Source organism: Aeromicrobium sp., from assembly GCF_014378035.1.
Taxonomy (GTDB): Bacteria; Actinomycetota; Actinomycetes; order Propionibacteriales; family Nocardioidaceae; genus Aeromicrobium.
This window is the reverse complement of the sequence record NZ_JACMOM010000010.1, coordinates 1-44,594: the sequence shown is the minus strand read 5'-3', so window position 1 is coordinate 44,594 and position 44,594 is coordinate 1. Positions and strand designations below refer to the sequence as shown.

Here is a 44,594-nt window from a genome sequence, read left to right as displayed (position 1 = left end):
TGGACGACGGCGCTCGAGCTGCCCGGCGTCGCGCCGAGAGGTGGCGTGTACTTCGCAGGCGCCCACGCGCATCCCGGCGGCACCCTGGAGGCGATCGGCATGGCGACGGCCGCTATCGCCGAGGCCGTCGGCCCGTCAGCCCGCTGACGCCGTTCTCGCAGACGTCAGAGGACGCCGGCTGCCCGGAGGGCCTCGAAGATCTCTCGTGTCGCCTTCGACCGGTTGAGGGTGATGAAGTGGAGTCCCGGAGCGCCGCCGGCGAGCAGGTCGCGGCACAGGTTCGTGGCAAGCTCGATGCCCTTGGCTCGCACGGCGTCCTTGTCGTCCTGGATGGGCTCGACCTCGTCGAGCACCTCGCGGGGCAGTTCGGCACCCGACAGCTCGGCCATGCGCGCGACCTGCGCGAAGTTGAGGATCGGCATGATGCCCGGCACGATCGGCATGTCGCTGCCCAGGGCGCGCACGCGTTCGACGAGCGAGAAGTAGTCGGAGGCCCGGAAGAACAGCTGGGTGATCGCGTAGTCGGCCCCGGCGCGTGCCTTCGCGACGAGCACCTCGGCGTCGGCGTCGAGGCTGGCGGCATCTGGATGGCCTTCGGGAAACGCGGCGACGCCGATCTCGAACCCGCCGAGGTCGGTCGCGAGTGCCACGAGGTCGATGGCGTGGTCCATGCCGTCCGGGTGAGACTCCCATGGGGCCCGTGGCCCACCCTTGGGGTCGCCACGGAGTGCCAGCACGTTGTCGACGCCCGCCGCCGCGTACTGCTTGAGCACCGACTCGATCTCGCCCCGGGTCTGCGCCACCAGGGTCAGGTGACCCACGGGACGCATCGCAGTCTGCTCGGCAATGCGCGCGGTGATGCGGACCGTCCGCTCCTGGCTCGTGCCCCCGGCGCCGTAGGTCACCGACACGAAGGTCGGGTCCAGCGGCTCAAGCTCGGCAATGGTGCGCCAGAGCACTGCCTCGCCGTCGTCGTCCTTCGGCGGGAAGAACTCGAAGGAATAGCTCGGCGTGGGCCCACGCAGGGCCTCGACGAGGGACAGCTGACCGGATTGCATGCGCCAACGGTATCGTCCGGGCTGTGACCTCACGCGCCGACGACACAGATTTCCGGTCACTGATCGGTCACACTCTCGAGACGTTCGTCCAGGGCCAGCGCGCAGTGCTGGCCGGTCTCGGCCCCGAGCTCGACGAGCTCGCCGACGCCGCCCTCGCGTTCGTGGGTGGGGGCAAGTGCCTGCGTCCGATGTTCTGTCAGGCCGGATGGCTCGTTGCGGGCGGCGATCCCGACGAGCCGGCCATCGTGGCCGCCGCCGCCGCCCTCGAATGGCTGCAGGCGAGCGCCCTGGTGCATGACGACCTCATGGATGGGTCCGACACGCGCAGGGGCCGCCCGAGCATCCATCGACAGTTCGAGACCCTGCACCAGGATCAGGACCGTCTCGGTGACGCCGCCGGATTCGGCAGATCCACCGCGGTCCTTCTTGGTGACCTGATGCTCTCGTGGTGCGATGAGCTGTTCACCAACTCTGTGCTCGGTTCGCCGTCTCTGGTCCGTCACGTCGTCGCCGGACGCCATCACCTCGATCTCTGCAAGACAGAGGTGGTCGCCGGTCAGTTCCTCGACGTCGTCGGCCAGACCCGAGCGTCGCTCTCCGTCGCGGAGGCCATGACGGTGGTGCGCTACAAGTCAGCGAAATACACCGTCGAGCGTCCGTTGCACATCGGCGCTGCGCTCGCCGGTGCCGGAACCGAGCTCATGTCGGCACTCTCGGCAGTCGCACTACCTCTTGGTGAAGCCTTCCAGCTGCGCGACGACATGCTCGGTGTCTTCGGCGATCCGGCCGTCACCGGCAAACCCGCGGGTGATGACCTGCGCGAGGGCAAGCGCACCGTCCTGGTGGCGCGGGCCTCGGAGATGACCGACGACAAGGGCCGCGCTGTGCTCGCCGAGGGGCTCGGCACGCCAGACGGCGTCGACGCAGTCCGAAGACTGATCGAAGAGTCCGGCGCCCGTGCGGCGGTCGAGGCCGACATCAGCCGTCTCGAGCGGCAGGCAGATCAGGCGATCGATGAGATCGGTTCCACAGCGCGCGCCGTGCTCGGCCCGCTCGCACTCACAGCAACCCGTCGAAACCGCTGACGCCAAGGTCATCGCGAACGATGACCGCGAATGCCGGGGCCTGCCCAACGGCATCACGCAAGATGTCGAGGACGGCGCCTGCCAGCTCCGGGTCGATGTCGGCGAGCTGCCCGAGCCCGGACCACACCAGCACCGTCGGCGTCATGGTCAGGTCACCGAGGGCATCGAAAAGCGCATCAAGATTGCGACCGAACCAGGTGGGCAGGCCCCACGAACAGACGATCACGTCGTAGAAGTCCTGCACCGACACGTTGTCCGTCGAGTCGAGACGCAAAGCGCTCCAGCCCACCGCTAGCGATGACTGCCACTGTCTCTCGGGCTTTGCGTGTTAGCCCGCTGGCCACCGCGGATCCCTTTCCGGAGGAGGTCCGGGAGTCGTCGACCGGCTGCGGACCGACCAGCAGTGCGAGCACGCACGCTGCCGCGCACAGCAGCCAGGGGTGACGACGCATGGATCCATCGTGGCCCATCTGAGCGTGGCGAACATCACCACAGGACCGTGACACGCACCGCTAGCGCCTCACTCGTGTGGAAGAGTCTCTAGAATCAGGGCACGGTCGGGGCGACACGTGAAGGTCGGAGGAGGGTTGGCGTGGCATCGATGGGCGATGAAGCCTTGGTCGGACACGTCCTCAACGACCGCTACCTGATCGGCCAGCGCATCGCGCGCGGCGGCATGGCAAGCGTCTTCCGCGCCACCGACCAACGGCTCGACCGTGAAGTGGCCATCAAGGTCATGCACCGCGGTCTGGGCGACGACGAGCAGTTCACCAACCGTTTCGTCCGCGAGGCGAAGTCGGCGGCCAAGCTCAACCATCGCAACGTCGTCTCCGTCTTCGATCAGGGCAAGGACGGGGAGATCACCTACCTCGTGATGGAGTACGTGCCCGGGCACACCCTGCGCGACCTCATGCGCGAAGAGGCCCCGATGCCTCCCTACCGCGCGCTCGAGCTCCTCGAGCAGATCCTGATCGCGCTGTCGGCCGCCCATGCCGCCAAGATCATCCACCGGGACGTCAAGCCCGAGAATGTCCTCATCACCCCCGACGGCGACGTCAAGGTCGCCGACTTCGGCCTGGCCCGAGCCGTGAGCGCGGCAACGACCGCCACCGGCGGAACACTCATCGGTACGGTGTCCTACCTCGCGCCCGAGATCGTCGTCAACGAGGGGGCGGACGCCCGCTCCGACATCTACGCCTGCGGCGCGGTGCTCTACGAGATGCTCACGGGCCTCAAGCCGCACTCGGGTGAGTCACCGATCCAGGTTGCCTACAAGCACGTCCACGAGGACATCGGCGCTCCGTCAGACATCCAGGCTGGCATCCCGCCCTACGTCGACGCACTCGTCGCCCGTGCCACCGTCCGTGACCGCGACCAGCGCTCGACCGACGCGCGCGTCATGCTCCAGCAGGTGCGGTCGGTCCAGCGGGCGCTCCACGCGGGCCTCACCGACGACCCCGATCTCGTCGCCGACCTGATGCCCCGCCCCCGCCCCAAGAACGACGACACCACCCCCACAGTGTCGGTCCCGCGCGCCGCGGTCCGTGGCACCGCCGCCGACTCCGCGCCCACGCAATCGGTGTTCATGCCTGAAGAGACCATGCAGTGGTCCTCGCTCCCTGTCACCTCGGGGTCAGCCGCGTCCGTCCTCAGTGACACCGCAGACCGGCCCGCCGGGCTGCACCCCGTCATGTCTACTGAGGACTACCGCAGGGACAAGGCCAACAACCCTCGTTCCCACCGCGGCCGCAACCTTCTGATCGGTGCTCTCCTGCTGGCACTGATCGCCTTCGGCATCGGCTACTACGTCAACGTGGGCCGCTACACGGACACGCCGCGGCTCGTCGGCCAGACCGAGACGCAGGCCAAGGTCGCCGTCGCCGGTGATGGCTTCGGTTGGAAGGTCGACGAGCGCAGGTTCTCTGAGAACGAACCACTGGGCACTGTCATGTCGACCAGCCCCGATCCGGGCGAGAAGATCCTTCCGGGTGGCGTCATCACCGCCGTCATCTCCCGGGGCAAGGACCGCGTCAGGCTCCCCAAGGATCTTGAGGGCATGACCCTCAAGGAGGCCACGGCCTCGCTCACGGACGTGCGACTCAAGGTTGGCGCCACGAGGAAGCGGTACGACGAGAAGGTCGACAAGGACCTCGTGCTGGGTGCCATCGACTTCACGACCGACAACGCCCTCAAACCAGGCACCGCCATCGACCTCTACCTGAGCCGAGGTCGTCAACCGATCAAGGTCACCGACTACACCGGCCAGGACGCGTCGGGGGCACGCGCCGCCCTCGAGGGCGTGGGCTTCGACGTCACGACCTCCGAAGCCTTCAGCGACGACGTCGACAAGGGCGCCATCGTCTCCCAGTCGCCCGCCAGTGGCGAGGCATTCAGGAACGACGACATCGCGCTCGTGGTGTCCAAGGGGCCCAAGCGCATCGCCGTGCCAGACGTCATGGGGTTGACCCGCATCAACGCATCGCGCGCGCTGAGGGTCAAGGGCTTCAAGGTGAGCGTGCGCAACGTCGTCCCGATCACGGACACCGTCCGGTTCCAGGCCCCCAACAGCGACGAGAAGGCCCCACGAGGGTCCACCGTCGTCATCTACATCTGACCCGTGCACACCCGACTTGCCGCAGCGGCGCTCCTATCAGTGACCGCGGTATGGGGTTCGACGTTCTTCCTCATCAAGGACCTCCTCGACCGCCTTCCCGCCGCCGACTTCCTCGCAGTGCGCTTCGCGCTGGCGGCCGTCGTGATGCTCGCGGTGGCGCCGCGGGCCGTCGTCCGCCTCGACCCGATCGTGCGGCGCCGCAGCGTCTACGCCGGTCTCGTCTACGCAGTCGCGCAGATACTGCAGACCATCGGCCTGGGCCACACCGACGCCAGCGTGTCCGGCTTCATCACGGGTCTCTACGTCGTGGCCACGCCCGTCCTCGCGTCGCTCGCCTTCCGTCAGCGAATCTCCCGCACCGTCTGGACCGCGGTCGCACTGGCCACGGTCGGGCTCGGCATCCTGTCGCTTCGCGGCCTCACGGTCGGCTTCGGCGAAGCCCTCACGTTCGTCTGCGCGATCCTCTACGCGGTGCACATCGTGTTGCTGTCCCGCTGGTCGTCGGCCCGCGATGCGTACGGGATGGCCACGATCCAGATGGGTGTCATCGCGCTGCTCTGCCTGCTGGTCGCCACGCCCGGGGGCCTGTCGCTCCCCCAGCGAACCGACGACTGGCTCGCCGTCGTCTACATGGCACTCGTCGCCGGAGCGTTCGCGATGGTCGCCCAGACCTGGGCACAGGGCCAGATTGACGCCTCGCGCGCCGCCCTGCTGATGACGATGGAGCCGGTCTTCGCCGCGTCGTTCGCGATCGTCCTCGGCGGCGAGCTGCTGGGTTGGCGGGTGCTCGTGGGTGGCGCGCTGGTCCTCGCCGCCATGATGCTGGCCGAAGTCTCAGGACGTCACGAGACGCGCGTGGGTCAGGGCTGCAGTGCGACGAGGTAACGCTGGGTCATGCGGCGCTGCAGCAGACGTCCGGCCGGGCCGATCAGCCTGGTCCGCCAGGTGCCTGGCCTCGAGAACGCGATGATGGTCGCCGTCACCTCGGCCGTCGTCGGATCACGCTCGACGACGAAGCGCTCCTCGCCGCTCTCCGGATGTCCTTGCAGGGTGCCGTAGGCGAATCCCCGACGATGCGGCTCGTCGATGACCTCGACGACGCGGCACGGGATGGTCTGACCGAGGAAGCGGAAGGTCACCTCGGCGTCGAGCGTTGCGCGGGGGGCACCACCGACCTGCCGGACCCCCGCCCGGGAGTGCATCTGCCACGTCAGCAGGATCTCCGCGGCGTCGTCGAGGTCGACGACTCCGAGCGAGCGGGATTCACGGACGTGGTGGTACCCCGCCGGAAGTGGCGAGAGCGCCGTGCCACCGACCTCGTCGTACGTCAGCTGTTGCCGAGGCACGTCGGTCAAGGCCGGCCGGACAGCATCTCGGCCACGAGGAAGGCGAGCTCGAGCGACTGCGCACGATTGAGGCGCGGATCGCACAAGGTCTCGTAGCGATGGGAGAGGTCCTGCGCCGAGAGCTTGCCGCTGCCACCGACGCATTCCGTGACGTCGTCGCCAGTCAGCTCGACGTGGACTCCGCCGGGCCAGGTACCCAGAGCACGGTGCACCTCGAAGAATCCACGCACCTCGTCGATGACGTCGTCGAACTCGCGCGTCTTGTAACCGTTGGAGGTCTCGAACGTGTTGCCGTGCATCGGGTCGCACACCCACGCGACCTCGATGCCCGCAGCGGTGACCTTCTCGACGAGGTTGGGCAGTCCGTCGCGGATCTTGCCGGCACCGAACCGGGTGATGAAGGTGATGCGGCCGGGCACTCGTTCGGGGTTGAGCTTTTCGTAGAGCGCGATCGCGTCGTCGGCGGTGCTCGTGGGGCCGAGCTTGACGCCAATGGGGTTGGCGATTCGACTCAGCAGCTCGACGTGGGCGCCGTCGAGCTGGCGGGTGCGCTCACCGATCCAGACGAAGTGGCTCGAGACGTCGTAGGGCAGCGAGGTGCGCGAATCGATGCGCGTCATGGCGTGCTCGTACTCGAGGACCAGCGCCTCGTGCGAGGAGTAGAAGTCGACGGTGTGGAACTCGTCGGGGTCGACACCGATCGCGTCCATGAAGGCCAGCGCACGGTCGATCTCGGCACCGATGCGCTCGTAGCGCTCGCCCACAGGACTGTTCTTCACGAAATCGGTGTTCCACGCGTGCATCTGCCGCAGGTCGGCGTAACCGCCGGTCGTGAAGGCGCGCGCAAGGTTCAGGGTCGAGGCTGACGCGTGGTAGACGTCGACGAGCCGCTGGGGGTCGTGCGCGCGGGTGACCGGGTCGAAGTCGAAGCCGTTGACGGCATCGCCCCGGTAGGCCGGGAGCGTGACGCCGTCGCGGGTCTCGGTGTCGCTCGAGCGTGGCTTGGCGTACTGGCCAGCGAGCCGCCCGACCTTGACGACAGGCACGCTGGCGGCATACGTGAGCACGACCGCCATCGACAGCAGCACCCGCAGCTTGTTGCGCACGTTCTCGGCAGTGACACCCTCGAACGTCTCAGCGCAGTCGCCACCCTGGAGCAGGAACGCTTCCCCGCGGGCGACCTCGGCAAGCTTGTCGCGCAGGGAGTCGCACTCACCGGCAAACACGAGAGGGGGCATCTTGCGCAGCTTCTGCACCGCGGCGTCGCGGGCAGACGGATCGACATACGTGGGCTGCTGTGCAGCACCCATCGCGTGGAGTTCGTCAAGACTGGGGATGCTCACCTACCAAGGATACGCGGGTGCTCCGTCCACACCGGACCACAGGCCGAGCGAGGCGGGACAGACACGCCCAAGCCGGGCCCGTCGATAGGCAGGCGCCCTACCAGGACAACGTCCCAGGAGCTCCCTTGAACGGGCCAATGACCCGCGAGGTGATCCAACCGCCGTAGAAGTCACCTTCCTGGGCCTGCACGACCTCGCCATCGATCGTGCACTCGTCAACCTTGCCGGGGTAGATCGCCACGTGCTCGACGAGTGGGGCGAATCGTGAAGTGGGGTGCGGATAGGTCCAGGCGCCCGCAGGGATGAAGCGGTCGGGGCCGACGAGGTCGAAGTAGGACGCCGCACCCTTCCACTCGCAGAACGTCGAGCCCTCAACCGGTCTCAGCACGCCCTCGGCGAAAGCGGTGACCGGCAGGTAGTAGCTCGGTGGGTGGCTCGTCTCACACACCCGGTAGGACTGCGTGCAGTCGGCGACGACCCGGCCGCCGAAGGTGACAACGATGTGCTCGTCGCTGGCCTCGATGGACGGTGGACGCGGGTAGTCCCAGACGTTCTCCACGGGACGTTCGGATGTCATGCCTCGAGCCTACGGACATGCGCGGGGGTCGCACCTCAGCCGAACAGCACCTCAGCCTCTTCGTAGAGGTCGGGCCGGACGAGCTTGAGCACCGCGGTGCCCTCAGACAGCGGCACACGGGCGATCTCGGTGCCCCGCAGCGACATCATCTTGCCGAAGTCACCCTCGTGGACGGCCGTGATGGCGTGCAACCCGAAACGGGTGGCGAGCCAGCGATCGAATGCCGTCGGTGAGCCACCTCGCTGGACGTGCCCCAGCACCACGGCGCGCGCCTCCTTGCCGGTGCGGTGCTCGATCTCCGAGGCGAGCCGGTCGCCGATGCCGCCGAGCCTCACATGCCCGAAGGAGTCCTTCTCGCCGCTGACGAGCGACATCGAGCCACCCTCGGCGGGCACTGCCCCCTCCGACACGACGATGATCGGCGAATAATGGGTGGCGAAGCGGCTCTCGACCTGCGCGCACACCTTCTCGATGTCGAACGGGCGCTCGGGGATCAGGATGATGTTGGCGCCGCCCGCGAGCCCAGCGTGCAGAGCGATCCAACCTGCGTGCCGTCCCATGACCTCCACGACGAGCACACGGTGGTGCGACTCAGCCGTCGTGTGGAGCCTGTCGATGGCCTCGGTGGCGATGTTGACAGCAGTGTCGAAGCCGAAGGTGAAGTCGGTGCCGGACAGGTCGTTGTCGATCGTCTTGGGCACGCCGACGACGTTGACGCCGAGGTCGGCCAGCTTGGTCGCGACGCCGAGCGTGTCCTCACCGCCGATGGCGATCAACGCGTCGCACCCCTGAGCGGCGAGGTTGTCCTTGATGCGCTCGACACCGTTGTCGATCGCGAACGGGTTGGTCCGCGACGAGCCGAGGATTGTTCCTCCACGCGGCAGGATGCCGCGCACCTCGGGGATGCCGAGCGGGACGGTGTCGTTCTCCAGCGGGCCTCGCCAGCCGTCACGGAAGCCGACGAACTCGTGGCCGTAGGCGGAGACACCCTTGCGGACTGCTCCACGGATGACCGCATTGAGTCCGGGGCAGTCGCCTCCCCCGGTGAGCATGCCGACGCGCATCCGTGCCTCCTCCTGTGGTGGTCGTGCGGTGGTGGTCGTGCTGGTCAGTCGGGCTTGATGTCGTCCCAGACCTCGTCGGCCTCGGCGCGTGCCGCGACCTTGTCGGCCTCGCGTTCCGCGTCACGGTCGCGCTTCTTCGCGTCGGGGGCGTAGAGGTCGACGTACTCCTGCTCGGACAGGCGCATGATCTCGTACATGATCTCGTCGGTGATGGCGCGCAGGATGTAGCGATCGTCCTGCATGCCCTCGTAGCGGCTGAAGTCGAGCGGCTTGCCGAACCGGACGCCGGGGCGCGAGAACGAGCCGAAGATCTTGCCGGGAGGTGCCACCACGTCGGTGCCGATGACGGCCAGCGGGATGACCGGGACGCCCGCCTCGAGTGCGAGCCGAGCCACGCCGGTGCGGCCGCGGTAAAGCTTGCCGTCGTGCGAACGGGTGCCCTCGGGATAGATGCCGCAGACCTCGCCGTCGGCGAGCAGGCGCAGCTGGGTCTTGATGGCACCCGCCGCGGCCGAACCGCTCGAGCGGTCGATGGGCACCTGGCCGGCACCGGAGAAGAAGGTCTTCTGCAGCCACCCCTTGACGCCCGAGCCCTCGAAGTACTCGGCTTTCGCCACGAACGTCACGCGCCGCGGGATGACCAGCGGCATGAACAGCCAGTCGCTGTAGGAGAGGTGATTGCTGGCCAGGATGACGGCGCCCTCTTTGGGGACGTTCTCGGTGCCCTCGGCCCACGGCCTGAAGATCAGCTTGAGCACGGGACCCAGTGCGAGGAACTTCAGGAACCAATAGAACACGGACAGGACACTACTCTGAACCTCGCCCGTTTCGCATGATGCTTCGCGATGAGAACGTCCATGATGGAAGATGGTTGTATGACCCTCTCGCCGGACGCTGCGGCAGTCGCCGGAACCGAGCCCTACTCCGCGGACGGCGGTCCGATCGGGGTGCTGCTGTGCCACGGGTTCACCGGCTCGCCCGCCTCCATGACGCCGTGGGGCCGCCAGCTGGCCGGCCTCGGCCACACCGTCCGGGTTCCGCGCCTCCCGGGTCACGGCACGACGTGGAATGACATGAATCGCACGCGCTGGCCAGATTGGTACGCCGAGGTCGACGCTGCCCTCACCGATCTGCGAGCTCATTGCGACCGCGTCGTCGTGGCCGGCCTGTCGATGGGCGGCTGTCTCGCGCTGCGCCTGGCCGAGCAGCGGCCGCACGACGTCGACGCGATCGTGCTGGTCAACCCGGCTGTCAACGTCGCGCGGTTCGACATCAAGCTCGTGCCGGCGCTGCAGTGGGTGCTCCCGGCGATGCCCGGCATCGGCAACGACATCAAGAAGCCCGGTCAGGACGAGATCGGCTACGACAAGACGCCGCTCAAGGCGCTCGCGTCGCAGCTCAAGATGTGGAAGGACGTCCGCGCGGCGCTGCCGTCTGTCACCCAGCCGCTGCTGTTCTTCCGGTCAGACGAAGACCACGTCGTCGATGCGACGTCGAAGGCGATCATCCTCGACGGCGTGTCCTCGACGGTCAAGGAGTTCGTGGCACTGCCCAACAGCTTCCACGTGGCGACGCTCGACAACGATGCACCGCTCATCTTCGAACGCACCGCCGCCTTCATCGCCGAGCAGCTCGGTGGCACCGGTGACTGACCGCGACGACTTCGACAAGATCGTCGAGGGGCTCGACCTCGACTTCACCTTTCCCGACGAGCCGGCCGATCCCGAGGAGCCGGCCGCCCCGCCGTCCGCTGCGGCATGGTCGCCGGAGCAGGCCCGGTCTGGGGGCGACATCGAGGAGCCGTTCTACCGCAAGGTCGATTCCACCCCGATCATCCCGCGCCGCCGCGGCATCCTGCTGGCCTGGCTCGGACTGCTGGGCGCCCCGCTCTCGCTCGTCGTCGCGACGATCTCGGGCGTCTACCTCGACCCGTCGGTCATTGGGGGCGCGGCACTCATTTTCGTCGCCGCGGCGATCTTCCTGATCTTGCAGTTGCCCGAACACGGGCCCTCGCGCCGGGATTGGCCGGACGACGGCGCCGTGCTGTGAGCCGCGCCATGTCGGCCGCCCCGATGAGTCCGGCCTCGGGCCCCAAGTGCGCGCGCACGATGCGCGCCTCCGCACGGTAGCCGCGGCCGGTCAGATGGCGGCTGAACGCCGCACGTGCAGGGCCCACGAGCAGCTCGCCGGCATCGCTCACACCCCCACCGATGACGAACATTCCCGGGTCGAGCGCGGCAGCGAGGTTGGCAATGCCGATGCCCAACCAGTCGCCCACCTCGGCGACCCACTCGACGGCCTCGTCGTTGCCGGCCTGGGCGTGCTTGGTGACGAGCTGGCCCTCGATGCGTTCGACGTCGCCGTCGGTCTCGGACAGCAGGACCTTGCCGAAGGCAGTGCCCTCGGTGGCCGCGGCTCTCGCGCGACGAGTCAGGACACGGCCGCTGGCGTACTGCTCCCAGCAGCCGCGATTGCCGCACTCGCAGAGCTGGCCGCCCGGCACGACCTGCATGTGGCCGAACTCCCCCGCGATGCCGAACTGGCCACGGTAAGGCTGGCCGTCGATGACGATCGCTCCGCCGATACCCGTGCCGAGGGTGATGAGGACGAGGTCTGCCTCGTTCTGCGCGGCTCCGTAGCGCCACTCGGCCCAGCCCGCGGCGTTCGCGTCGTTGTCGACCAGCACGGGCAGACCCGTTCGTCGCGCCACTGAGTCACGCAGCGGCTCGTGCCGCCACGAGAGGTGCGGCGCAAACAGGACGGTCGACTGGGTGGCGTCGACGAATCCGGCGGCACCGATGCCGATGGCTCGGATGTGGTGCTCCCGGCGGAACTCCTCGGTGATGTCGGCGATGGCGTCGATGACCTCGAGTGGCTCGGTGGTCGGAGTCTCACGACGCAGACGGGCCAGGATGTGACCGTCCTCGTCAACGACGCCTGCGGCGATCTTGGTGCCGCCGATGTCGATGCCGACGGAGAGCTTGTCGGCCATCAGAGGGGCTCGGTCCGAGCGAGGTCGGCGGCTCCGATGATGCCGGCCCGGTTGCCGAGGGCGGCCAACCTGATGGCCGCCTCCGGCCGGTGCGCACGCGCTGGCAGGTTCTCTCTGAACGCCTCCACGACGGGGCCGAGAAGCAGCTCGCCCGCGGCCCCGACACCGCCACCGATGGCGATGACGCTCGGGTCGAGGATCGTCGCAAGGATCGCCAGGCCTTCGCCGATCCATCGGCCCACGTCGGTGATCAGCTCGATCGCGAGCGGATCGCCCCCTTGGGCAAGGGTGGTGATCGCGGGGCCGGTGATGCGACCGAGATCGCCGTTGGCGAGGGCCGCGATGGCGACCGCACCCGGATCGTCGTTGGAGACCCGCTCGCGTGCGTCGCGCACGAGCGCACTGCCACTGGCGTACTGCTCGTAGCAGCCGTGCTGGCCGCAACCGCACAAGATGCCATTGGGGACGATGCGCATGTGGCCGATCTCGGCGGCGACGCCGAACCCGCCGCGGAAGAGCTTCCCCTTGTGAACGATGCCGCCCCCGACACCGGTGCCGATCGTGACCAGAAGAAGGTCGTCCATGTCCTTGCCTGCACCGAACCGGAACTCTCCCCACGCTGCGGCGTTGGCGTCATTCTCGACGACGACCGGGAGATCGATCAGCGAACGGACGTGGGCCGCGAGCGGCTCCTCGACCCAGTCGATGTTGGGCGCGAACCGCACCGTGGCACGATCTTCACCGGTGAAGCCAGCCGCACCGATGCCGATGCCGACGGCTTTCTCCTCACCGGTGAGTCGGTCGACGAGATCGGCGACGACGGCCGGGATCTTGGTGGAGTCGTCGGGGGTCGGCTGCGAGGCGGAGTCGAGGATCTCGCCGGTCTCCGAGACAAGTCCGGCGGCGATCTTGGTGCCGCCGATGTCGACTCCAATGGCGAGTGTCACGGCTTCTCCTGTGGTGTCGTGGCGTTCTCCAGGAGATCGCGAAGTGATCGGGCGAGCTCCGCGGCCGACCGGGAGACATGCGCCAGCGCGTGGGGGTTGTCGTGCACGAAACCGACGACCTGACAGACCGGGCACCAGGTCGCAGTGCACACGTGGGTCGAGATGTCGTGACCGTCCGCGGACTCGTCGTCCGGTGCTTCGCTGCCCGATGCCGGGCCGCTGAGTGCCTGACTGCTCAGTGCACGAATCAGCTTGAAGGCCTCCTCGGCCACCGTGCCCACCTGCTCTGGGCTGGCCGACTCACCACCGAGTTGCTCAGCGTCGAGGGATTCGGTGCTCGTAGCGTCCGTGCGGGCAGAGCCTCGATCGGTCACAGGGCCTCAACCTGCTTCTTCAACCCCTTGAGCGCGGTGTCGATGATGACCTTCTCGGCCTTCCGCTTGAGCATCCCGAGCAACGGCACCGACACATCGACGGCCAGCTGGTAGGTGACGCGCGTGGAGGTGTCGCCGAGCGGTTCGAGCGCGTAGGTGCCGTCCATCGACTTCAGCATCGATCCGGGCTCGGTCAGGCTCCACGACACGGCGCTGTCGCCGTCCCACGTGTAGCCGAGGTCGTACTCGTCGCGAATCGGTGCGGCATCAAGCACGAAGTGCACCTGCTCTGCACGCCCGCCATCGACACCAGCGACGACGTTCGCGGCCTTGACCCCCGTCGCCCAGTCGGGGTAGGACCCGAAGTCGGCGATGACATCCATGATCTGGTCGGCCGGTGCCTCGATGACAATGTCGCTCGTTGTTCGCGCCATCACCCCTCCTCGTCCGGCCTGTGTGTGTCACCACATGCTAGTGCGTCCTGAGGCCAATACTTCCGCAGGGCGGCGGCGTCGCGGGCATCACAACCGCCGCCACCTCTAGCCCATCGTGAGGGTAACCTGCCTCAGGTGACGAACCAGCCATCACTCGAGCCGGGCAACCTCACCGACGACGTCCTCGACCGACTCCCGGCCCACGCCGACGAGGTCGCCCTCGGCCGATGGATCGATGGCGCGTGGCTCGACGTCACGCTCGGCGCGTTCCACCACGACATCACCACCGTGGCGAAGGGCCTCCTCGCGGCCGGAATCTGTTCGGGCGACCGCGTCGTCCTGCTATCCAAGACGCGCTACGAGTGGACGGTCTGCGACTACGCGATCTGGTGGGTCGGCGCTGTCACGGTTCCGATCTACGAGACGTCCTCCCCTTCCCAGGTTGCCTGGATCCTGTCGGACTCCGGCGCCGTGGCCGCCATCGTCGAGTCCGATGAGCACCGGGCACGGGTCGAGGACATCCGCCCCGAAGCCCCCGACCTGCGGCACGTCTGGACCCTCGAGGCGGGAGCGATCGACGAGGTCACGGCTCTGGGCGCGAGTGTCAGCGACGCCGACCTCGAGTCACGACGAGCGACGCTGACGAGCGATCACCTCGCGACATTGATCTACACCTCCGGCACGACCGGCCGTCCCAAGGGCTGCCGGCTGTCCCACGGCAACTTCCGTAGCGAGCTGGAGGGAGCGGTGGAGCGGCTCCCCGAGCTGTTCAGCCCCGACGATGCCTCGACGCTGCTCTTCCTACCCCTGGCACACGTCTTCGCCCGTGTCATCCAGGTCGGGTCCATCCGCACCGGGACGAAGCTCGGCCACACGGCCGACGTCAAGGACCTCATCGCCCACCTCGGCACCTTTCAGCCAACCTTCGTCCTCGCCGTTCCGCGCGTCTTCGAGAAGGTCTACAACACCGCCAGCAGCAAGGCCTACGCCGACGGCAAGGGCAAGATCTTCGACCGGGCGACGCAGACGGCGATCTCCTACAGCAAGGCCGCCGACTCCGGCCGCCCCGGCCTCGCTCTCCGGGCGAGGCACGGCATCTTCGACAGGCTCGTCTACGGCAAGCTCCGGGCCGCGCTCGGCGGACACGCCGACTGGGCGATGTCGGGAGGGGCGCCGCTCGGCGACCGGCTCGCGCACTTCTACCGGGGCATCGGCGTCACCGTCCTCGAAGGCTACGGCCTCACCGAGACCTCAGCTGCGCTGACCGTCAACACGCCGGACGAGCAGCGGATCGGCACCGTCGGACGACCTTTGCCGGGCACCGAGGTGCGAGTGGCACCTGACGGTGAGCTCAGCTTCCGTGGCCCCCAGGTCTTCGCGGGCTACTGGCACAACGAGGCGGCCACGGCGGATTCGATCGACCACGACGGCTGGTTCGCCACAGGCGACCTGGGCGAGGTGGACGATGACGGTTACGTCCGTATCACCGGCCGCAAGAAGGAAATCATCGTCACCGCCGGCGGCAAGAACGTCGCGCCAGCCGCCCTCGAGGACAGCGTGCGTGCGAGCCCATACGTCAGCCAGTGCCTCGTCGTGGGCGACGGCAAGCCCTTCGTCGCCGCACTGGTGACGATCGACACCGAGGCCTGGACCGGACGACTCGACGATCCCGCGCTCCGGGCCGCGGTGCAGAAAGCCGTCGACGACGCCAACTCGCAGGTCTCCCAGGCTGAGTCGATCCGCAAGTTCGAGATCCTGCCTGAGGACTGGACCGAGGACAACGGCTTCCTCACCCCCTCGTTCAAGGTCAAGCGCAACGCGGTGCTGCGCGACCTTCACGACACGATCGAGGCACTTTTCGTCAGGTAGGCACGCCAGTCAGTGGTGAGGCGCCGCTGCGACGTCCCGAATGATGACTTGAGGGCCTTGTCCAGATCGGCACCCCGGAGCACCGACTCGTAGAACGACACCACAGCCTTGTCGCCGTCTCGCGCTCCGAGCAGCCGGAAAGCCATCCAGGCTGACTCGTAGACCGCGCCGAGCCCGTGGCGCGTCGCATCGAAGTCGCCGGAGGTCGGCAGGCGCGTCGGCGACCTGCCCGCCTTCACCTCGGCGAGGACCTGACCTGCGCTGAGCGACAGCGGGGCTGTGTCGTCGTGCAGCGCGACGAAGTCGGCAAATCCCTCGATGACCCAGCTCGCGGCCGAAGACCCCACCGCGTCGGTCAGCAGGTGGGTCGCCTCGTGGCTCATGACGACCTGGGCTGCGCGGCGGTCCATCGTGGCGAAGACGGTGGGGTTCAGCACGACCACGTCGGCCGACGACTCGTCGGCACCACGACCGTCGAGCCTTGTCGTAACGGCGGCGATCTGCGCCACCTCTGCGACGTCCTGACCGACCAGCTGCGCCATCTGCTGCTGCGTGTGGGGCGACACGACGGTGATGTTGCCCCGGGTTCCGGGCACGACCCGCGCCACCGCCGACCGGGCGACCGCTGCCATCGACTCGACCGGCAGTGACGTGTCGCCGCCGTCGACCCTGATGACGTTGGCACCCGGCCGCCGCTCCACAATGACCTTGCCCGCCAGCCACAGGGGAAGCGCTCCCCCGACCGGTCGGACGCTGACGATCGAGAACCCGCCACCTCGCTGGGGTGCCACCCGGAAGGCAACGGACGATGTGTGGTTCGACACCATGGCCAGGCCGGACTCCTCGTCGGGCTGCCAGGTGACCTCGATCGTGGCCTCGCTGGAACCGTCTTCCCTGTCTGTCACCTCACCGCCGCTGACGTAACGCAGATCGACGCCGCTGGCTCCGAGCGCTGTGCGCGAAGCCCACGCGCGACGCGCGAAGGTGCGAGCCCCCGCGGTCCCTCCTGCCGCGGCGGCGAAGTCAGACTCCGTCGTCGCCGTCGACAGAGCGCGGAACTGGTCCGTCAGGACCGACGCGGCATCGGCCGGGATCGCCACGGCCGAGTCGTCGGAACCCTGCCACGGCCGTTGCCACACGAGTAGTGCCGCCGCGAGTGCCACCAGGACGACTGCGGCGGTGGCGTTAGGGCCCAGCCGCCGCGATCGTGGCGGTCGAGCGGGTGGGCGTCGTGCGGCAATCGGCCGTCTTGGAGGCTCAGCCAACCCTGGCGGCCTCGGAGAAGCCGTCGAGTCCGGTGATTTCGACGTTTCGTCCGGGTCGAGGTGCATGGATGACCTTGCCGCCGCCGAGGTACATGCCGATGTGGGACATGTCTGCGTAGGCCACGTGGTCGCCCGGCTGCAGCTGGCTCATCGGAATCGACGTCGCGGCGGCCATCTGCGGGCCAACGACGCGAGGGATCGTGACTCCTGCGGCCGCCCACGCCTTCATCAGGAGACCAGAGCAGTCCCAGCTGTCGGGACCGGCGCCACCGTAGACGTAGGGCTCGCCCAGCTGTGCGAGGGCGAAGTCGACTGCTATCTTGGCCCGCCCGCTCGCGTTGACGTTGACCGTGATGTTGGGCCCGGCCTCGGGCTTGGGCCCGTCGACCTTGGCCTGCTGCGCCGCCGTGAGCTGCGCAAGCTGCGTCTTGGCCTTCTGGTACTTGGCGCGGATCTCTGCGCGCTTGGATGCTGCGTCCTTCTTGGCCGCGGTGAGCTGGTCCTGGCGGTCCTGCAACTGGGCGCGACGGTTCTTGAGGGCCTTGCTCGACCGGCCGAACTGCTCGAGGGCATCGGCCCGGGTGCTGTTGAGTGCCTGCACGGCGCCGAGGCCAGCAAGGAAGGCCTCGGGATCGTCACTGCTGAGAAGCTTGACGGTGGGCCCGAGCGGGGCGTCCATCTGCTGCTGGACGATCGCACTGCCGAGCGCCGACTTCTGCCGGTTGTAGCCGATGAGGTCGTGGTCGATGTCGGCCGTGATGTCGTCGATCTGGTTCTGCGTCTGCTGGGAATCCACCGTGATCTGGTTGACCTGCTCGTTCAGCGCCTCGGCCTGATGGAAGGCAGCGGCCACATCCTTGGGAGTGATGGCGGGAGCAGCCTCGGCCGAAGGCAGCACGAAGAGGCTACCGATCAGGGCGAGTGCTGCAGCGGAGGCAAGTCCGTGACGACGGGCGTGGGTACGCGACAACAAGGGCACACAAACTCCTACATCCTCGACGTCTACCGGGTGAGCTGACGGATTCGGGCCAAGGTCTGCCCTACGGTCCACGCGAACGTGGTCCGATTCACCCCACACACATTGGGTCCCCGGTTCGTCCCAGACATCTTCCCCATGCCTGCAACAATTCGACGGAGCGCCCGACGCCGACCTGGAGGTCGCCGTTCACCGGACGCACAAAGACCCAGTGTAGGTGGCGCCCGAAGTCAGATCAACTGCGCCATGCTTCAGACTGCCTGGGTCTCAGGGCCTGCGATGGGAGTCACGAGCCGAAGCGGCGGGACGCAGCCTGCATCGGCCAGCGCACCGAGGGCCGCGAGCTCATCGACGTCCAGCTCGATGCCTGCGGGCGGGGCTCCGAGAAGGAACGTGACGACACAGTCGCCGCAGGCAGAGGGACTGCGGACAAGACACCGATCGCAGTCGACGACCACGGAGTCGGTGGGAGTTGTCTCGTTCATGCCGGCACCTCCTGTGCTGGTTGGTCCCCGTCATTCGAGGACATGCATCACGCTAGGAGACTGCTCGGACAAAAACACCGGCATGTCGTGTCGAGGGCGTCGACAGACGTCCCCGGATCGGCCGCGTCGGCGAGTCTCCACGGTCTGTCGGTGGCCGCGCCTAGCGTGGTCGCCGTGCACGCAGTCCAAGGATCGTTCGACGAGCTCGGCCGTCCCCTGTCCGACACGACGTTCTGCGTCGTCGACCTCGAGACCACCGGTGGGTCGGCGGCCAAGGGATCCAAGATCACCGAGTTCGGCGCAGTCAAGGTGCGGGGCGGCGAGGTCCTCGGGGAGTTCCAGACGCTCCTCAACCCCGACGAGGCCATCCCCGCCTTCATCACGGTGCTCACGGGCATCACCAACCAGATGGTCATCGACGCGCCCCGCATCGCCGAGGTGTTGCCGAGCTTTCTGGAGTTCGCCCGCGGGTGCGTGCTGGTGGCGCACAACGCACCCTTCGACATCGGTTTCCTCAAGCACTTCAGCCTCGAGCTCGACATCGTGTGGCCCAGCTTCGAGGTGCTTGACACAGCAGTCCTCGCACGGCGAATCCTGTCGCGTGAAGAGGTTCCCAACTGCAAGCTCTCCACGCTTGCCGCGCGGTTCTGCGCCACCACGACACCCAACCACCGTGCACTGTCCGACGCCCGGGCCACCGTCGACGTGCTGCACGCATTGTTCGAGCGCCTTGGCCCCCTGGGCGTCACGACGCTCGAGGAGGTGTCGACATACACCTCGAAGGTCAAGCCCGAGCAGCGTCGCAAGCGGCACCTCGCCGAACACCTGCCCGAGGCTCCCGGGGTCTATCTGTTCCGCGACGCCAACGATGCCATCCTCTACGTCGGCACCTCACGCAACCTGCGGTCTCGCACCCGCTCCTACTTCACCAAGGCCGAGACCCGCACCCGCATGGGTGAGATGGTCATGCTGGCCCAACGCATCGAGGGCATCGTGTGCGCCACCGCCCTCGAGGCGCAGGTGCGCGAGCTCCGTCTCATCGGCCGACACCGACCTCCCTACAACAGACGCTCGCGGTTCCCTGATCGTCTGAGCTGGCTCAAGCTCACCCGCGAGCCGTGGCCGCGGCTTTCCATCGTCCGCAAGATCCTCGACGACGACGCCGACTACATCGGCCCGTTCCGGGGTCGGGCGGCTGCCGAAGGTGCGCTCACTGCCCTGCACGACTCGTTCCGCATCCGGCAGTGCACGCCGCGGCTCGCGGCCAAGTCTCGTCGTCCTGCGTGCGCCCTCGCCGAGATGGGGCATTGCCTCTCCCCCTGCGACGGATCTGCCGACATCGCCGAGTATGCCGCCGAAGTCTCGCGCGTGCGCCGAGCCATGACCGCCGACCCTGAAGAGCTCGTCATCATCGTCCGCGCCCACATGCTCGACCTCGCACGTGCCGAACGTTTTGAGGACGCGGCGATCTGGCGCGACCGGCTCACAGGCTTTCTGCGGGCGGTGGTGCGCACCCAGCGGCTTCGCGAGCTCACCGGGACCGCCGAGCTCGTCGCCGCGATCCCTCACCCTGCGGGTTGGGAAATTCATGTTATCCGGTTCGGCCGGCTCGCCGCCGCCGGCATCCTGCCGCGCGGCGTCCATCCCTCCGGGTGGGTCGACGCGCTGCTCGCCACGGCCGAGACGGTCCAGCCCGGATTCGGACCCATCCCGGCGGCGACCGCCGAAGAGACAGAGACGCTCATCCGTTGGCTCGACTCGCCGGGCCTGCGCATGGTTCGCGGGTCGTGGCACGCCTCGCTCGAGGGTGGAGCCCGACACCTCACCCCGTTCGAGGATGCCAGCGCGTCATGGCACGAGCTCCAGCAGCCGGGTTAGGCTGCGGGCGTGATCACCGCCATCGTCTTCATCCATGCCGAGGTCTCACGGCTGTCCGAGATCGCCGAGCAAATCGCAGCCATTGCCGGCGTCAGCGAGGTCTACTCGGTCACGGGTGACCTCGACCTCCTCGCGATGGTGCGGGTGCGTCAGCACGATGACATCTCGCGCGTCGTCGCCGATCAGCTCAACAAGGTCGATGGGGTGCTGTCGACCCAGACCCAGATTGCGTTCCAGACCTTCAGCCAGCACGACCTGGAAGACGCCTTCAGCATCGGCCTCTGACCCCTCCCCCATGTCGCTCGCGAGTCACTCAGGACCACCGAGGAGTCATTCAGGACCACGGACTCCAGACCTCAGTGACTCGCGAGCGGTGTTGGGGTGGGGTTGGGTGTGGGTGGGTGCTCAGGTGAGGGTCTGGGTTGTTGCCGACCAGGTCTCGAGGACCTTGGTCGCCGCGCCGGAGTCGATGGACTCCCGCGCACGCTCGATACCCGACCGCAGCCGAGACTCCACGTCGCCACCAGATGCCTCGTAGGCCGCGATGCCCGCCCCCGCGTTGAGCAGCACCGCGATGCGTACCGACGAGTCCTCGCCACCGAGCACCCGCTCGAAGACCTTGGCGTTGAATGCTGCGTCGCCGCCGGTGAGGTCGGAGCCCGGCGAGTAGTCGAACCCGAACGCGCGCGGGTCGATCGACTCCCCGGACACGGTGCCGGTCCCCCCGTCGGAGACCCAGACCTGCGTGGTGGTCGTGGTGGTGATCTCGTCGAGGCCGTCGTCGCCGCGAAACACGAACGCGTCGGCGCCGCGCGCGGCAAGCACCCCGGCCATGATCGGGGCCATGCGAGCGTCGGCGACTCCGACAGCCATCGCCTCAGGACGCGCGGGATTGGTCAGCGGTCCGAGAAAGTTGAAGGTCGTTGCGATGCCCAGCTCGCGCCGAGGTACGGCGGCGAAGCGCAGCGACGAGTGGAACACCGGCGCGAAGCAGAACGTGATGCCTGCGGTCTCCAGCACCTCAACGAGCCTCGAGGGTGGGACGTCGAGCCGCACCCCGAGCTGCTCGAGCACATCGGCAGATCCACTGGAACTCGAGGCTGCGCGGTTGCCGTGCTTGACCACGGGGATGCCGGCCCCAGCGATCACGACCGCGGACATCGTCGAGATGTTGACGGTGCGTGCGCGGTCTCCCCCGGTGCCGACGATGTCGACGACCCGGCCGTCGACCTCCAGCGAAACAGCATGGCGGTACATCGAGTCGACGAGACCCTGCACCTCCGCCAAGGTCTCGCCCTTGCTTCGCAGGGCGACGGCGAAACCAGCGATCTGCGCGGGGGTGGCGTTGCCGGAAAGGATCTCTTCCATCGCCCACGACGTCGAGACGGTGTCGAGGTCCTGCCCGGCCACGAGTGCCGAGAGGACGTCGGGCCAGGTCAGCGACATGGCCCTCAGCCCGGTTGCAGCACGCCGCGTGCAAGGTCGATGACGACCTCGGCCAGGCGAATCGGTTCGATCGGGTGAGGCAACGCCGCCTCAGCCCGCGACCACGTGGCGAGCCACGCATCGCCCGGACGTCCGGTGAGGATGAGCACCGGGGGTGCCTGATAGATCTCGTCCTTCATCTGACGGGCAATGCCCATACCGCCTACCGGGACCGCCTCGCCATCGAGGATGACGAGGTCGACATCACCCTCGTCAAGGTGTTGAAAGACCACCGGCTCGGTGGCGCACTCGACATACTCGAACGCCGGAAGGTCGGGATGGGGCCGAGCTCCGAGCGCTGACAGAACGGCAGCGCGGACGTCACGATCGTCGCTGTAGACCAGGACACGTAGGGGCTTGTGCTCACTCACGAAGTGAATCGTACATAATGATCTTGTGGCGACTACATCCGTGATTCCTGCTTCCCGACTCCATGGCCAAGAAGGTCGCCCGTCGATGGTGACGGTTGGCACGATCGTGTGGCTCTCCAGCGAGCTGATGTTCTTCGCGGGGCTGTTCGCCGCCTACTTCACGGTCCGCAACATCTCCCCCGAGCTCTGGGCCAACGAGACGGTCAAGCTCAACATCCCGTTCGCGACCGCCAACACCACGATCTTGGTTCTTTCCTCCGTCACCTGTCAGTTCGGTGTGTTCGCTGCCGAGCGGGGCAAGCCCGGTCGCAGCGGCAAGCTGTTTCAGTTCAAGTTGTGGGGAATGCGTGAGTGGTTCGTCCTCACCTACCTCATGGGCGCGATATTCATCGGCGGCCAGGCCACCGAGTACGCCGCGCTCGTCCGGGAGAACGTCACGATCGCCAGCTCGCCCTATGGCAGCCTGTTCTACCTCGCCACCGGATTTCACGGCATCCACGTCGTCGGCGGTTTGATCGCCTTCCTGCTGGTCATCGGACGTACGTTTGCCGCGCGTAGGTTCACCCACGAGCAGGCGATCTCCGCGATCGTGGTCTCGTACTACTGGCACTTCGTCGATATCGTGTGGGTCGGCCTCTTCGCCACCGTCTACCTGATCCGCTGAGTCCTCACAGACCTCGGCGGTTCGCCGCACCCGCGGGTACACTTGAATCAGTTGTGAATAACTTTAGGAATGAGGCTCTCGGTGCGGAAACTGTCGACCAGACGCCGGCATCCACTTGCCGGCTTCGTCGTGCTCCTCATGGGACTTGTTGTTGCCGGAGGCCTCTACTCAGCGTTCGCGCCGAAGCCTGCTACCGCGGACGAGTCGTCCTCGCGCGACGTGGAAGCGGGGCGACAACTGTTCCTCGTTGGCTGCGCCAGCTGCCACGGCAAGAACGCCGAAGGCATTGTCACCAAGCGCGGGGGCAACTACGGACCGACGCTTGTGGGCGTCGGCGCTGCCTCGGTCGACTTCCAGGTCGGCACAGGTCGCATGCCCATGGCGCAGGCGGCCCCGCAGGCACCGCGCAAGGCTCCGGAGTACTCCCCCGCTGAGACGAGGCTGCTCGCGGCTTACATCGCTTCGCTGGCGCCCGGTCCGGCCATCCCGGACAGCACCTACACAGACATCTCGGGCAAGACGGTCGCTCAGATCAAACAGGGCGGAGAATTCTTCCGCACCAACTGCACCGCCTGCCACAACTCGGTCGGCGCAGGCGGCGCACTGCCCGGCGGCCGGTATGCCCCCAAGCTCACCGGCGTCAGCCCCAAGCACTTCGCCGAAGCCATGATCACCGGTCCCCAGCAGATGCCCGTCTTCTCCGATGACGTCATCACGCCAGAGGACAAGAGCAACATCATCGCCTACGTCAAGACGATCCAGAATCAGCCCGACTACGGCGGACTCGCAGGCGGCGGGCTCGGACCGGTCGTCGACGGCTTGTTCACCTGGATCATCGGCATCGGCGGGCTGATCATCGCCGCCATCTGGATCGGAGCACACGGAGCGAGAGTGAAGAAGAAATGAGCAATGAGGTTGATCTGACGGCCAGCGACGAGCCGATCAAGGATCCAGGACTCCCGGAGCACCAGTACCGGCCCACCGATACCGATCCGGCGCAGGAGAAGCGCGCCGAACGGCAGATCTCCGGGATGTTCGGCGCTGCCACCGTGCTCCTGCTGGTGTTCAGCGTGTCCTACTTCGTGATCGACAGCGACCAGACGTTCCTCGGCTGGTCAGCGTCCAACTTCGCGCTCGGCTCCACGCTCGGTGGCGCAATGCTGCTGATGGGCGTCGGCATCATCCAATGGGCCAAGAAGCTCATGGGTGACCACGAGATGATCGAGATGCGCCACCCGGCAGCGTCCTCGGCCGAGGACCGCGCCGAGGTGCTCCAAGATCTCAATGATGGCATCTCCGAGTCCGGTTTCGGTCGTCGCCCGATGATCCGCAACAGCCTGCTGGGTGCCGTCGGCGCCCTGGGGCTGCCGGCCATCGTGATGCTGGCCGACCTCGGGCCGACCCCCAAGGGCCAGCGCAATACGGTCTGGGCCAAGGGCATGAGGGTCGTCAACGACGTGTCAGGCATCCCGATCAAGCCCGCCGACCTTCAAGTCGGCCAGCTCGTGAACGCGCAGCCAGCGATCATGTACGAAAAGGGCGCCGACGGCGAGCCGGTCCTGCACGGCACCTCGCTCCTGCAGGCCAAGTCCAAGGGCGCCGTCATCATGGTCCGCATGCGTCCAGAAGACATCACCCCGTCCAAGGGTCGCGAAAACTGGGGCATCGACGGCATCCTGTGCTTCTCCAAGATCTGCACCCACGTCGGCTGTCCGATCAGCCTGTGGGAGCAGCAGACGCACCACCTGTTGTGCCCGTGCCACCAGTCGACGTTCGACCTCGGTAACAACGGCAAGCCGATCTTCGGCCCCGCCCACCGGCCTCTCCCCCAGATGCCGCTGGCACTCGACGCAGAGGGCTACATCATCGCGGTGAGTGACTTCCCTGAGATCGTCGGCCCGAGCTACCCACAACTCGCGCGGGACCAAAAGAAGTTGGACAATAAAGTATGAGCGTCGAGTACACCGACATCGAAAAGACACCACTAGGCAAGAAGGCCGCCGGCCCGGTCGAATGGCTGGATGACCGCCTCGGACTGGCCGGTCTGGCCAAGAAAAACCTCCGCAAGGTGTTCCCCGAGCACTGGTCGTTCATGCTGGGCGAGGTTGCTCTCTGGAGTTTCGTCGTCCTGCTGCTGACCGGCGTGTTCCTCACGTTCTGGTACCAGCCAAGCATGGGCGCGACGGTCTACAACGGTTCCTACACGCCACTCAACGGGCTCGAGATGTCCAACGCCTACGCGTCGACACTTCACATCTCGTTCGACATCCGCGGCGGCCTCCTCATGCGCCAGATCCACCACTGGGCTGCGGCGCTGTTCATGGCCGCCATGATCGCGCACATGCTGCGCGTGTTCTTCACGGGCGCCTACCGCAGGCCGCGCGAGATCAACTGGATCATCGGAGTCCTGCTGATGCTCCTCGGACTGATCGAGGGCTTCGCTGGCTACTCACTGCCCGATGATCTGTTGTCTGGCACCGGCCTGAGGTTCGTCGACGGTCTGCTTCGCTCGATCCCGCTGGTCGGCTCCTACCTCGAGTACTTCGTCTTCGGCGGCGAGTTTCCCGGCGACGTCATCATCCCGCGCCTCTACATGGCGCACATCCTGCTCATCCCGGCACTTCTGCTGGGGCTGATCGGCGCCCACATGCTGCTGCTCGTCTACCACAAGCACACGCAGTGGCCTGGCCCCGGACGGACCGAGAAGAACGTCGTCGGTTACCCGATGCTCCCGGTCTACGCGGCCAAGGCCGGCGGATTCTTCTTCGTCGTGTTCGGTTTCACCGCCCTCATGGGCGCGCTGCTGCAGATCAACCCGATCTGGTCGTACGGGCCGTACAACCCGTCCGAGGTGACAGCAGGTTCGCAGCCTGACTGGTACATGGGCTTTGTCGAGGGTGCGGTCCGCATCATGCCCAACTGGGAGAGCACGTTCTTCGGCTTCACCTGGAGCTGGAACGTCTTCATCCCTGCCGCCATGCTGCTGCCTCTGTTCTTTGGAGCTCTGGGAGCCTGGCCCTTCATCGAGCAGTGGATCACCGGCGACAAGCGTGAGCACCACCTGCTCGAGCGTCCGCGCAACGCCCCGGTGCGCACTGCACTCGGCGTCGCTGGCATCACGGCGTACGGTGTCCTGTGGATCGGTGGTGGCAACGACATCATCGCCACCAAGTTCCACCTCGACATCTACACGATCACGTGGTTCGTCCGCATCGGCCTGTTCGTCCTGCCAGTGCTGATGTTCATGGCCACCAAGCGCATCTGCATCGGCCTGCAGCGCAAGGATGCCAACACGATCCTGCACGGCTACGAGACAGGCGTCATCGAACGCTCGCCCGACGGTGGGTTCGCCGAGCGCCACGCTCCTTTGCCGGTGGGTGCCCAGTACACGCTCACCAGGCACGACAGGTTGCCCGCGCTCAAGGCCCCGGCTGAGGTCGACCACAACGGCGTCGCAGCGCCGCACGGCCGCATGGCGAAGCTCAAGGCCAAGGCAGCGCTGTTCTACTACGACGGGTCCATCGACAAGCCCACGTCGGAGGATGTCCAGCACGCCGAACAGCACCTCGGCGAGCACGAGGGTCACCCGGTCGAGCTCGGCGATGAGTTCCACGGAGTCTCCGAGACCGGTATCCCCCGCGTCCACTGAGCAGGGCATCGCGTCATCACCATCGAGGTCCACGGACCTCGATGGTGATGCGCTCCCCTCTCATGGGGCAGGTGGACGACGCTCAGCTGAGCGCCGAACCGCGCACCCACTCAGACCACGGGACGTTCCAGTCAGTCCAGCCGTTGCGGTCTTCGAGCTGACGAGATCCGTTGACGTAGCGGACGACATCTCCGCGACGTGAGTGCTGGAACAGCCACGCAGCATCGGCTGTGCTCATGCCGGTGCACCCGTGGCTGACATTGGCCGAGCCCTGGGCGCCCACGGACCACGGTGCAGCGTGCAAGAACTCACCCGAGTTGGTGACACGCATCGCCCAGCGGACATCCTTGATGTTGTAATAGCCCGGATCCTCGGAGTCGACGCCTGTGGTGGCGGCGTCCATGTCGATGGAGGAGAACTTCTCCATGATGACCTTGGTGCCCTCACGTGTCGCGTGGCCGCTGTCGCCCGTCGTCACAGGGATGGTCTTCCCGACCCTGCCGTCGACGGTGTACTTCAGCCGGTGCTTGGCGATGTTGACCACGCTGATGATCTCGCGGCCGACCTTGAAGTCAATGTCCTGGTCCTGCTGGCCGTAGACGCCACCGCCGGCCGGAAGCCCGTTGAGGCGTAACGACACGTTGACGCGGGCGTGTGCCGGCCAGAACGTTTGTGGCCGGAAGTGCACCTCACGGTCACTGAACCAGTCCCACGAGCCTCGGACGGCGGGAGTGGACTCAACCGTCATGTTGCGCTCGAACAGGGCACGGTTCTTGACCGGTACGTCGAAGGTCACGATGACCGGCATGCCTACCCCGACGGTCTCGCCTCTCAAGGGCGCGACCGACGGATAGGTCTGCTGGGCCAAGCTCAGCGCTTGCGTGGAGAACGTGCGGGAAAGCGTCTGCTCCTTGCCGTCGTCGCCACGACCGGTGACCGACAGCCGGTAGGTGGTACTCGGCTCGAGCCGATCGCCGGCGACCCACGAGCTGCCCGCGACGCTCCCTGCGATGGTGGTCTTGCCGTCAACAGTGGCGAGGCGGGCGGTGGAGATGATGCCGTGCGTGGCCGAAGCCGACACGATGGTCTTGACTTCGACACCATCAGCCTTGGGGGCGACGTTGGCCGTCAGGACGATCGAATCCTTCGGCGTCCCCTCGTCGGGCGTCACGACATCCCTGACAGCCCCCGCTGAGCAGGCGGACAGGACGACCAACGCGGCACAGGCCGCTACTGCGGAAAACCGTGGATCCCTCACCCCAATATTCTAGGTGACGGGGACAACGCTTTTTGCCTTACCCAGCGGTGCGGATGTGACGTGTGGGTGAAGTATCAGTGAGCGTGAATACCGCGGTAGTACTCGAAGATCCACCCGACGACCATCACGGCGCCGAGGCCGATGCCGATGATGAACAGCCACCAGCCGATGACAACACCCAGCACCACGACCGCAAGGGCCGCCGCGCAGAACAGCGGCCACCAGCTGTAGGGCGGGAAGAACCCCTGCTCGCCGGCCCCGTCCGCAATTTCGCCATCGCTTCGGTCCTCGGGACGCTCCGGAATCTGCTTGGCGACGACGCCGAGGTAGAACCCCAGGAGCGCGCAGAGCAGAAAGGTCATGACCAGAGCCGTGGTGCCGGTGGGATCGTAGCTGAGCACCCAGTACACGGGGGCGATCAGCGCGAAGAAGATGCCGACCGACAAGATGGTCCAGGTTTCAGCCTTCATGGGTCACTCGCCGTCCTTGGCGTCGTTGATGGCTTCGCCCCTACCGCTGACGTCCGGTGCATCGGCGAAGATCGAGCGCTCACCCGGGTTGTGCGCGAGCTCGAGTGCGGCGATCTCGGGGTGATGCAGATCGAAGGCGGGGCTTTCGGAACGGATGCGCGGCAGCGAGGTGAAGTTGTGCCGCGGCGGGGGCGACGACGTGGCCCACTCGAGGGAACGTCCCCAGCCCCACGGGTCGTCGAGCCCCACGAGAGGCGACCTGCGCGACTTCCACACGTTGTAGAAGAACGGCAGGGTCGACGCGCCGAGCAGGAAGGCGCCGATCGAGGAGATCTCGTTGAGGGTCGTGAACCCATCGGTCGATGAGTAGTCAGCGTAGCGTCGCGGCATTCCCTCGACACCCAGCCAGTGCTGGACGAGGAAGGTCAGGTGGAACCCGATGAACAACAGCCAGAAGTGAATCTTGCCGAGCTTCTCATCGAGCATCCGACCGGTGAGCTTGGGCCACCAGTAGTAGAAGCCAGCAAACATCGCGAACACCACGGTGCCGAACACGACGTAGTGGAAGTGCGCGACGACGAAGTAGCTGTCGGAGAGCTGGAAGTCGAGGGTCGGCGACGCCAGGATGACTCCGGTGAGACCACCGAAGAGGAACGTCACAAGAAAACCGAGCGCAAAGATCAGAGGAGTGTCGAAGGACAGAGATCCTCCCCACAACGTGCCGATCCAGTTGAAGAACTTCACCCCGGTGGGAACCGCGATGAGGAATGTCATGAAGGAGAAGAAGGCAAGGTCGACCGAGCCGGTCACGAACATGTGGTGCGCCCAGACCGCGACCGACAGGGCCGCGATCATCAATGTCGCGCCGACAAGCCCCACGTAGCCGAAGATCGGCTTGCGGCTGAAGACCGGCAGGATCTCGGTGACGATGCCGAAGAACGGCAGAGCGATGATGTAGACCTCGGGGTGGCCGAAGAACCAGAACAGGTGCTGCCAGAGGATCGGGCCACCGTTGGCTGGATCGAACACGTGCGCACCCAGCCGCCTGTCGGCCTCAAGCGCCAGCAGCGCCGCAGCGAAGATCGGGAACGCGATCAGCACGAGCATGCTGGTCACAAGAGTGTTCCAGACGAAGATCGGCATGCGGAACATCGTCATGCCGGGCGCACGCATGGTGAAGATCGTGGTGACGAAGTTGACAGCACCCAGGATCGTGCCGAGCCCCGACATCCAGAGGCCCATGACCCACAGGTCACCGCCGACTCCTGGCGAGTTGACGGAATCGCTCAGGGGCGCGTACGCGAACCAACCGAAGGCCGCCGCTCCGCCGGGAACGAAGAATCCGGACACGACGATGGTGCTGCCGAAGAGGTAGAGCCAGTAGCTGAACATGTTGAGCCGCGGGAACGCCACGTCGGGCGCGCCGATCTGCAGCGGCATGATCGCGTTGGCGAAGCCGAAGAACAGCGGTGTCGCGAACATCAGCAGCATGATCGTGCCGTGCATCGTGAACAGCTGGTTGTAGGTCTCGTCGTCGACGATCTGCGTACCGGGCTGGGCCAGCTCAGCGCGGATCAGCAGCGCCAGCACACCACCGATGATGAAGAAGGCGAAGGACGTGACGAGGTACATGTTGCCGATGACCTTGTGATCGGTCGTCGTGATGACCGTGACCACCTTCTGACCGAGCGTGCGCTCACGCGTCGCCTCCCGGGGGGTCTCGAATGCTGCTGTCGTCGTGGCCATCACTTACCGCCTCCATTGCCCTGCGTGCCTGCGACGTCGCCGGCCTTGCCGAGCCCGGCGATCTTGTCTGCCTCGTCCGCGCCCTTGGGTGTACCGATCTGACCCGCGTTCTTGAGCTTGGTCAGATGTGCGTCGTACTCATCTCGTGCGACAACGTGAACCTTGAAGATCATCCGCGAGTGGTAGAGACCGCACAACTCGGCACAGCGACCCGTGAACACGCCCTCACGCGACGGTGACAGATCAAAGGTGTTGACCTTGCCGGGCACGACGTCCATCTTGAAGTAGAACTCCGGGACCCAGAAGGAATGGATGACGTCGGGTGACTTCAGGTTGAAGCGCACTGACTCCCCCACCGGCAACCACAGCTCGGCCGGGTCCTGCGGCGTGCCAGAGTCGAAGACGTCGGTTCCGGCGGTGGCCTTCTCCTTCGTGTAGCTGAAGGCCCATTGCCACTTGCTGCCGACGACCTGGACGACGTGGTCAGGGCTCTTGACCTTGGCAAGCATGTCGTTCTGTGAGGTGACGGTGTGAAAGAAGAAGACAGCCACGATGATGACGGGTGCGAACGTGTAGAGCGCCTCGAGCGGCAGGTTGTAGCGGATCTGCGCGGGGATCTCATCATCGCTGCGCCGACGGTAGCGAACCATGGCGTAGACGATGAGCCCGAACACCAGAAGGAAGATCACCAGCACGGCGATCCAGGCGCCGAGCCAGAGCTCCCACATCGTCTGCGAACGATCGCTGCCCGCGACCGGGAGCGCCAACCGCTTGACGTCGGAGTTGTCGACCGGGGAGCACCCGCTCAGAGCCACGACAGCGATGGCGAGAACTGCCAACTTCAACCGACCCACGGGGCGCCTTTCTAAACCATGACTGGCACGTGATGACACAACTTCACCTTACTTCAGTAGCTCGGCGCAGGTGCGGTGAGGGCGACCTGTTCTGAGTGCGTGGCAGGAGGACATGAATCACACCAAGGTGAGCGCGGCGTCCACCTCGTCCTGCGCCTTCTCGCCGTAAGCCGTACCGAGCCGCTTGAGGAAGCCCACGCGGTCGAGCTCGTACTCCTGGGTGCCCTTGGTCTCGACGACGCTGGCCGCGACGGTGCAACCGATCTGGGCCGATCGCTCGAAGTCGAGTCCGGCAGCAATCCCAGCGAGGAAACCGGCTCGGAAACTGTCGCCGACACCCGTCGGGTCGACGGCCACGACACCTTCGATTGCCCCCACCTCGATGGGCTCGCCGTCAGCGGGAAACACCGTGACGCCATCCTTGCCGCGGGTGACGATCTGTGTGCCCACGCGTGAGCGCACGTCGGCGGCGGACCAGCCGGTCTTCTGCTGGATCAGGGCGGACTCGTAGTCGTTGCTGAACAGGTAGGTCGCGCCGTCGATGAGCTCGCTGATCACGTCACCCTCGGCCCAGGCCAGCTGCTGAGACGGGTCTGCCGCGAACGGGATTCCCTTGTCGCGGCAGGTGCGCGTGTGGCGCAGCATGCCCTCGGGATCGTCCGGCCCGATCAGCACAAGATCGAAGCCGGAGCCGGCTGCGAGGAGATCGATGTCGCGAGCCTCGGACATCGCACCGGCGTAGAACGTGGCGATCTGCGCCATGGTGCTATCGGTGGTGCAGACGAAACGCGCCGTGTGCTGCGTCTCCGAGACGAGCACGCCGGACGTGTCGACGCCTGCACTGTCGAGCCATGCGCGGTACTCGACGTCGAAGTCCTGGCCCACTGCTCCGACCAGGAGGGCGCGGTGACCGAGCTTGGCCAGCGCGAAGGCGATGTTGGCTGCACACCCCCCGCGCCGCACGTCGAGGTCATCGACAAGGAAGGACAGCGAGATCTTGTCGAGCTGATCCAGCACGAGTGAATCGGAGAACTTGCCCGGGAATGTCATGAGGTGATCGGTGGCGATCGAACCGGTGATGGCGAGGTGCACTCAGACAGAATAGACAACGGCCTCCCGCTTTGCAGGAGGCCGGTCCGTCAAACGCGTATCAGTGGAAGGAATCACCGCAGGCGCAGGAGCCTGTCGCCATCGGGTTGTCGATGGTGAAACCCTGCTTCCCGATGGTGTCGACGAAATCGATCGTCGCCCCACCGAGATAGGGAAGGCTCATGCGATCGACCACGACGCTCACGCCGCCGAACTCGAACGTCTGGTCGCCGTCGAGCGCCCGCTCATCGAAGAAGAGCTGGTAGCGAAGGCCCGAGCAACCGCCGGGCTGCACAGCGATACGCAGGGAGAGATCGTCGCGCCCTTCCTGCGCCAGCAGGCTCTGGACCTTGCCGGCCGCGCCTTCGCTGAGGAGGATGCCATCGGCGGGCGTCGTCTCGACGGTGGTCTGCTCGGTCTCGACTGTCATGTGTTCTCCCAGTGTCTGGTCTGGCTGTCTGGTGCACGAAGTAGATGGTGCGTATCGGTTGGCACTGCCCTGGACCATGGTTCTGAACTGTAACCCTGGACGATGCCATCGTCACCGATCAACATGCTCCGGGACGATTCCATTCCATGGTACGCGGTCACTCGTGAGAGTCGGGCGACCATGTTCGTGCGACACGCTCGGCGAGCGTCGCGAGGCTCGCGAAGGCATCGCTCAGCGACGCCTCGATGCCGACCACGTCGGCCACCGCATAGGCACTCTCGACCCCCATCGCCCGCATCTCGCGGGATCCGACGCTGACCTGGCCGGCCAGGACGATGCAGGGCCGGGCGGCGGCCGCGGCTACCGACGCGACGCCGTAAACGGCCTTGCCGGCGCGCGATGAGAAGTCGTAGGTGCCCTCCCCCGTGATGACGAGGTCGTGGCTCGCCGCCTGCGTCGTGAGACCGACCGCGTCGGCAACCAGGTCGATACCGGACACGACCCTGCCGCCAAGGAGCATCAGAGCGAAGCCGAGGCCGCCGGCCGCCCCTGCTCCCTTGGCGTCGGCGACGCGGCGGTCCGGCGGGGTGGGTCCGCAGGCGGCGACGACAAAGCGGTCGAGCACGCCGTCGACCGTGAGGATTTCATCCTCGGTCAGGCCCTTCTGCGGCCCAAATGTCTTGGTCGCGCCGAACATTCCGAGCAGCGCGAGGTCGACGTCGGCTGCAATCACGACGTCGATGCCGTCGAGACGGTCGCGAGCGGCGGCGAGGTCGACGGCGGTGACGCCGCGGAGTCCGTGGGGACCGGCATCCAGGCGAACGTCAGCAGTTGCCCCGAGGGCCGCGAGCATGCCGGCGCCGGCGTCGTTCGTCGCGCTGCCGCCCAGGCCGACCACGATGCGCCGGGCCCCCGCCGCAAGCGCCGCGTCGATGGCCTGACCGACCCCGAAGCTCGAAGCGTTCATCGGGTCTGGTGGGTCGGCGAGGTGCAGCCCGCACGCCTGAGCGCTCTCGATGTAGGCCGTGCCACCTTCATGCAGGATCGTGATCGGCACCTCCGCCCCGGCTGGGCCTCGCACCGTGACCACGGCGAGGTCGCCCCCCCGGCCTTCGTGGAGGACGTCGACGAAACCGGGCCCGCCGTCGGCCATGGCCGCCTGGGTCAGCTCATCGTCCGGAGCGTGCCTGTGCCATCCCTCGATGATCGCCCGGGCCGCTTCCGGCGCCGTCAGCGTGCCCCCAAACGCATCGGGTGCCACAAGGATCTTCATCGGCTCACGAGCGTGCAGATCAGGTGGCGAGCGACTGCTCGGCGGCGGCCACGAGCACACAGGTGGCGAGCACGTCGATCGCCACGGTGAGCTCGTCGAGGGAGGGGTAGGTCGGTGCTATGCGGATGTTGCGGTCGCGCGGGTCGTCGCCGTACGGGAACGCCGCACCAGCCGGGGTCATGGCGACACCGGCCTCGCCAGCCAGCTCGATGACTCTGGACGCAGTGCCGTCGACCACGTCGAGGCTGACGAAGTAACCGCCGCTCGGCTCGGTCCAGGTGGCAACGTCGTGGGAGCCGAGTCGATCGCGCAGGACAGTGGCGACAGCGTCGAACTTGGGCGCCAGGATCGCGCGATGGCGGTCCATCAGGGCGTGAACGCCGTCAACGTCCTTCAGGAAGCGCGCATGCCGCAGGTGGTTGACCTTGTCGGGGCCGATGGTGCGTTTGCCGAGGTGACGCAGGTACCACTTGATGTTGTCGGTCGAACCTCCCAGGAAGCACACGCCCGACCCCGCCAGCGTGATCTTGGACGTCGACGCGAAGATGACCGGCCGGTCGGGGTGGCCGGACGCCACGCAGAGGCCAAGGATGTCAGCGGTCTTGGTGTGCTGGTCGGTGAGGTGGTGCACGGCGTAGGCGTTGTCCCAGAGGATGCGGAAGTCAGGGGCGGCGGTCTCGAGGGCGGCCAGCTCGGCCGCGACTGCCTCGCTGACGACCGATCCGGTGGGGTTGCCATAGGTCGGGACCAGCCACATGCCCTTGACCTCGGGATCTTTGACGAGCTCGCGTACTGCCGCGACGTCAGGTCCGTCGTCGTGCATCGCGACAGGGATCATCTCGATGCCGTACTCCTCGAGCAGCGCGAAGTGACGGTCGTAGCCGGGAACGGGGCAGATGAACTTGACGGCGTCCTCCTGGCCCCACGGACGCTCGGAGCCGGGAACGCCATGGAAGAGCGCGAACACCAGGTTGTCGTGCATCATCGCGAGACTCGCGTTGCCGCCCGCCACGACCTGATCGGCCGGCACCTGCATGATCTCGGCGAAGATCGCGCGCAGCTCGGGAAGACCGTTGAGCCCGCCGTAGTTGCGGGTGTCGGTGCCGCGTGAATCGATGAAGTCGTCACCGGGTAGGCCCAGCAGGTCTGTCGACAGGTCAAGCTGCTCCGGTGACGGCTTTCCTCGGGTGAGGTCGAGCGTAAGACCCGCATTCTGCAGATGGCGGTACGCCGCAGTCTGCTCATCGAGAAGGGTCTGCATCTGGTCACGGGAGAGGGCGTCGAACGTCACACGCTCAATCTATCGCGACGAGACCGTCAACCGAGACCAGGCGCTCCCCAGATGGCGAGCCAGCGGTTGAGATCGGGCTCCACCGGGACATCCTCCCCGACGATCCCCCGCACCTGCAGCTCAAGCGCGTTGTCGCGGCGTTCACCCTCGAGCGGGGCGAACGGATAGAAGGTGCCACGTTTGTAGAGGTAGACGAGTGCCAGCGGCTTGCCGTCGGTCGCGGTCAGGCCGATCGTCGAGCACAGCAGGGTGGCGCCGAAGCCGGCGTCGACGAGCGAGCTGTTGACCGCATGGAGATCGGTCACCAGGCCGGAGACGTCGGCATCCGTACGAGTCACGGTGAACCAGTGGAATCCGAATCGGTCGTCGCTACGGCTCACCGTCGCACCGGCCGTGGTGGTGATGAGCTTCTCCGCGTCGGCGAGCACCGAGTCGTCGGCACCACCCTCCACGTCCCTGAAGCACACCGAGCCCGAGCCCGTGAGGGTGAATCCGCCGACCTGGAGCGAGATTGCTGCCTGCGGGACGGCGAAGAGAACGTCGAGGTCGGCCTCCGGGGGCTTGCTGCGCCCGAGGATCGAGTCGAAGATGCCCATCACTGCTCGGACAACTCGGCGCTGACCGCCGCCAGTTGGTCGAGGCGCTGCTGGAGCGGCGGGTGCGTCGAGAACAGGGCGCCGATCGACTCACGGTTGATGGCCGGCGCAAAGAAGAAGGCGCTGATCGCCTGGCCCTCACGCAGATCTTTGTTCGGGATGCGCGCCATGTCGCCGGAGATCTTGACCAGAGCCGAGGAGAGCTTCGACGGGCGTCCCGTCAGATAGGCGCCGCTGCGGTCGGCACTGAGCTCGCGGTAGCGCGAGAGCGAGCGGGTCAGGACGAAGCTGACGGCGTAGACCACCATGCTCACCACGAACACGGCGAAGAAGGCCACACCGCTGTTGCGGTTGTTGCGACCGCCGAACATGCTGCTGGCGTAGATGCCCCACCGCGTGATGAAGCCCGCAATGAGCCCTAGCGACGATGCGACGGTCATCACCGTGACGTCGCGGTTGGCGACGTGGGAGAGCTCGTGAGCCAGCACTCCCTCGAGCTCGTCGGCGTCGAGCCTCTGCATGATGCCTGTCGTGACGCACACGGCAGAGTGCTTCGGGGTGCGTCCGGTGGCGAAGGCGTTGGGCATGTCGGTGACGGCGACGGCCACGCGCGGCTTGGGCATGTCGGCGAGGGCGCAGAGGCGGTCGATCATCGCGTGAAGATCTGGCGCCTGCTCGGGGGTGACCACCTTGGCGCTCATGGACTTGAGGGCGAGCGTGTCCGAGAAGTACCACTGGCCCCACGCCATGACGAGGACGATGACCAGACCGATCGCGCCGAGCCCGAGCCCTTGGTAGAGGAACACGCCGAAGGCGACGTAGAGCGCTCCGAGTCCGAACCCGACGCCGCCCATGCGCAACGTCAGGCCACGATCACCTTTGAACCGGGTCCGGGCCATGGTCGTCCTTCCTGTCGGGTTGCGCCGTCGTGTCGGGATGCGCGGTGATCGCCTCGAGCTGACGGTCGACCTCAGCACCGTTGAGAGCGACGTCGAAACGCCGGCTCGTCGCCTCGTCGGCGGTCTCACCGGGCTTGCTGATGACACCCTCGTTGACGAGCTCGTCGACCGCGTCCGCCGTGGACTCGAGCTCGCGGGTGCGCCGCTCGGCCGACTCCATGGCCTGACCGACGTCGCTCACCGAGGAGCTGATGCCGCTCGTCGCGCTGTTGATCTCCGCCCGGGCAGCGGCGGCAGTGTGTCGAGCCGAGAGGGTGTCCTTGCGGACACGAAAGTTCTCCACGTCCTGCTCGATGCGCAACGCCGACATCTGCAACTTTTCTTCCTCCCCCTTCAGATCGGAGTGCCGCTGCTGGAGATCGGCGGCAGCCTTCTCGAGGGTGACCTTTCGCGTGAGCACGGTGCGCGCCTCGTCATCGTTGCCTCGGGCCACGGCCTGGCGCGCGTCGTCGTCGAGCTGTGTGGTCTGCGCGGTGAGCGAAGCGAGCTGGAGCTCGACACGCTTGCGGCTCGTCACCACGTCGGCCACACCCCGACGAACCTGCTGGAGCAAAGCGGTCTGGGTGCGGTAGGTCTCGTCGAGCCGGTCCTTGAGTGCGCCAGCATCGTCGCCCCGGGAGCGCCACGAGGTGAAGATCTTGACCATGCGCTTCCCGATGCTCATGACCTCAAGCGTACGGGTAGGGTGACGCGGGTGGTAGACGAGACAGAGGCTGGCAAGGGCCGCGCAACGCCCAGCCGCAAACAGGCCGAGGCCGCCCGCAAGAAGCAGATGAAGGTGCCCGTCTCGCGCAAGGATCAGGCGAAGCGAGAACGCGTCGTCCGCGAGACTGTGCGCGAGAAGCAGCGCGAGGCGCTCAAGACCGGCGACGACAAGTACCTGCCCGCCCGTGAGCAGGGTCCGGTGCGCAAGTTCTGCCGCGACTACGTCGACCGCCGCTGGAACTTCGCCGAGTTCCTGCTGCCGTTCCTGCTGGTCATTGTCGTGCTCGGATTCGTCGGCGCCAACCAGCCGTGGTCCGTCACGGCGACCTTCGTCGCCTACCCCTTCGTCATCGTCGGCACGATCGTCGACGAGTTCGTGCTCGTGCGTGGGTTGCGCCGCCAGCTCGCGGCACGCTTCAAGGCCGATGAGATTCGCGGCTCGGTCGGGTACTCGGTGCTCCGCAGCACCCAGCTTCGCCGGTTCAGGCTGCCGAAGCCGCAGGTCAAGCGTGGCGAAGCGCTGGCCGAGCGCTACTGACGCGGGCCGTCCTGCCCGCGCGTCAGCTGTTCTCGGCGTGCAGGGACATCGGTCCGTAGACTTCGGTGTCGCCGTCGAACAGCCGTACCTGGTCGATGCCGTCCTCCACCAGCTGCCCGAACGTCTCACCGACCCATGACTCCGCGTCGCCGCGGCTCTCAAACACCTCTGAGCGACCGACCTCGTCGCCGATCGCGGTCTCGAATTTCCAGGTCCAGGTCATGCTCAAGCCTCCTTCGTCGACGGAACGACAAACGGTGGTTTCGTCACCGTGAACGCCTCGGACCGACCTCTGACGTCGACAACAACCGTCGCGCCATCTTCGACCGACCGATCGAGGAGCGCAAGCGCAATGCCCTGACGCAGGGTCGGTGAGAACGTTCCGGAGGTGACCTCACCCAGCTCTGCGCCGTCGTCTCCGAGAACGCGCATGCCGGGACGCGGGATGCCTCGGCCCTGTGCGAGCAGCCCTCGCAGGGTGCGCACTGTCTTCTCCTCGCGCTGACGAGTCAGGGCGGCCTTGCCCCAGAAGGCCGGCTTGTCCCAACCGACGGCCCACCCCGTCCTGGCCATGACCGGGCTGATCTCAGCCGACAGCTCGTGCCCGTGCAAGGCATAACCCATCTCGGTGCGAAGCGTGTCGCGCGCGCCGAGGCCGCAGGCTCGGAGCCCGAACGGCTCACCGGCGATCATGACCGCGTCCCAGACGTCGACCGCGAAGGCTGACGGGACGACGAGCTCGTAGCCCCGCTCCCCCGTGTAGCCGGTGCGGCACACCGTGATGTGATGACCGGCGACGGTGCTGTCGGCAAAGGACATGTACTCGTGGTCGACCGGCAGGCCGAGTGACTGCAGCACCTCGTCGCTCAGCGGACCCTGCACGGCGAGCACGGCGTAGTCGCGGTGCAGGTCCGTGACCTCGATGCCGTCCGGCGCGGCGGCACGGAGCAGCGCGACGACAGCGGCGCAGTTGGCGGCATTGGGGATGAGGAAGACTTCGAAGTCGCTACGGAGGTACGCGATGATGTCGTCGACCGTGCCGCCCTCCGCGTCGCAGCAGAGGGTGTACTGCGCCTTGCCGTGCTCGATGCGACCGAGATCGTTGGTCAAGCACGAGTTGACGAAATCGGCGGCGCCCGATCCCCGCACGAGGGCCTTGCCGAGGTGGCTCACGTCGAAGATGCCGACGGCCTCGCGGACCGCCTTGTGCTCGGCAAGGACACCCCCGCCGGCGTACTCCAGCGGCATGTCCCAACCACCGAACTCCGCGAGCTTCGCACCCAGTGCGACATGACGGTCGTGAATGGGCGAATGAAGCAGATCCATGCCAGCCAACCTAGAGCAGGGTCGCGCACGCCCGAGCCGCGACCTTAGAGTGACAGACATGCTCTCAGTCAGCCTCAGCACATCCAAGCCGACCACAGCCCGCGCCGATGTACTCATCCTCGGGATCCGCAACGACGACGACAAGGGTGATCACGCCGCGACGCTCGACCTCCTCGGCTTCACCGGCGAGAAGGGCCAGACCGTCATGTTCCCGTCAGGCGGGTCGGACAAGGCGCCGGTGGTCGTGGCCGTCGCGCTGCCGTCGGAACCCACCGCTGAGGACCTTCGCCGCGCCGCTGCCCGCGGTGTGCGTGCTGCCCACACCGCCACGAGCCTCGCCGTCGACCTGCATCCGGCCGGTGTCGACGAGGTCGAGGCGATCGCGGAAGGGCTGGCGCTGGGCGCCTACCGCTTCGACACCTTCAAGTCGGCCAAGAAGGGCGCTGACAAGAAGCCGGTGCTCAAGACCGCTGTGATCCTTAGCCCATTTGCACGGCAGAGCACCGCCACCCGGGCCCTCGAGCGTGCTGCGACAGTCGCCACCGCTGTCAACACGGCCCGCGACTGGGTCAACACACCGCCCGGCGACCTCCGGCCCGCCGACTTCGCCGACGCCATCACGGCGCACGCGGGCACCGACGTCAAGGTCTCGGTCTGGGACGAGAAGCGTCTTGCCAAGGAGAAGTGCGGCGGCATCCTCGGCGTCGGCCGTGGCTCAGACAGCCCCCCGCGGCTCGTGACCCTGACCTATGAGCCTGCCGGTGCTGTCGCGCACCTTGCCCTCGTCGGCAAGGGCATCACCTTCGACTCGGGCGGCCTCTCGATCAAGCCCGGCGCCTCGATGCAGACCATGAAGCTCGACATGGCCGGAGCCGCCGCGGTGGTCGCTGCCACCGTCGCCATCGCCAAGCTCGGTCTCCCGATTCGCATCACCGCTTACGCGTGCATCGCCGAGAACATGCCGAGCGGCGGCGCGACCCGTCCCGGCGACGTGTTGCACATGCGCAGTGGCGCGACCGTCGAGGTGCACAACACCGATGCCGAGGGCCGGCTGGTCCTCGCCGACGGTCTGTCGCTCGCCGTTGACGCCAAGCCCGACCACATCGTCGACGTCGCCACCCTGACGGGCGCCTGCGTCGTCGCTCTGGGCCAGCACACCAGCGGCATCCTCGGCAACGACGAGGCCTTCGGTGACACAGTCCTCGCTGCATCGAAGGCTGCCGGCGAGTCGATGTGGCCGCTGCCGATCACTGAGGAGATGAAGGGCGTCGTCACGTCGTCGAGCATCGCCGACCTGCGCCAGCACAACCCCAAGCCGTACGGCGGAACCCTCTTCGCGGCAGCGTTCCTCCGGGAGTTCGTCAACGAGATTCCGTGGGCCCACCTCGACATCGCCGGGCCGTCGTTCAACGAGGGGTCCGCCTTCGACTACACGCCGGTCGGCGGCACAGGCACCGGCGTCCGCACGCTCGTCAGGCTCGCGACGGAGCTGGCCGAGGCTCGATGATCGAGCCCGGCACCGCCCGCACGCTCTCCCGACTTCTCGCTTCTGAGCAGTCAGCGCGCCGGGTGCCGTCCGTGACGGCCGCCATCGTGCGGAGCGGCGCGGTGGTGTGGTCGGGCGCGGCGGGGACGCTCGACGGCCGAGCCGGCGGTGAGCCCGCGACGACCGACACCCAGTACCGCATCGGGTCGATCACGAAAACATTCGTCGCCGTGGAGATCATGCGGCTGCGCGACGAGGGTCGACTCTCGCTGGGCGACACGATCGGCGTCCACCTGCCCGCGGTGCCGTTCGGCCACGTGACGGTGGCACAGCTCATGACCCACACGTCGGGGCTGCAGGCCGAGACCGACGGTCAGTGGTGGGAGCGGACCCCCGGCGTGTCCTGGTCCGCGCTCCTGGCCTCGACTCCCGCACTGAGGCTCACCCCCGGTACCCGGTTCCACTACTCCAACGTCGGCTTCGCCGTGCTCGGTGAGCTCGTGGCGCGCCTGCGCGGGGTGCCATGGCACGAGGCGGTGCGCACCGGGCTGATCGAGCCCCTCGGCATGAGCCGGACCACGTCGCGGCCGGTCGGTCTCGCTGCGCCGGGGCTCGCGGTGCACCCGTTCGCCGACCTCGTCCACGTCGAGCCCGAGCACGACGCCGGCGCCATGGCGCCGGCCGGTCAGCTGTGGTCGACCAGCCACGATCTCGCGACGTGGGCGGCGTTCCTGGCCGGGGCCACCCATGGCGTCCTGGCCCCGTCGACCCTCACCGAGATGCTCAGACCCGTCGCCATCAACGACGTTCCAGGCAATGCGTGGGGCGGGGCTCATGCTCTCGGCTGGCAGATGTGGAATGTGGCGGGTGCTCGATTCGCCGGCCACGGAGGGTCGATGCCGGGCTTTCTGGCCGGGCTGAGGGTCAACCTTTCGAGCGGAGACGGTGCCGTCGTCATGGCCAACGCGACGAGCGGCATCGGGCCGCTCGAGGCGAACCTCCTCGACGTCTTCTCCAAGGCTGAGCCGGTCGTGCCCAAGCCCTGGACGGCGGACGCGTCGCAGGCAGTCGACCTGGACCTGGTCGGTGACTGGTTCTGGGGCACCTACCGCTTCACCGTCGCAGCTGGCCGCGATCACGAGCTACGTCTCGGCACCCCCGGCGAGGGCCGCGGCGCGGTGTTCCGCCGCGACGGCGACGGCTGGATCGGTGTGGGCGGCTACTACTCCGGCGAGCCCCTTGAGGCAGAGCGTGACGCAAAAGGGCTCCCGCTGCGCCTCGTCCTCGCCTCGTTCGTGTTCACCCGCACGCCCTACGAGACCGATGCCGACATTCCGGGTGGCCTCCACCCCGACAGCTGGCACTGACCATCCCCAAGTCCGCAAGCCCTGGTCCCCAAGGTGTGGCGGCTGGGGCACCTTTTCTCCTGGACCCGACGCCAGAAGCGTGCTTCAGCCGGCGCACGTTGGGAGCGACGGGTTAGTCGGGGAGGCCCAGGACGCGCGCGGCGTCCCCGACGGTGTCCCACTTCTCGCGGGCGCCGCCCAAGCGGTCGGGGTGTGCCTGTGAGCGGGCCCGGCGATAAAGACGCATGAGGTCGTCGTCGGACGGATTGGTCGGCAACGGGTCGGCACCGGCGACTGACTCGAGGGTCATGATCGCCTTCAGCTCGCGTGGGGACGAACGACCCACGGACGACGACGGCGCGGAAGCCGACGACGGCCGCGAGGACGTGCCGCCCGTGGCCGATCCCCTCGCCTTGCGCAGGTCGTACTCGCGCTTGCGCGCCGGGATGCCGACAAGATTCGAGTCGTACACGGGGATCTGCAGCTTCTTGCGGGCAAAATCGTGCGCGGCCTGGGCCGAGGCGACGCGCCGACGGATCGACTCACCGTCGGAGGCCACGAGCAACAGGGTCGTCTGGGTCACAGACGTCTTGGGCTCGATGAACGCCTCCACACCCTGACGCGACCCGGCGAACTGGCGCAACGCGTCGAGATCGGCGCGGCTCGCATCACGGTCGGACACCACGGCACCGCCGTCTGTCCTGGCCTTGCGGCTCCCGAAGATTCCCATCCCACAATTGTGCCTGATGATCGGTTGTGAACGCGTCACCCCGGTGGCACGCTCCGGTTCAGGAGTGACAAGATGATGAGAAGAGACATCCCTGGGAGGAAACCGTGGCGGACGGCGCCGGCAACAACTTCGACATCGTGATTCTCGGCGGCGGCAGTGGCGGATACGCCTGCGCGCTGCGAGCAGCTCATCTCGGCATGACTGTGGCTCTGGTGGAGAAGGACAAGCTCGGAGGCACCTGCCTGCACTACGGCTGCATCCCGACCAAGGCTTTGCTGCACGCGGCCGAGGTGGCCGACACCGCCCGAGAAGGCGAGCAGTTCGGCATCCGGTCGACATTCGACGGGGTCGAGATGAGCGGCGTCAACGCCTATAAGGACGACGTGGTCGCCCGGATGTACAAAGGCCTGCAGGGCCTCATCAAGGCCGGCGGCATCACCGTGGTCGAGGGTGAGGGCAAGCTCGTCTCCAAGGACACCGTCGAGGTCGGCGGAGAGCGCTACACCGGCACCAACGTCGTGCTGGCCAGCGGTTCGTACGCCCGGACGCTCCCCGGTCTGGAAATCGGCGGCCGAGTCATCACCTCCTACGAGGCGCTGACCATGAGCGAAGTGCCCGAGCGCGTCGTCATCATCGGCGGCAGCGTCATCGGGGTCGAGTTCGCGTCGGTCTGGAAGTCATTCGGCGCCGACGTCACCATCATCGAGGGACTCCCCACCCTCGTCCCGCTGGAGGATCCGGCCCTGAGCAAGCAGCTCGAGCGGGCGTTCCGCAAGCGCAAGATCAACTTCAAGACCGGGGTCAAGTTCGAGTCCGTCAAGCAGACCGACGACGGCGTCACCGTGACCCTCGAGAACGGCGACACGATCGACACCGACCTGGTCCTCGTGGCCGTCGGACGCGGCGCCAACTCTGCCGGCATGGGCTACGAGGAGGCCGGCATCACGGTCGACCGTGGCTGGGTGCCGACGGACGAGCGTCTGCGCACCAACGTCGACGGCGTGTTCGCCGTCGGTGACCTCGTGCCCGGCCTGCAGCTCGCCCACCGCGGTTTCGCCCACGGCATCTTCGTGGCCGAGGAGATCGCGGGCCTGCAGCCCCAGCCGGTCATCGATTCAGGCATCCCGCGGGTCACCTACTGCGAGCCCGAGATTGCTTCGGTCGGCATCACCGAGCCCCAAGCCCGCGAGAAGTACGGCGACGACAACGTCGAGGTCCTGGAGTACAACCTCGGCGGCAACGGCAAGGCCCAGATCCTCAAGACGGCGGGCACCGTGAAGCTCGTCCGCGAGAAGGGCGGCCCCATCGTCGGCGTCCACATGATCGGCTCCCGCTTCGGCGAGCAGGTCGGTGAGGCCTCGTTGATCGTCAACTGGGAGGCCTATCCCGAGGACGTTGCGCAGCTGCTGCACGCGCATCCCACGGAGAACGAAGCACTCGGCGAGGCCGCAATGGCCCTCGCCGGCAAACCACTTCACTCGCACGCCTGACACCGAGAACCTGAGGACATCATGGCTACGTCTGTCACCCTTCCCGCTCTCGGCGAAAGCGTCACCGAGGGCACCGTCACCCAGTGGCTCAAGCAGGTCGGCGACACCGTCGCAGTCGATGAACCGCTGCTCGAGATCTCCACCGACAAGGTCGACACCGAAATCCCTTCGCCGGTCGCCGGCACCCTGCTGGAGATCAAGGCCGCCGAGGACGAGACCGTCGAGATCGGCGCCGTGCTGGCCGTCATCGGCGAGGCTGGCGAGACCACCGACGAGTCCGCGGTCGCACCGGTGTCCGATGAGAACCTGCAGGAAGAGAAGACGGGCGACGCGGCCGCTGCTCCCGAGACCGCGACAGCTGCCCCCGACGCTCCGGCCGAGAACGCTCCAGCCAAGGAGCCGATCGCCGAGGAAGCCGCGCAGGAACGTGCTCCTGCCGCCGCCGGGAGCGCCGAGGCCGAGCAGGCCGCCGCCGAGAACGCACCCGCACCGCAGGCCGCGACCGCGCCATCAGCCGGCGGGACCGCTGTC

At 67.0% G+C, this 44,594-nt stretch carries 47 protein-coding genes and 1 riboswitch; of the genes, 17 read left to right on the top strand and 30 right to left on the bottom strand.

Translation table 11 applies throughout. The features are described from left to right. Window positions 1-164: 164 nt before the first annotated feature. Window positions 165-1,058: a methylenetetrahydrofolate reductase [NAD(P)H] gene (metF, locus tag H7290_RS00725; RefSeq protein ID WP_290512097.1), complete on the bottom strand. Its 894-nt coding sequence runs from the start codon at window positions 1,056-1,058 to the stop codon at window positions 165-167. A gap of 23 nt (window positions 1,059-1,081) precedes the next feature. On the opposite strand from metF, the gene H7290_RS00720 reads away from it, so the two are divergent. Further along, complete coding sequence (locus H7290_RS00720) at window positions 1,082-2,143, top strand: polyprenyl synthetase family protein (protein ID WP_290512096.1); 1,062 nt, start codon at window positions 1,082-1,084, stop codon at window positions 2,141-2,143. Here H7290_RS00720 and H7290_RS00715 read toward each other — a convergent pair. Then, on the bottom strand, window positions 2,118-2,417 hold the full coding sequence (locus H7290_RS00715) for a barstar family protein (RefSeq protein WP_290512095.1): 300 nt from the start codon (window positions 2,415-2,417) through the stop codon (window positions 2,118-2,120). The genes H7290_RS00720 and H7290_RS00715 overlap by 26 nt on opposite strands. 327 nt (window positions 2,418-2,744) lie before the next feature. Between H7290_RS00715 and pknB the strand changes: the two genes are divergently transcribed. After that, the gene (pknB, locus tag H7290_RS00710) at window positions 2,745-4,757 is read left to right on the top strand and encodes a Stk1 family PASTA domain-containing Ser/Thr kinase (RefSeq protein WP_290512100.1); all 2,013 of its coding nucleotides are present in this window, start codon (window positions 2,745-2,747) and stop codon (window positions 4,755-4,757) included. 3 nt (window positions 4,758-4,760) lie between these two features. Beyond that, window positions 4,761-5,642 (top strand): DMT family transporter, encoded by an 882-nt coding sequence (locus tag H7290_RS00705; protein ID WP_290512094.1) that lies wholly within the window; start codon window positions 4,761-4,763, stop codon window positions 5,640-5,642. Here H7290_RS00705 and H7290_RS00700 read toward each other — a convergent pair. The 5 genes from H7290_RS00700 to H7290_RS00680 all read right to left on the bottom strand — a co-directional run bounded on the left by H7290_RS00700 (window position 5,618) and on the right by H7290_RS00680 (window position 9,884). Further along, a complete protein-coding gene (locus tag H7290_RS00700) occupies window positions 5,618-6,103 on the bottom strand; it encodes a DUF1990 family protein (protein WP_290512099.1) in 486 nt (161 codons plus the stop codon). The genes H7290_RS00705 and H7290_RS00700 overlap by 25 nt on opposite strands. Window positions 6,104-6,108: 5 nt before the next feature. Next, complete coding sequence (locus tag H7290_RS00695) at window positions 6,109-7,413, bottom strand: class II 3-deoxy-7-phosphoheptulonate synthase (RefSeq protein ID WP_290512098.1); 1,305 nt, start codon at window positions 7,411-7,413, stop codon at window positions 6,109-6,111. A gap of 130 nt (window positions 7,414-7,543) precedes the next feature. Then, window positions 7,544-8,023, bottom strand: coding sequence for a DUF427 domain-containing protein (locus H7290_RS00690; RefSeq protein WP_290512093.1), 480 nt, complete (start codon window positions 8,021-8,023; stop codon window positions 7,544-7,546). A gap of 35 nt (window positions 8,024-8,058) precedes the next feature. Further along, window positions 8,059-9,087 (bottom strand): 6-phosphofructokinase, encoded by a 1,029-nt coding sequence (locus tag H7290_RS00685; RefSeq protein ID WP_290512092.1) that lies wholly within the window; start codon window positions 9,085-9,087, stop codon window positions 8,059-8,061. Between the two features lie 44 nt (window positions 9,088-9,131). Continuing rightward, entirely contained in the window at window positions 9,132-9,884 is a 753-nt protein-coding gene (locus H7290_RS00680; protein WP_290512091.1) for a 1-acyl-sn-glycerol-3-phosphate acyltransferase, read from the bottom strand. 78 nt (window positions 9,885-9,962) lie between these two features. On the opposite strand from H7290_RS00680, the gene H7290_RS00675 reads away from it, so the two are divergent. Beyond that, window positions 9,963-10,739, top strand: a complete 777-nt coding sequence (locus H7290_RS00675) for an alpha/beta fold hydrolase (RefSeq protein WP_290512090.1) — start codon at window positions 9,963-9,965, stop codon at window positions 10,737-10,739. After that, window positions 10,732-11,136 carry a hypothetical protein gene (locus H7290_RS00670; RefSeq protein ID WP_290512089.1) on the top strand — a complete coding sequence of 135 codons (405 nt, stop codon included), beginning with the start codon at window positions 10,732-10,734 and terminating at the stop codon, window positions 11,134-11,136. Before H7290_RS00675 ends, H7290_RS00670 begins: the two co-directional genes overlap by 8 nt. Here the strand turns inward: H7290_RS00670 and H7290_RS00665 are convergent. From H7290_RS00665 to H7290_RS00650, 4 genes are read right to left on the bottom strand one after another with little or no spacing between them, the layout of a single operon-like run. Continuing rightward, entirely contained in the window at window positions 11,042-12,079 is a 1,038-nt protein-coding gene (locus H7290_RS00665; RefSeq protein ID WP_290512088.1) for an ROK family glucokinase, read from the bottom strand. The genes H7290_RS00670 and H7290_RS00665 overlap by 95 nt on opposite strands. Then, window positions 12,079-13,026 (bottom strand): ROK family glucokinase, encoded by a 948-nt coding sequence (locus tag H7290_RS00660; protein WP_290512087.1) that lies wholly within the window; start codon window positions 13,024-13,026, stop codon window positions 12,079-12,081. Before H7290_RS00660 ends, H7290_RS00665 begins: the two co-directional genes overlap by 1 nt. Then, window positions 13,023-13,400 carry a hypothetical protein gene (locus H7290_RS00655; RefSeq protein WP_290512086.1) on the bottom strand — a complete coding sequence of 126 codons (378 nt, stop codon included), beginning with the start codon at window positions 13,398-13,400 and terminating at the stop codon, window positions 13,023-13,025. Before H7290_RS00655 ends, H7290_RS00660 begins: the two co-directional genes overlap by 4 nt. Further along, window positions 13,397-13,834: an SRPBCC family protein gene (locus H7290_RS00650; protein WP_290512085.1), complete on the bottom strand. Its 438-nt coding sequence runs from the start codon at window positions 13,832-13,834 to the stop codon at window positions 13,397-13,399. Before H7290_RS00650 ends, H7290_RS00655 begins: the two co-directional genes overlap by 4 nt. A gap of 135 nt (window positions 13,835-13,969) precedes the next feature. On the opposite strand from H7290_RS00650, the gene H7290_RS00645 reads away from it, so the two are divergent. Beyond that, window positions 13,970-15,703 (top strand): long-chain fatty acid--CoA ligase, encoded by a 1,734-nt coding sequence (locus H7290_RS00645; RefSeq protein ID WP_290512084.1) that lies wholly within the window; start codon window positions 13,970-13,972, stop codon window positions 15,701-15,703. Here the strand turns inward: H7290_RS00645 and H7290_RS00640 are convergent. The 3 genes from H7290_RS00640 to H7290_RS00630 all read right to left on the bottom strand — a co-directional run bounded on the left by H7290_RS00640 (window position 15,670) and on the right by H7290_RS00630 (window position 18,429). After that, window positions 15,670-16,866 (bottom strand): hypothetical protein, encoded by a 1,197-nt coding sequence (locus tag H7290_RS00640; protein WP_290512083.1) that lies wholly within the window; start codon window positions 16,864-16,866, stop codon window positions 15,670-15,672. The two genes, H7290_RS00645 and H7290_RS00640, sit on opposite strands and share 34 nt — an antisense overlap. Before the next feature lie 94 nt (window positions 16,867-16,960). Then, window positions 16,961-17,947, bottom strand: a complete 987-nt coding sequence (locus tag H7290_RS00635; protein ID WP_290512082.1) for a C40 family peptidase — start codon at window positions 17,945-17,947, stop codon at window positions 16,961-16,963. Between the two features lie 6 nt (window positions 17,948-17,953). Then, a riboswitch (cyclic di-AMP (ydaO/yuaA leader) is annotated at window positions 17,954-18,112 on the bottom strand. An 83-nt stretch (window positions 18,113-18,195) separates the two neighbouring features. Further along, entirely contained in the window at window positions 18,196-18,429 is a 234-nt protein-coding gene (locus H7290_RS00630; protein WP_290512081.1) for a hypothetical protein, read from the bottom strand. Window positions 18,430-18,603: 174 nt separating this feature from the next. Between H7290_RS00630 and H7290_RS00625 the strand changes: the two genes are divergently transcribed. Both H7290_RS00625 and H7290_RS00620 read left to right on the top strand, forming a co-directional pair. Further along, window positions 18,604-20,307 (top strand): DEDD exonuclease domain-containing protein, encoded by a 1,704-nt coding sequence (locus tag H7290_RS00625; protein ID WP_290512080.1) that lies wholly within the window; start codon window positions 18,604-18,606, stop codon window positions 20,305-20,307. A gap of 9 nt (window positions 20,308-20,316) precedes the next feature. Further along, window positions 20,317-20,592: an Lrp/AsnC ligand binding domain-containing protein gene (locus tag H7290_RS00620; RefSeq protein WP_290512079.1), complete on the top strand. Its 276-nt coding sequence runs from the start codon at window positions 20,317-20,319 to the stop codon at window positions 20,590-20,592. Between the two features lie 120 nt (window positions 20,593-20,712). Here the strand turns inward: H7290_RS00620 and trpD are convergent, their stop codons facing one another. Together trpD and H7290_RS00610 are read right to left on the bottom strand one after the other, a co-directional pair. Next, entirely contained in the window at window positions 20,713-21,753 is a 1,041-nt protein-coding gene (trpD, locus tag H7290_RS00615; RefSeq protein WP_290512078.1) for an anthranilate phosphoribosyltransferase, read from the bottom strand. 5 nt (window positions 21,754-21,758) lie between these two features. Beyond that, a complete protein-coding gene (locus H7290_RS00610) occupies window positions 21,759-22,163 on the bottom strand; it encodes a hypothetical protein (RefSeq protein WP_290512077.1) in 405 nt (134 codons plus the stop codon). 85 nt (window positions 22,164-22,248) lie between these two features. On the opposite strand from H7290_RS00610, the gene H7290_RS00605 reads away from it, so the two are divergent. The 4 genes from H7290_RS00605 to H7290_RS00590 all read left to right on the top strand — a co-directional run bounded on the left by H7290_RS00605 (window position 22,249) and on the right by H7290_RS00590 (window position 26,476). Next, entirely contained in the window at window positions 22,249-22,827 is a 579-nt protein-coding gene (locus H7290_RS00605; protein WP_290512076.1) for a heme-copper oxidase subunit III, read from the top strand. An 81-nt stretch (window positions 22,828-22,908) separates the two neighbouring features. Beyond that, complete coding sequence (locus tag H7290_RS00600; RefSeq protein ID WP_366927581.1) at window positions 22,909-23,733, top strand: cytochrome c; 825 nt, start codon at window positions 22,909-22,911, stop codon at window positions 23,731-23,733. Continuing rightward, on the top strand, window positions 23,730-24,779 hold the full coding sequence (locus H7290_RS00595) for a ubiquinol-cytochrome c reductase iron-sulfur subunit (RefSeq protein WP_290512074.1): 1,050 nt from the start codon (window positions 23,730-23,732) through the stop codon (window positions 24,777-24,779). Before H7290_RS00600 ends, H7290_RS00595 begins: the two co-directional genes overlap by 4 nt. Further along, window positions 24,776-26,476: a cytochrome bc complex cytochrome b subunit gene (locus H7290_RS00590; protein WP_290512073.1), complete on the top strand. Its 1,701-nt coding sequence runs from the start codon at window positions 24,776-24,778 to the stop codon at window positions 26,474-26,476. The genes H7290_RS00595 and H7290_RS00590 overlap by 4 nt, the downstream gene beginning before the upstream one ends. Before the next feature lie 82 nt (window positions 26,477-26,558). Here the strand turns inward: H7290_RS00590 and H7290_RS00585 are convergent, their stop codons facing one another. The 11 genes from H7290_RS00585 to H7290_RS00535 form a co-directional block, all read right to left on the bottom strand. After that, a complete protein-coding gene (locus tag H7290_RS00585) occupies window positions 26,559-27,734 on the bottom strand; it encodes an Ig-like domain-containing protein (RefSeq protein WP_290512072.1) in 1,176 nt (391 codons plus the stop codon). Between the two features lie 74 nt (window positions 27,735-27,808). Next, window positions 27,809-28,204: a cytochrome c oxidase subunit 4 gene (locus H7290_RS00580; protein ID WP_290512071.1), complete on the bottom strand. Its 396-nt coding sequence runs from the start codon at window positions 28,202-28,204 to the stop codon at window positions 27,809-27,811. Between the two features lie 3 nt (window positions 28,205-28,207). Beyond that, window positions 28,208-29,950 carry a cytochrome c oxidase subunit I gene (gene ctaD / locus H7290_RS00575; RefSeq protein ID WP_290512070.1) on the bottom strand — a complete coding sequence of 581 codons (1,743 nt, stop codon included), beginning with the start codon at window positions 29,948-29,950 and terminating at the stop codon, window positions 28,208-28,210. Further along, window positions 29,950-30,795, bottom strand: a complete 846-nt coding sequence (gene coxB / locus H7290_RS00570) for a cytochrome c oxidase subunit II (protein ID WP_290512069.1) — start codon at window positions 30,793-30,795, stop codon at window positions 29,950-29,952. The genes ctaD and coxB overlap by 1 nt, the downstream gene beginning before the upstream one ends. A gap of 126 nt (window positions 30,796-30,921) precedes the next feature. After that, window positions 30,922-31,896, bottom strand: coding sequence for a carbohydrate kinase family protein (locus H7290_RS00565; protein WP_290512068.1), 975 nt, complete (start codon window positions 31,894-31,896; stop codon window positions 30,922-30,924). 58 nt (window positions 31,897-31,954) lie between these two features. After that, window positions 31,955-32,323, bottom strand: a complete 369-nt coding sequence (locus tag H7290_RS00560; protein ID WP_290512067.1) for an iron-sulfur cluster assembly accessory protein — start codon at window positions 32,321-32,323, stop codon at window positions 31,955-31,957. Window positions 32,324-32,480: 157 nt separating this feature from the next. Continuing rightward, window positions 32,481-33,596, bottom strand: a complete 1,116-nt coding sequence (locus tag H7290_RS00555) for a glycerate kinase (protein WP_290512066.1) — start codon at window positions 33,594-33,596, stop codon at window positions 32,481-32,483. Window positions 33,597-33,615: 19 nt separating this feature from the next. Continuing rightward, window positions 33,616-34,887 (bottom strand): aminotransferase, encoded by a 1,272-nt coding sequence (locus H7290_RS00550; protein WP_290512065.1) that lies wholly within the window; start codon window positions 34,885-34,887, stop codon window positions 33,616-33,618. 26 nt (window positions 34,888-34,913) lie between these two features. Then, window positions 34,914-35,483, bottom strand: a complete 570-nt coding sequence (locus H7290_RS00545; RefSeq protein ID WP_290512064.1) for a hypothetical protein — start codon at window positions 35,481-35,483, stop codon at window positions 34,914-34,916. Further along, on the bottom strand, window positions 35,483-36,382 hold the full coding sequence (htpX, locus tag H7290_RS00540) for a zinc metalloprotease HtpX (protein ID WP_290512063.1): 900 nt from the start codon (window positions 36,380-36,382) through the stop codon (window positions 35,483-35,485). Before htpX ends, H7290_RS00545 begins: the two co-directional genes overlap by 1 nt. Further along, complete coding sequence (locus H7290_RS00535; protein WP_290512062.1) at window positions 36,357-37,106, bottom strand: PspA/IM30 family protein; 750 nt, start codon at window positions 37,104-37,106, stop codon at window positions 36,357-36,359. The genes htpX and H7290_RS00535 overlap by 26 nt, the downstream gene beginning before the upstream one ends. A 30-nt stretch (window positions 37,107-37,136) precedes the next feature. On the opposite strand from H7290_RS00535, the gene H7290_RS00530 reads away from it, so the two are divergent. After that, entirely contained in the window at window positions 37,137-37,685 is a 549-nt protein-coding gene (locus tag H7290_RS00530; RefSeq protein WP_290512061.1) for a DUF3043 domain-containing protein, read from the top strand. Between the two features lie 22 nt (window positions 37,686-37,707). Here H7290_RS00530 and H7290_RS00525 read toward each other — a convergent pair whose 3' ends face one another. Next, a complete protein-coding gene (locus H7290_RS00525) occupies window positions 37,708-37,908 on the bottom strand; it encodes a hypothetical protein (protein WP_290512060.1) in 201 nt (66 codons plus the stop codon). 2 nt (window positions 37,909-37,910) lie between these two features. After that, window positions 37,911-39,011, bottom strand: coding sequence for a glycine cleavage system aminomethyltransferase GcvT (gene gcvT, locus H7290_RS00520; RefSeq protein ID WP_290512059.1), 1,101 nt, complete (start codon window positions 39,009-39,011; stop codon window positions 37,911-37,913). Window positions 39,012-39,069: 58 nt separating this feature from the next. Between gcvT and H7290_RS00515 the strand changes: the two genes are divergently transcribed. Together H7290_RS00515 and H7290_RS00510 are read left to right on the top strand one after the other, a co-directional pair. Further along, window positions 39,070-40,518 carry a leucyl aminopeptidase gene (locus tag H7290_RS00515; protein WP_290512058.1) on the top strand — a complete coding sequence of 483 codons (1,449 nt, stop codon included), beginning with the start codon at window positions 39,070-39,072 and terminating at the stop codon, window positions 40,516-40,518. Continuing rightward, complete coding sequence (locus H7290_RS00510; protein WP_290512057.1) at window positions 40,515-41,864, top strand: serine hydrolase; 1,350 nt, start codon at window positions 40,515-40,517, stop codon at window positions 41,862-41,864. The genes H7290_RS00515 and H7290_RS00510 overlap by 4 nt, the downstream gene beginning before the upstream one ends. Window positions 41,865-41,976: 112 nt before the next feature. Here H7290_RS00510 and H7290_RS00505 read toward each other — a convergent pair whose 3' ends face one another. Beyond that, a complete protein-coding gene (locus H7290_RS00505) occupies window positions 41,977-42,573 on the bottom strand; it encodes a hypothetical protein (protein ID WP_290512056.1) in 597 nt (198 codons plus the stop codon). A gap of 104 nt (window positions 42,574-42,677) precedes the next feature. Between H7290_RS00505 and lpdA the strand changes: the two genes are divergently transcribed. Further along, the gene (gene lpdA, locus H7290_RS00500) at window positions 42,678-44,063 is read left to right on the top strand and encodes a dihydrolipoyl dehydrogenase (RefSeq protein ID WP_290512055.1); all 1,386 of its coding nucleotides are present in this window, start codon (window positions 42,678-42,680) and stop codon (window positions 44,061-44,063) included. 21 nt (window positions 44,064-44,084) lie between these two features. Continuing rightward, window positions 44,085-44,594, top strand: a 510-nt coding sequence (locus H7290_RS00495) for a biotin/lipoyl-containing protein (RefSeq protein WP_290512054.1), incomplete at its 3' end; no start/stop codon positions are given.

What these genes read in the sequence shown, in the direction of transcription:
- H7290_RS00510 (WP_290512057.1), top strand. Translation starts at nt 40,515, where the DNA reads ATGATCGAGCCCGGCACCGCCCGCACGCTCTCCCGACTTCTCGCTTCT.
- pknB (WP_290512100.1), top strand. Translation starts at nt 2,745, where the DNA reads ATGGGCGATGAAGCCTTGGTCGGACACGTCCTCAACGACCGCTACCTG.
- H7290_RS00555 (WP_290512066.1), bottom strand. Translation starts at nt 33,596, where the DNA reads ATGAAGATCCTTGTGGCACCCGATGCGTTTGGGGGCACGCTGACGGCG.
- metF (WP_290512097.1), bottom strand. Translation starts at nt 1,058, where the DNA reads ATGCAATCCGGTCAGCTGTCCCTCGTCGAGGCCCTGCGTGGGCCCACG.
- H7290_RS00545 (WP_290512064.1), bottom strand. Translation starts at nt 35,483, where the DNA reads ATGGGCATCTTCGACTCGATCCTCGGGCGCAGCAAGCCCCCGGAGGCC.
- H7290_RS00605 (WP_290512076.1), top strand. Translation starts at nt 22,249, where the DNA reads ATGGTGACGGTTGGCACGATCGTGTGGCTCTCCAGCGAGCTGATGTTC.
- H7290_RS00560 (WP_290512067.1), bottom strand. Translation starts at nt 32,323, where the DNA reads ATGACAGTCGAGACCGAGCAGACCACCGTCGAGACGACGCCCGCCGAT.
- gcvT (WP_290512059.1), bottom strand. Translation starts at nt 39,011, where the DNA reads ATGGATCTGCTTCATTCGCCCATTCACGACCGTCATGTCGCACTGGGT.
- H7290_RS00535 (WP_290512062.1), bottom strand. Translation starts at nt 37,106, where the DNA reads ATGAGCATCGGGAAGCGCATGGTCAAGATCTTCACCTCGTGGCGCTCC.
- H7290_RS00525 (WP_290512060.1), bottom strand. Translation starts at nt 37,908, where the DNA reads ATGACCTGGACCTGGAAATTCGAGACCGCGATCGGCGACGAGGTCGGT.
- H7290_RS00695 (WP_290512098.1), bottom strand. Translation starts at nt 7,413, where the DNA reads ATGGGTGCTGCACAGCAGCCCACGTATGTCGATCCGTCTGCCCGCGAC.
- H7290_RS00515 (WP_290512058.1), top strand. Translation starts at nt 39,070, where the DNA reads ATGCTCTCAGTCAGCCTCAGCACATCCAAGCCGACCACAGCCCGCGCC.
- H7290_RS00685 (WP_290512092.1), bottom strand. Translation starts at nt 9,087, where the DNA reads ATGCGCGTCGGCATGCTCACCGGGGGAGGCGACTGCCCCGGACTCAAT.
- H7290_RS00690 (WP_290512093.1), bottom strand. Translation starts at nt 8,023, where the DNA reads ATGACATCCGAACGTCCCGTGGAGAACGTCTGGGACTACCCGCGTCCA.
- H7290_RS00650 (WP_290512085.1), bottom strand. Translation starts at nt 13,834, where the DNA reads ATGGCGCGAACAACGAGCGACATTGTCATCGAGGCACCGGCCGACCAG.
- H7290_RS00630 (WP_290512081.1), bottom strand. Translation starts at nt 18,429, where the DNA reads ATGAACGAGACAACTCCCACCGACTCCGTGGTCGTCGACTGCGATCGG.
- H7290_RS00665 (WP_290512088.1), bottom strand. Translation starts at nt 12,079, where the DNA reads ATGGCCGACAAGCTCTCCGTCGGCATCGACATCGGCGGCACCAAGATC.
- H7290_RS00595 (WP_290512074.1), top strand. Translation starts at nt 23,730, where the DNA reads ATGAGCAATGAGGTTGATCTGACGGCCAGCGACGAGCCGATCAAGGAT.
- ctaD (WP_290512070.1), bottom strand. Translation starts at nt 29,950, where the DNA reads ATGGCCACGACGACAGCAGCATTCGAGACCCCCCGGGAGGCGACGCGT.
- H7290_RS00505 (WP_290512056.1), bottom strand. Translation starts at nt 42,573, where the DNA reads ATGGGAATCTTCGGGAGCCGCAAGGCCAGGACAGACGGCGGTGCCGTG.
- H7290_RS00580 (WP_290512071.1), bottom strand. Translation starts at nt 28,204, where the DNA reads ATGAAGGCTGAAACCTGGACCATCTTGTCGGTCGGCATCTTCTTCGCG.
- trpD (WP_290512078.1), bottom strand. Translation starts at nt 21,753, where the DNA reads ATGTCGCTGACCTGGCCCGACGTCCTCTCGGCACTCGTGGCCGGGCAG.
- H7290_RS00590 (WP_290512073.1), top strand. Translation starts at nt 24,776, where the DNA reads ATGAGCGTCGAGTACACCGACATCGAAAAGACACCACTAGGCAAGAAG.
- H7290_RS00675 (WP_290512090.1), top strand. Translation starts at nt 9,963, where the DNA reads ATGACCCTCTCGCCGGACGCTGCGGCAGTCGCCGGAACCGAGCCCTAC.
- htpX (WP_290512063.1), bottom strand. Translation starts at nt 36,382, where the DNA reads ATGGCCCGGACCCGGTTCAAAGGTGATCGTGGCCTGACGTTGCGCATG.